Annotated in this window: 46 protein-coding genes and 3 tRNA genes (2 of these 49 running past the window's edge); 17 read left to right on the top strand and 32 right to left on the bottom strand. The window is 64.3% G+C overall.

Features of this window, described 5'->3' with window-relative positions; genetic code table 11:
* The 15 genes in view from HZF03_RS14825 to HZF03_RS14895 are tightly spaced (at most 59 nt apart) and all read right to left on the bottom strand, a layout consistent with a single transcriptional unit that may run on beyond the window.
* On the bottom strand, nt 1-1,447 hold the 5' portion of the coding sequence (locus HZF03_RS14825) for an NADH-quinone oxidoreductase subunit M (RefSeq protein WP_165858129.1). The gene continues 71 nt to the left of window position 1, outside the view; the window shows 1,447 of its 1,518 coding nt (coding positions 1-1,447); the start codon lies at nt 1,445-1,447; its stop codon lies beyond the left edge, outside the window.
* A complete protein-coding gene (gene nuoL / locus HZF03_RS14830; RefSeq protein ID WP_119018670.1) occupies nt 1,448-3,541 on the bottom strand; it encodes an NADH-quinone oxidoreductase subunit L in 2,094 nt (697 codons plus the stop codon).
* Nucleotides 3,542-3,600: 59 nt separating this feature from the next.
* Entirely contained in the window at nt 3,601-3,912 is a 312-nt protein-coding gene (gene nuoK / locus HZF03_RS14835; protein ID WP_011158489.1) for an NADH-quinone oxidoreductase subunit NuoK, read from the bottom strand.
* On the bottom strand, nt 3,909-4,547 hold the full coding sequence (locus tag HZF03_RS14840) for an NADH-quinone oxidoreductase subunit J (protein ID WP_011158490.1): 639 nt from the start codon (nt 4,545-4,547) through the stop codon (nt 3,909-3,911). Before HZF03_RS14840 ends, nuoK begins: the two co-directional genes overlap by 4 nt.
* A gap of 9 nt (nt 4,548-4,556) precedes the next feature.
* On the bottom strand, nt 4,557-5,045 hold the full coding sequence (nuoI, locus tag HZF03_RS14845) for an NADH-quinone oxidoreductase subunit NuoI (RefSeq protein ID WP_011158491.1): 489 nt from the start codon (nt 5,043-5,045) through the stop codon (nt 4,557-4,559).
* A 7-nt stretch (nt 5,046-5,052) separates the two neighbouring features.
* The gene (gene nuoH, locus HZF03_RS14850) at nt 5,053-6,078 is read right to left on the bottom strand and encodes an NADH-quinone oxidoreductase subunit NuoH (RefSeq protein WP_012496375.1); all 1,026 of its coding nucleotides are present in this window, start codon (nt 6,076-6,078) and stop codon (nt 5,053-5,055) included.
* Between the two features lie 9 nt (nt 6,079-6,087).
* The gene (gene nuoG, locus HZF03_RS14855; protein ID WP_119018671.1) at nt 6,088-8,163 is read right to left on the bottom strand and encodes an NADH-quinone oxidoreductase subunit NuoG; all 2,076 of its coding nucleotides are present in this window, start codon (nt 8,161-8,163) and stop codon (nt 6,088-6,090) included.
* Nucleotides 8,164-8,168: 5 nt separating this feature from the next.
* Nucleotides 8,169-9,494, bottom strand: coding sequence for an NADH-quinone oxidoreductase subunit NuoF (nuoF, locus tag HZF03_RS14860; protein WP_011158494.1), 1,326 nt, complete (start codon nt 9,492-9,494; stop codon nt 8,169-8,171).
* An 18-nt stretch (nt 9,495-9,512) separates the two neighbouring features.
* Nucleotides 9,513-9,728, bottom strand: a complete 216-nt coding sequence (locus tag HZF03_RS14865; RefSeq protein ID WP_011158495.1) for a hypothetical protein — start codon at nt 9,726-9,728, stop codon at nt 9,513-9,515.
* A complete protein-coding gene (gene nuoE / locus HZF03_RS14870; RefSeq protein WP_011158496.1) occupies nt 9,725-10,474 on the bottom strand; it encodes an NADH-quinone oxidoreductase subunit NuoE in 750 nt (249 codons plus the stop codon). The genes HZF03_RS14865 and nuoE overlap by 4 nt, the downstream gene beginning before the upstream one ends.
* Before the next feature lie 2 nt (nt 10,475-10,476).
* Complete coding sequence (locus HZF03_RS14875; protein WP_119018672.1) at nt 10,477-11,448, bottom strand: FkbM family methyltransferase; 972 nt, start codon at nt 11,446-11,448, stop codon at nt 10,477-10,479.
* On the bottom strand, nt 11,445-12,653 hold the full coding sequence (locus HZF03_RS14880; RefSeq protein ID WP_012496378.1) for an NADH-quinone oxidoreductase subunit D: 1,209 nt from the start codon (nt 12,651-12,653) through the stop codon (nt 11,445-11,447). The genes HZF03_RS14875 and HZF03_RS14880 overlap by 4 nt, the downstream gene beginning before the upstream one ends.
* A gap of 51 nt (nt 12,654-12,704) precedes the next feature.
* Nucleotides 12,705-13,319, bottom strand: a complete 615-nt coding sequence (locus HZF03_RS14885) for an NADH-quinone oxidoreductase subunit C (protein WP_011158499.1) — start codon at nt 13,317-13,319, stop codon at nt 12,705-12,707.
* A 13-nt stretch (nt 13,320-13,332) separates the two neighbouring features.
* A complete protein-coding gene (locus HZF03_RS14890) occupies nt 13,333-13,950 on the bottom strand; it encodes a NuoB/complex I 20 kDa subunit family protein (protein ID WP_375164813.1) in 618 nt (205 codons plus the stop codon).
* Nucleotides 13,941-14,306, bottom strand: coding sequence for an NADH-quinone oxidoreductase subunit A (locus HZF03_RS14895; protein WP_011158501.1), 366 nt, complete (start codon nt 14,304-14,306; stop codon nt 13,941-13,943). Before HZF03_RS14895 ends, HZF03_RS14890 begins: the two co-directional genes overlap by 10 nt.
* Before the next feature lie 312 nt (nt 14,307-14,618).
* Here HZF03_RS14895 and HZF03_RS14900 point away from each other — a divergent pair, with 312 nt between their 5' ends.
* The gene (locus HZF03_RS14900) at nt 14,619-14,813 is read left to right on the top strand and encodes a hypothetical protein (protein WP_012496379.1); all 195 of its coding nucleotides are present in this window, start codon (nt 14,619-14,621) and stop codon (nt 14,811-14,813) included.
* A gap of 481 nt (nt 14,814-15,294) precedes the next feature.
* Here HZF03_RS14900 and HZF03_RS14905 read toward each other — a convergent pair.
* Nucleotides 15,295-15,371, bottom strand: a tRNA-Asp gene (locus HZF03_RS14905).
* Nucleotides 15,372-15,621: 250 nt separating this feature from the next.
* On the opposite strand from HZF03_RS14905, the gene HZF03_RS14910 reads away from it, so the two are divergent.
* The 6 genes from HZF03_RS14910 (at nt 15,622) to HZF03_RS14935 (ending at nt 25,193) form a co-directional block, all read left to right on the top strand.
* The gene (locus tag HZF03_RS14910; protein ID WP_011158502.1) at nt 15,622-15,933 is read left to right on the top strand and encodes an HU family DNA-binding protein; all 312 of its coding nucleotides are present in this window, start codon (nt 15,622-15,624) and stop codon (nt 15,931-15,933) included.
* Between the two features lie 252 nt (nt 15,934-16,185).
* A complete protein-coding gene (gene pepT / locus HZF03_RS14915) occupies nt 16,186-17,484 on the top strand; it encodes a peptidase T (protein WP_420853819.1) in 1,299 nt (432 codons plus the stop codon).
* Between the two features lie 148 nt (nt 17,485-17,632).
* Nucleotides 17,633-18,877, top strand: coding sequence for an efflux RND transporter periplasmic adaptor subunit (locus tag HZF03_RS14920; RefSeq protein WP_011158504.1), 1,245 nt, complete (start codon nt 17,633-17,635; stop codon nt 18,875-18,877).
* 28 nt (nt 18,878-18,905) lie between these two features.
* Nucleotides 18,906-22,046 carry an efflux RND transporter permease subunit gene (locus tag HZF03_RS14925; RefSeq protein WP_119018674.1) on the top strand — a complete coding sequence of 1,047 codons (3,141 nt, stop codon included), beginning with the start codon at nt 18,906-18,908 and terminating at the stop codon, nt 22,044-22,046.
* 92 nt (nt 22,047-22,138) lie between these two features.
* Nucleotides 22,139-22,215: transfer RNA gene (locus HZF03_RS14930), tRNA-Val, on the top strand.
* Between the two features lie 392 nt (nt 22,216-22,607).
* Entirely contained in the window at nt 22,608-25,193 is a 2,586-nt protein-coding gene (locus tag HZF03_RS14935; protein WP_234832243.1) for a bifunctional diguanylate cyclase/phosphodiesterase, read from the top strand.
* A 108-nt stretch (nt 25,194-25,301) separates the two neighbouring features.
* Here the strand turns inward: HZF03_RS14935 and HZF03_RS14940 are convergent, their stop codons facing one another.
* The 7 genes from HZF03_RS14940 to HZF03_RS14970 form a co-directional block, all read right to left on the bottom strand.
* Nucleotides 25,302-26,342 carry a virulence RhuM family protein gene (locus HZF03_RS14940; RefSeq protein ID WP_011158507.1) on the bottom strand — a complete coding sequence of 347 codons (1,041 nt, stop codon included), beginning with the start codon at nt 26,340-26,342 and terminating at the stop codon, nt 25,302-25,304.
* Between the two features lie 194 nt (nt 26,343-26,536).
* Nucleotides 26,537-28,969, bottom strand: coding sequence for an endopeptidase La (gene lon, locus HZF03_RS14945; protein WP_012496384.1), 2,433 nt, complete (start codon nt 28,967-28,969; stop codon nt 26,537-26,539).
* A 320-nt stretch (nt 28,970-29,289) separates the two neighbouring features.
* Nucleotides 29,290-30,564 (bottom strand): ATP-dependent Clp protease ATP-binding subunit ClpX, encoded by a 1,275-nt coding sequence (gene clpX, locus HZF03_RS14950; RefSeq protein ID WP_011158509.1) that lies wholly within the window; start codon nt 30,562-30,564, stop codon nt 29,290-29,292.
* Between the two features lie 392 nt (nt 30,565-30,956).
* Entirely contained in the window at nt 30,957-31,595 is a 639-nt protein-coding gene (locus HZF03_RS14955) for an ATP-dependent Clp protease proteolytic subunit (protein ID WP_011158510.1), read from the bottom strand.
* 312 nt (nt 31,596-31,907) lie between these two features.
* Entirely contained in the window at nt 31,908-33,266 is a 1,359-nt protein-coding gene (tig, locus tag HZF03_RS14960; protein ID WP_012496385.1) for a trigger factor, read from the bottom strand.
* Between the two features lie 147 nt (nt 33,267-33,413).
* Nucleotides 33,414-33,498: transfer RNA gene (locus HZF03_RS14965), tRNA-Leu, on the bottom strand.
* Nucleotides 33,499-33,656: 158 nt separating this feature from the next.
* A complete protein-coding gene (locus tag HZF03_RS14970; protein WP_234906860.1) occupies nt 33,657-34,121 on the bottom strand; it encodes a MarR family transcriptional regulator in 465 nt (154 codons plus the stop codon).
* Between the two features lie 14 nt (nt 34,122-34,135).
* On the opposite strand from HZF03_RS14970, the gene HZF03_RS14975 reads away from it, so the two are divergent.
* Nucleotides 34,136-35,458, top strand: a complete 1,323-nt coding sequence (locus HZF03_RS14975) for a multicopper oxidase family protein (RefSeq protein ID WP_119018676.1) — start codon at nt 34,136-34,138, stop codon at nt 35,456-35,458.
* Between the two features lie 48 nt (nt 35,459-35,506).
* Here the strand turns inward: HZF03_RS14975 and HZF03_RS14980 are convergent, their stop codons facing one another.
* Complete coding sequence (locus tag HZF03_RS14980; protein ID WP_012496388.1) at nt 35,507-37,006, bottom strand: bifunctional ADP-dependent NAD(P)H-hydrate dehydratase/NAD(P)H-hydrate epimerase; 1,500 nt, start codon at nt 37,004-37,006, stop codon at nt 35,507-35,509.
* 411 nt (nt 37,007-37,417) lie between these two features.
* On the opposite strand from HZF03_RS14980, the gene HZF03_RS14985 reads away from it, so the two are divergent.
* The 4 genes from HZF03_RS14985 (at nt 37,418) to HZF03_RS15000 (ending at nt 40,913) form a co-directional block, all read left to right on the top strand.
* Entirely contained in the window at nt 37,418-37,756 is a 339-nt protein-coding gene (locus HZF03_RS14985; protein WP_011158515.1) for a P-II family nitrogen regulator, read from the top strand.
* Nucleotides 37,757-37,845: 89 nt separating this feature from the next.
* Nucleotides 37,846-39,255 (top strand): type I glutamate--ammonia ligase, encoded by a 1,410-nt coding sequence (gene glnA / locus HZF03_RS14990; protein WP_011158516.1) that lies wholly within the window; start codon nt 37,846-37,848, stop codon nt 39,253-39,255.
* Between the two features lie 284 nt (nt 39,256-39,539).
* Nucleotides 39,540-40,289 carry a CerR family C-terminal domain-containing protein gene (locus tag HZF03_RS14995; protein WP_119018677.1) on the top strand — a complete coding sequence of 250 codons (750 nt, stop codon included), beginning with the start codon at nt 39,540-39,542 and terminating at the stop codon, nt 40,287-40,289.
* A 12-nt stretch (nt 40,290-40,301) separates the two neighbouring features.
* Entirely contained in the window at nt 40,302-40,913 is a 612-nt protein-coding gene (locus HZF03_RS15000; RefSeq protein WP_011158518.1) for a hypothetical protein, read from the top strand.
* A gap of 142 nt (nt 40,914-41,055) precedes the next feature.
* On the opposite strand, the gene HZF03_RS15005 is transcribed toward HZF03_RS15000, so the two are convergent.
* The 7 genes from HZF03_RS15005 to HZF03_RS15035 all read right to left on the bottom strand — a co-directional run bounded on the left by HZF03_RS15005 (nt 41,056) and on the right by HZF03_RS15035 (nt 48,481).
* Nucleotides 41,056-42,333, bottom strand: a complete 1,278-nt coding sequence (locus HZF03_RS15005) for an adenosylmethionine--8-amino-7-oxononanoate transaminase (protein WP_119018679.1) — start codon at nt 42,331-42,333, stop codon at nt 41,056-41,058.
* Nucleotides 42,330-42,968, bottom strand: coding sequence for a dethiobiotin synthase (bioD, locus tag HZF03_RS15010; protein ID WP_119018680.1), 639 nt, complete (start codon nt 42,966-42,968; stop codon nt 42,330-42,332). Before bioD ends, HZF03_RS15005 begins: the two co-directional genes overlap by 4 nt.
* Entirely contained in the window at nt 42,965-44,095 is a 1,131-nt protein-coding gene (locus HZF03_RS15015; protein WP_179906176.1) for an 8-amino-7-oxononanoate synthase, read from the bottom strand. The genes bioD and HZF03_RS15015 overlap by 4 nt, the downstream gene beginning before the upstream one ends.
* Nucleotides 44,096-44,235: 140 nt before the next feature.
* Entirely contained in the window at nt 44,236-44,799 is a 564-nt protein-coding gene (locus tag HZF03_RS15020) for a hypothetical protein (protein WP_119019630.1), read from the bottom strand.
* A gap of 88 nt (nt 44,800-44,887) precedes the next feature.
* Nucleotides 44,888-46,318, bottom strand: coding sequence for an amidase (locus HZF03_RS15025; RefSeq protein WP_119019631.1), 1,431 nt, complete (start codon nt 46,316-46,318; stop codon nt 44,888-44,890).
* A 165-nt stretch (nt 46,319-46,483) separates the two neighbouring features.
* A complete protein-coding gene (locus tag HZF03_RS15030; protein ID WP_119019632.1) occupies nt 46,484-47,473 on the bottom strand; it encodes a hydroxyacid dehydrogenase in 990 nt (329 codons plus the stop codon).
* Nucleotides 47,474-47,581: 108 nt separating this feature from the next.
* Nucleotides 47,582-48,481 (bottom strand): DMT family transporter, encoded by a 900-nt coding sequence (locus tag HZF03_RS15035; RefSeq protein WP_119019633.1) that lies wholly within the window; start codon nt 48,479-48,481, stop codon nt 47,582-47,584.
* Nucleotides 48,482-49,145: 664 nt separating this feature from the next.
* On the opposite strand from HZF03_RS15035, the gene HZF03_RS15040 reads away from it, so the two are divergent.
* The 5 genes from HZF03_RS15040 to HZF03_RS15060 all read left to right on the top strand — a co-directional run bounded on the left by HZF03_RS15040 (nt 49,146) and on the right by HZF03_RS15060 (nt 57,136).
* Nucleotides 49,146-52,919 carry a vitamin B12-dependent ribonucleotide reductase gene (locus HZF03_RS15040; protein ID WP_012496396.1) on the top strand — a complete coding sequence of 1,258 codons (3,774 nt, stop codon included), beginning with the start codon at nt 49,146-49,148 and terminating at the stop codon, nt 52,917-52,919.
* A 456-nt stretch (nt 52,920-53,375) separates the two neighbouring features.
* Nucleotides 53,376-54,434: a ParA family protein gene (locus tag HZF03_RS15045; protein WP_119019635.1), complete on the top strand. Its 1,059-nt coding sequence runs from the start codon at nt 53,376-53,378 to the stop codon at nt 54,432-54,434.
* Complete coding sequence (locus HZF03_RS15050; protein ID WP_119019636.1) at nt 54,431-55,303, top strand: SIR2 family protein; 873 nt, start codon at nt 54,431-54,433, stop codon at nt 55,301-55,303. Before HZF03_RS15045 ends, HZF03_RS15050 begins: the two co-directional genes overlap by 4 nt.
* The gene (locus tag HZF03_RS15055; RefSeq protein ID WP_165858168.1) at nt 55,303-56,427 is read left to right on the top strand and encodes a DNA methyltransferase; all 1,125 of its coding nucleotides are present in this window, start codon (nt 55,303-55,305) and stop codon (nt 56,425-56,427) included. The genes HZF03_RS15050 and HZF03_RS15055 overlap by 1 nt, the downstream gene beginning before the upstream one ends.
* 229 nt (nt 56,428-56,656) lie before the next feature.
* Nucleotides 56,657-57,136, top strand: coding sequence for a hypothetical protein (locus tag HZF03_RS15060; RefSeq protein WP_119019638.1), 480 nt, complete (start codon nt 56,657-56,659; stop codon nt 57,134-57,136).
* A gap of 107 nt (nt 57,137-57,243) precedes the next feature.
* On the opposite strand, the gene HZF03_RS15065 is transcribed toward HZF03_RS15060, so the two are convergent.
* Nucleotides 57,244-57,671, bottom strand: partial view of a hypothetical protein gene (locus HZF03_RS15065; protein WP_119019639.1) — the end only. It continues 529 nt past the right edge of the window; the window shows 428 of its 957 coding nt (coding positions 530-957); its start codon lies off the right edge, out of view; the stop codon is at nt 57,244-57,246.

Genomic DNA, 57,671 nt, shown 5'->3' on the forward strand with positions numbered 1-57,671 from the left:
CGGCCGACATGTCGAGCACCGGCTTCGGATAGAAGCCGAACAGGATCGTCAGCACCAGCAGCGGCGCCATCATCAGGCCCTCGCGCCAGGTCAGATCCTTGATGCTGGCGAGAGCCGGCTTGGTCATCGCGCCGAACACCACCTTGCGATACAGCCACAGCGCGTAGCCGGCCGACAGGATCACGCCGGTGGTCGCCAGCGTCGCGGTCGGGATGTTGACGCGGAAGGTGCCAAGCAGCGTCAGGAATTCACCGACGAAGCCGGAGGTGCCAGGCAGGCCGACATTGGCCATGGTGAACACCATGAACACCAGCGCGTACAGCGGCATCCGGTTGACCAGGCCGCCATAGGCGGCGATCTCGCGGGTGTGCATCCGGTCGTAGACGACGCCGACGCAGAGGAACAGCGCGCCCGACACGATGCCGTGGCTGACCATCTGGAACACCGCGCCGGCGACGCCCTGGGTGGTGCCGGCGAAGATGCCCATGGTGACGAAGCCCATATGCGCCACCGAGGAGTACGCAATCAGCTTCTTGATGTCCTCCTGCATCAGAGCGACCAGCGAAGTGTAGATGATCGCGATCACCGACAGGGTGTAGATCAGCGGCGCGAAATACGCCGAGGCATCGGGGAACATCGGCAGCGAGAACCGCAGGAAGCCATAGCCGCCCATCTTCAGCAGGATCGCGGCGAGCACGACCGAGCCCGCCGTCGGCGCTTCGACGTGGGCGTCCGGCAGCCAGGTGTGTACCGGCCACATCGGCATCTTCACCGCGAAGGAAGCGAAGAACGCCAGCCACGCCCAGGTCTGCAGACCGCCCGGGACCGAGGTGCGCATCAGAGTCGGAATGTCGGTGGTCCCGGCGTTCCAGTACAGCGCCATGATCGCCAGCAGCATCAGCACCGAGCCGAGCAGCGTGTACAGGAAGAACTTGAACGACGCGTACACCCGGCGCGGACCGCCCCAGACGCCGATGATCAGGAACATCGGGATCAGGCCGCCTTCGAAGAACAGATAGAACAGTACCAGATCCAGCGCCGAGAAGGTGCCGATCATCAGCGTTTCGAGGATCAGGAACGCGATCATGTATTCGCGCACCCGCACCGTCACCGAGCGCCAGCTCGCGATGATGCAGAACGGCATGATCGCGGTGGTCAGGATCACCAGCGGCAGCGAAATGCCGTCGAGACCCATGTGATAAGTGATGGTGTTGCCGAGCCAGGGCGCCTTTTCGACGAACTGGAAGCCCGGGTTGGCCGGATCGAAGTGCCAGACCAGCAGCAGCGACACCGCGAAGGTGATCAGCGTGGTCCACAGCGAGATCCAGCGGGCGTTACGCCGCGCCGCCTCGTCCTCGCCACGGGCGAGATAGACCAGTGCCGCGCCGAGCACCGGCAGGAACGTAACGACCGACAGCACCGGCCAGGTCATGATCGAAGCCGACATTTACCGGCCCCCCAAGCCGAGGATGAACCAGGTGATCAGACCGGCCACGCCGATCAGCATCGCGAATGCGTAGTGGTAGAGGTAGCCGGTCTGCATCCGGACCACCCCGCGGGTGACGTCGAGCACCCGGGCGGAGATGCCGTCGGGACCGAAGCCGTCGATCAGCAGGCCATCGCCCTTCTTCCAGAGCTGGCGGCCGATCCACTTCGCCGGACGCACGAAGATGATCTCGTACAACTCGTCGAAGTACCACTTGTTGAGCAGGAACTGGTAGAGCAGCCGATGCTGGCTGGCGAGCTCCATCGGGATATCCGGGCGCCGGATGTAGAAGAACCAGGACACCAGGAAGCCCACCACCATCATCACCGTCGGCAGCAGCGCGATCCAGGCCGGGATGTGGTGCATCTCCTCGATGATGTGCGGGTGCATCTTCAGCGACGAGCGGAAGAACTCCTCGATGCCGTGGCCGGCGAACAGCTCCTTGAACGGATAGCCGGCCGCGAGCGCACCGAAGGCGAGCACGAACAGCGGGATCGTCATCACCAGCGGGCTTTCATGCGCCGCCTCGTAGTGCTTCCGATCGTGCGGCTCGCCGTGGAAGGTCTTGAACACCAGGCGCCACGAATAGAACGAGGTCAGCAGCGCGGCGACCACGGTCATCAGGAAGCCATAGAACGCCAGCGGGTTCTTCGAGACGAACGCCGCCTCGATGATCGCGTCCTTGGAGAAGTAGCCGGCGGTCAGCGGGAAGCCGGTCAGCGCCAGGGTGCCGATCAGCATCACGCCATAGGTGAACGGGATGCGGTCCTTCAGGCCACCCATGTTGCGGATGTCCTGCTCGTGATGCATCGCGTGGATCACCGAGCCGGCGCCCAAGAACAGCAGCGCCTTGAAGAACGCGTGCGTGAACAGGTGGAACATGCCAACCGAGTAAGCGCCCGCCCCCATCGCCACGAACATGTAGCCGAGCTGCGAACAGGTCGAATACGCCACGATCCGCTTGATGTCGTTCTGGACCAGACCAATCGTCGCCGCGAAGAACGCGGTGGTGGCGCCGAAGAACATCACCACGGCCTGGGCATTCGGGGCGAGTTCGAACAGCGGCGACATCCGCGCCACCATGAACACGCCAGCGGTGACCATGGTCGCGGCGTGGATCAGCGCCGACACCGGGGTCGGGCCTTCCATCGCATCCGGCAGCCAGGTGTGCAGCAGGAACTGCGCCGACTTACCCATCGCGCCCATGAACAGCATCAGGCAGGCCAGCGTCAGGGCGTCGGCGTGCCAGCCGAAGAAGTTGATGGTCTTACCGGTGAGGCCCGGCGCGGCCGAGAAGATGGTGTCGAAATCGGTCGAGCCGACCAGCACGAAGATCGTGAAGATGCCGAGCAGGAAGCCGAAGTCGCCAACGCGGTTGACCACGAAGGCCTTGATGGCGGCTGCGTTGGCGGACGGCTTCTGGTACCAGAACCCGATCAGCAGATAGCTCGCCAGACCGACGCCTTCCCAGCCGAAGAACAGCTGCAGCAGGTTGTCGGCGGTCACCAGCATCAGCATCGCGAAGGTGAACAGAGACAGATAGCCGAAGAACCGCGGCCGATGCGGATCCTCGTGCATGTAACCGATCGAATACAGGTGCACGAGCGACGACACCGTCGTCACCACCACCAGCATCACGGCGGTCAGCGTGTCGACGCGCAGCGCCCAGGCGACCTGCAGCTCGCCGGAATTGATCCACGGCAACAACGCAACGCGTGAATCGTGGTGCATGAAGCCGACTTCGACCAGCGTCACCCAGGACAGCGCGCAGGAGATCAGCAGCAGCGTCGTGGTGACGATCTCGGCGAGACGCGAGCCGGCCGCGGCCGGCTCGACCGGGCCGTGGGCGTGATCGTCATGAGCGTGATCATCATGACCATGCGCGGCATGCGCGTGAGCGTCGTGGCCGTGCCCAGCGTGGTCATGACCATGACCGTGATCGTCGTGATGTTCGACGGTGTCGCCGCTCGGGTTGCGGGCATGAGCGCCCACCAGCGCAATGACGGCGGCGATCAGCGCGCCGACAAGCGGCAGGAATACGATAGCCTGGATCATGCGCGCGCCTTCAGCCTCCGGACGATGCCGTCAATCCGCGATCGATTGCCGATCATGCCCTAGCCCTTCATCAAGTTGATATCTTGCACCGCGATGGTGCCGCGGTTGCGGAAGAACACCACCAGCACCGCCAGGCCGATCGCGGCCTCCGCGGCTGCGACGGTGAGCACCAGCAGCGCGAAAACCTGCCCGACGATGTCGTTCAGGTAGATCGAGAACGCCACCAGGTTGATGTTGACGGCGAGCAGCATGAGCTCGATCGACATCAGGATGATGATGACGTTCTTGCGGTTCAGGAAGATGCCGAGTGTGCCGAGGGTGAACAGCACCGCGGCGACCGACAGGAAATGGCCAAGCCCGATCTCGTTCATCGCACCCACTCCCCGGCATCGTTGTCGGACAGGCCCTGCCCCGTCTTGACGTGGCGGATCGCCATCGCCGTTTCCTTGGAGCGGGCGTTCTGCGCGGCGATATCCTGCCGCTTGACCTTCTTCTTGTGCCGCAGCGTCAGCACGATCGCGCCGACCATCGCCACCAGCAGCACCATGCCCGACACCTGGAAGTAGTGGATGTAGCGGGTGTAGAGCACGAGGCCGAGCGCCTCGGTGTTGGACACGCCGGTCGGGATCGGCGAGGTCACCGCTTTGGTGACGGTCGGGCTGATCACCCAGCCGCCGGCCAGCAGCAGCAGCTCGGCCAGGAAGATGAAGCCGATCAAGAGGCCGAACGGCAGATATTCGAGGAAGCCTTCGCGGAGCTGGCTGTAGTCGACGTCCAGCATCATGATCACGAACAGGAACAGCACCGCGACGGCGCCGACATAGACCACGATCAGGATCATCGCCAGGAATTCGGCCCCCATCAGCACGAACATGCCGGCGGCGTTGACGAACACCAGGATCAGGAACAACGCGGAGTGCACCGGGTTGCGGGCGACCACGACCATCACCGCGGCGGCGATCGCCACCCCGGCGTAGAGATAGAAGAACAGGACGGGCATCGACATGGCGTCAGCTCACCGGTACGGCGCGTCGAGGGAGATGGCCTTGGCGATTTCGCGTTCCCAGCGGTCGCCGTTGGCCAGCAGGCGGGCCTTGTCGTAGTACAATTCCTCGCGGGTCTCGGTGGCGAACTCGAAGTTCGGGCCCTCGACGATCGCGTCGACCGGGCACGCCTCCTGGCAGAACCCGCAATAGATGCACTTCACCATGTCGATGTCGTAGCGCACCGTGCGGCGGGTGCCGTCGTTGCGGCGCGGGCCGGCCTCGATGGTGATCGCCTGCGCGGGGCACACCGCCTCGCACAGCTTGCAGGCGATGCAGCGTTCCTCACCGTTGGGATAACGGCGCAGCGCGTGCTCGCCGCGGAACCGCGGTGAGATCGGGTTCTTCTCGAAAGGATAATTGATCGTCGGCTTCGGTTTGAAGAAGTAACGCATGGCGAGGAAAAACGCCGATACGAACTCGGTCAGAAGCAGCGAACGGGCGGTAGCGGTGACGTTCATCGAAGCCTCATTTCGGTGCCAGGCCGGCGAACTGCAGGACCGACGCCACGATCACCACCATCGCCAGCGACAGCGGCAGGAAGACCTTCCAGCCCAGCCGCATCAACTGGTCGTAGCGGTAGCGCGGCACGATCGCCTTCGCCATCGCGAACAGGAAGAACATGAACAGCAGCTTCAGCGAGAACCAGACGATGCCGGGCACCCAGGTGAAGGGTGCGTAAGGCACCGGCGGCAACCATCCGCCGAGGAACAGGATCGTGCCCATCGCGCACATCGTGACGATCGCCACGTATTCGCCGAGCATGAACAGCAGATACGGGGTCGACGAGTATTCGACCATGAAGCCGGCGACGAGTTCCGATTCCGCTTCGACGAGGTCGAACGGCGGGCGGTTGGTTTCGGCCAGCGCCGAGACGTAGAACACCACGAACATCGGGAAGAGCGGCAGCCAGTACCAGCCGAGCATGCCCCACTTGCCATCCTGCGCCTCGACGATTGCGGTCAGATTCAGCGAGCCGACGCAGAGCAGCACGCAGATCACTACGAAACCGATCGAGACTTCGTAGGACACCATCTGCGCGGCCGAGCGCAGCGCGGCGAGGAACGGGTACTTCGAGTTCGACGACCAGCCCGCCATGATGATGCCGTACACCGACAGTGACGACACCGCGAGGATGTAGAGCACGCCGACATTGATGTCGGCGATCACCCAGCCGGCATTCACCGGGATCACCGCCCAGGCCGCGAGCGCCAGCACGCAGGTCACCAGCGGCGCCAGCAGGAACAGTCCCTTGTTGGCGCCGTCCGGAATGGTCGGTTCCTTGAGGACGAACTTCAGCAAGTCGGCGAACGACTGCAGCAAACCCCACGGTCCGACCACGTTCGGGCCGCGCCGGATCTGCACCGCCGCCCAGATCTTGCGGTCGGCGAGCAGGATGTAGGCGATCGCGATCAGGAGGATGACCAACAGCAGCACGCTCTGCCCGATCACCACGAGCAGCGGCCACAGGTTGGTCGCGAAGAATTCTGCCATGGGTCCCGCCTACTCCGCCGCCGTCAGCAATTGCCCCGACGCCAGGCGGGAGCATTCCGCCATCACCGCGGATGCCCGCGCGATCGGGTTGGTCATGTAGAAATCGGCGATCACCGGCTTGAACGGCGTCTTCTCGACGCTGCCGCCGGCGCTCGCCAGCTTGCGCAGATCGGCCGGATCGCCGGCCTCGATTTGATCGACCCGCATCAGATGCGGCACCTCGGCGAACAGCGCCTTGCGCAGCGCCGCCAGCGAGTCGTAGGGCAGCTTGGCGCCCAGCGCTTCGGACAGCGCCCGCAGGATCGCCCAGTCCTCACGCGCATCGCCCGGCGGGAACGACGCCCGGCCCGCGATCTGCACGCGGCCCTCGGTGTTGACGTAGATGCCGGACTTCTCGGTGTAGGCGGCGCCCGGCAGGATCACGTCGGCACGGTGTGCGCCGCGATCGCCGTGGGTGCCGATGTAAACCACGAACGCGCCGTCCGGCAGCTTGACCTCGTCGGCGCCGAGCGAGAACAGCACGTCGACGCCGCCGGCGGTCGCCATCTCCGCTGCGCCCAGCCCGCCCATTCCCGGCACGAAGCCGATGTCAAGCGCGCCGACGCTGGAGGCCGCCGGATGCAGCACCGCAAAGCCGTTCCAGCCGTCATCGAGCGCACCGACGTCGGCGGCGAGCTTGGCCGCCAGCGACAGGATCGCCGCGCCGTCGCGACGTGCGGTCGCCGCCGCGCCGACCAGGATGATCGGGCGCTTGGCGTTCTTCAGCGTCTCGGCGAAGCCGAGCTTGCCGGCGATCAGATCGTTCAGCGTGTCGGTGCCGGCGCCGAGATAGTCGTAGTGATAGGTCAGCTCGGCCTGGTCGCCGATCACGCCGATCGGCATGCCGCTGGCCCGCCAGCGCTTGCGGATGCGGGCGTTGAGGATCGCCGCCTCTTTGCGCGGATCGGAGCCGATGATCAGCACCGCGTCGGCCTGCTCGATGCCGACGATGCCCGGATTGAAGATGTAGCTGGCGCGGCCGGCCTTCGGATCAAACGCCGCAACGTTCTGCGCCGCAACGTTGGTCGAGCCGAGCTTGGCGAGCAGCTGCTTCAACGCAAACATCTCTTCGACCGCGGCGAGATCGCCGGCGATCGCACCGATCTTCTTGGCCGGCGTGCCGTCGAGCTTGGCCTTGATCGCGGCGAATGCCTGCTGCCAGCTCGCCGGCTTCAGCTTGCCGCCCTCGCGAACGTACGGCCGATCGAGCCGCTGGGTGCGCAGGCCGTCGACGACGTGGCGGGTCTTGTCGGAGATCCACTCCTCGTTGATCGCCTCGTTGACGCGCGGCAGGATGCGCATCACTTCGCGGCCGCGGGTGTCGACGCGGATCGCCGAACCGACGCCGTCCATCACGTCGACCGATTGGGTCTTGCCGAGTTCCCAAGGCCGCGCCGCGAAGGCGTACGGCTTGGACGTCAGCGCGCCGACCGGGCAGATGTCGACCAGGTTGCCCTGCAGCTCCGAAGTCAGCGCCCGTTCGAGATAGGTGGTGATCTCCATGTCCTCGCCGCGGCCGATCGCACCCATTTCGGGCACGCCGCAGATTTCCGCCGCGAAGCGCACGCAGCGGGTGCACTGGATGCAGCGGGTCATCGAGGTCTTGACCAGCACGCCGAGATACTTGTCCTCGACCGCGCGCTTGTTCTCGGCGAACCGGCTCTGATCGACGCCGTAGCCCATCGCCTGGTCCTGCAGGTCGCACTCGCCGCCCTGATCGCAGATCGGGCAGTCGAGCGGATGGTTGATCAGCAGGAACTCCATCACGCCTTCGCGTGCCTTCTTGACCATCGGAGATTTGGTCGAGATCTCCGGCGGCTCGCCGTTCGGACCCGGGCGACAGTCGCGCACGCCCCAGGCGCAGCTCGCCACCGGCTTCGGCGTGCCCTTCAGCTCGACCAGACACATCCGGCAGTTGCCGGCGATCGACAGCCGCTCGTGGTAACAGAACCGCGGAATTTCGGCGCCGGCGGACTCACAGGCCTGCAGCAGCGTGTACTCCGGCGGAACTTCGACTTCCTTGCCGTCGACGATGATCTTGATCATGGCAGTCACTCCGCCGCTTGCATGTGCGCCGGATCGAGCACGCCCTGATCGTCGAGCGTGGCCTTGCGCGAGAAGTCGTCGATACGGCGCTCGATCTCGGGGCGGAAGGCGCGGATCAGGCCCTGGATCGGCCAGGCCGCGGCATCGCCGAGCGCGCAGATGGTGTGGCCTTCGACCTGCTTGGTCACTTCCAGCAGCATGTCGATTTCGCGCTTATGGGCGCGGCCTTCGACCATGCGGTCGAGTACGCGCCACATCCAGCCGGTGCCTTCGCGGCACGGCGTGCACTGGCCGCAGCTTTCGTGCTTGAAGAAGTAGCTGATCCGCGCGATCGCGGCGACGACGTCGGTCGACTTGTCCATCACGATCACGCCGGCGGTGCCGAAGCTCGACTTCACCGCGCGGGTGCCGTCGAAGTCCATGATCAGCTCTTCGCAATCCGCCGCCGGGATCAGCGGGCACGACGCGCCGCCGGGGATGATCGCCAGCAGATTGTCCCAGCCGCCACGAATGCCGCCGCCGTGCTTCTCGATCAGCTCGCGGAACGGAATGCTCATCGCCTCTTCGACGACGCAGGGCGTGTTGACGTGGCCGGAGATGCCGTAAAGCTTGGTCCCAACGTTGTTGGCCCGGCCGATCGAGGAGAACCACGCTGCGCCGCGGCGCAGGATGTCCGGGGCGACCGCGATCGACTCGACGTTGTTGACCGTGGTCGGGCAGCCGAACAGACCGACGTTCGCCGGGAACGGCGGCTTCAGCCGCGGCTGGCCCTTCTTGCCTTCGAGGCTTTCGAGCAGCGCGGTTTCTTCACCGCAGATGTAGGCGCCGGCGCCGTGAGCGACGTAGAGGTCGAACGGATAGCCGTGAACGTTGTCCTTGCCGATCAGCTTGGCCTCATAGGCCTGGTCGATCGCCGCCTGCAGCCGCTCGCGCTCGCGGATGAACTCGCCGCGGACGTAGATGTAGCCGGTGTGGGCCCCCATCGCGCAGCCCGCGAGCAGACAGCCTTCGACCAGCGTGTGCGGGTCGTGGCGCATGATCTCGCGGTCTTTGCAGGTGCCGGGCTCGGACTCGTCGGCATTGACGACGAGATAGCTCGGCCGGCCGTCGGCATTGTCCTTCGGCATGAAAGACCACTTCAGGCCGGTCGGGAAGCCGGCGCCGCCGCGGCCGCGCAGGCCCGACGCCTTCATCTCGTTGATGATCCAGTCGCGGCCCTTGTCGATGATCGCCTTGGTACCTTCCCACCCGCCACGACGGCGTGCGCCCTTCAGCGTCCAGTCGTCGAGACCGTACAGGTTCCGGAAGATGCGGTCCTTGTCGTCCAGCATGGCTTGCGGCGTTCCCTGTCAGCGTTTCGATTGCATGTAAGCGAGCCCGATAGCGCATCCCCCGAAGGTCAGCGCCCAGATCACGCTCGATTGGAGTGTTGCACCGAGCGCGTAGCGCTGCAGTAGAAATATGAACGCTGCTGCGGCGATGCCGTGCAGCAGGATGTAAACAGGAGTCGGCATGGCTCTCGCGCTTTCCGCGACGGCGCGCCCCGCCGGGGCGATCGTCGTCATGGCGGGTTCTTCTCGGTGGCGTCGGCCGCAGGCGGCTTGGGCGCCGGGCGCTCTTGGACGTTGGCAGCCGCCCCCGCCCGCTTCGCGTCATTGTCGGTCAGGGCCGGCCCATTGGAGTCGACCGGCGATACGTTGATACCACCCGACTTCAACGTGGTCGGGCCGGTCATCGGTGCCGCGTGCTGGCGGCCGTTCTGCGGACCCGGCGTCGGCGGATTGCCGCTGGCAAAGCCGTCCAGCACCTTGTTCAGCGTCTCCGGCGTCAGATCCTCGTAGGTATCCTTCCAGATCTGCACCATCGGCGCGTTCACGCAGGCGCCGGCGCACTCGACCTCCTCCCAGGAGAAGTCGCCGTCGGCGGACAGATGGAACGGGTCGTGATGGATCCGGTTCTTGCAGACTTCGATCAGCTCCCCGGCGCCGCGCAGCCGGCACGGCGTGGTGCCGCAGACCTGGACGTGGGCTTTCTTGCCGACCGGGTTGAGCTGGAACATCGTGTAGAAGGTCGCCACTTCCAACGCGCGGATGTGCGGCATCTGCAGCATGTCGGCGACGGTGCGGATCGCCGCTTCCGGCAGCCAACCGCCGCACTGCTCCTGCGCCCGCCACATGATCGCGATCACCGCCGAGAACTGCCGGCCCGGCGGATACTTCGTGATTTCCTTCTGCGCCCAGGCAAGATTTTCCGCGGTGAACGCGAAGCTCTCGGGTTGCAGCTCTTTCGGTGCCAGTCGACGAACGGACATGCTCAGTTTCTCGCCGAGCGCTGCGCCACGCTCGCATTCAGGTGTTGGATCCGGGCCTGCCAGAACGCGCTTGCGGTTCCGACGACGTTGTAGCCGACATTCGACGCGACCTTGATCCGGTCGAGAATGCCGAGATCGACCACGGCCTCGTAGCGATTGCTTTGCGGGTCGTACACGACCAGCTTCAGCGGGGTGTGTTCGAGGATGTAGCGCGACACCTTGTGATCGCGGTCGCTGCCGTGCTCTTCGCACAGGATCGCAGTGTCTTCGGCGAGCAGCCGCTCGCCGCCGCGGATCGCGTCGATCTCGACACCCTCGACGTCGAGCTTGACGATGTACTTGCCGCCAAGCGGCAGATGGCCGTCATCGATCAGATCGTCGAGACGGATCACCGGCACGTCCTCGCCGTCGACGCCGGGCTTGCCGGCGATGCTGAACGCTTCGTGCTTGGTGCCCGACAGCTTGGCGGTGCCGCGCGCGGCGCCGACCGCGCACTTCATCACCGAGAACCGGTTGCCGTTGACCCTCGCATTATGCGTCAGGCGGGCGAAGTTCTGGCTCGACGGCTCGATCGCCAGGGTGCGATGCGCACCGAAGGGCGCGCTCGATACCAGGACCGACCAGTAGCCGTAATTCGCGCCGCAATCGATCAGCGTGTAGTCAACGTCGGCGGCGTCGCGGAACAGCAGGTCCAGCTCGATCTCGTAATCATAATCGCGCTGCAGCAGCTTGCTCCAATAGCCGTCGCCGTAGGGAAACACGAAGGTCGCGTCGGGATTGAGCTTGATCGCGATGTCGCGCTCCGGCAGCGCCTTGCGCATCAAATTCGCCGCCGCGTTGTAGCCGCGATACGAGAACGTCGACGACACCCGCGCGCCCATCACCAGCGCGCACGCCGCAGCGCGCTCGAGGGCACCGGCGCCCTCGAGAGCGCCGGTGGCGCGGTCAAACTGGATGGGCTCGGGCACGTTCACCGATCGACCTCTCCGAACACGATGTCGAGCGAACCGAGGATCGCCGAGACGTCGGCGAGCAGATGGCCGCGGCTGAGGAAGTCCATCGCCTGCAGATGGGCGAAGCCAGGCGCACGGATCTTGCACTTGTAAGGCTTGTTGCTGCCGTCGGACACCAGGTACACGCCGAACTCGCCCTTCGGCGCCTCGACCGCGACATAGACTTCGCCGGCCGGGACGTGGAAGCCCTCGGTGTACAGCTTGAAGTGATGGATCAGCGCTTCCATCGAGCGCTTCATCTCGCCGCGGCGCGGCGGGAAGATCTTGTGGTCGTCGACCACAACCGGCCCCTGCCCGTCCGGCGCCCGCAGCTTGGCAATGCACTGCTTCATGATCCGAACCGACTGCCGCATCTCTTCCATGCGGATGTGGTATCGGTCGTAACAGTCGCCGTTCTTACCGATCGGAACTTCGAAATCGAGCTCGGCGTAGCATTCGTAGGGCTGCGACTTGCGCAGGTCCCAGGCCGCGCCGGAGCCGCGCACCATCACGCCGGAGAAGCCCCAGGACCACGCCTGATCGAGCGTCACCACGCCGATATCGACGTTACGTTGCTTGAAGATGCGGTTGTCGCTGAGCAGACGGTCGAGATCGTTCACCACCGCCGGGAATGCGTCACACCAGGCGTCGATGTCGTCGACAAGCTTCGGCGGCAGATCCTGATGCACACCGCCGACGCGGAAATACGCGGCGTGCATCCGGCTGCCGGAGGCGCGCTCGTAGAACATCATCAGCTTTTCGCGCTCTTCGAAGCCCCACAGCGGCGGGGTCAGCGCACCGACGTCCATCGCCTGCGTGGTGACGTTGAGCAGATGCGACAGGATGCGGCCGATCTCGGCATACAGCACGCGGATCAGTTGGGCGCGGCGCGGCACCGCGATCCCGAGCAGCTTTTCCACCGCCAGGCAGAAGGCGTGTTCCTGGTTCATCGGCGCGACGTAATCGAGCCGATCGAAATACGGAATCGCCTGCAGATAGGTCTTCTGCTCGATCAGCTTCTCGGTGCCGCGATGCAGGAGGCCGATATGCGGATCGACCCGTTCGACCACCTCGCCGTCGAGCTCCAGCACCAGCCGGAGCACGCCGTGTGCCGCCGGATGCTGCGGACCGAAATTGATGGTGAAGTTGCGGACGCTGGCAGCGTCGGGAGCAGCAGCGTCAGCCATGGAGCGGGCTCCGCATCAAAGCGAGTAGCGAATTACGAACAGCGAACCGGATCACGACTTCACTCCCGCCTTCTCGTCTCCGGGAAGGACCGGATAGTCAGCCCCTTCCCAGGGCGATAGGAAGTCGAACTTACGGAACTCCTGATTGAGCCGCACCGGCTCGTAGATCACCCGCTTCTGGTCGTCGTCGTAGCGAACCTCGACGAAACCGGTCAGCGGAAAATCCTTGCGCAGCGGATGACCATCGAAACCATAATCAGTCAGCAGCCGGCGCATATCGGGATGACCGGTGATGACGATGCCGTAGAGGTCGTAGGCTTCGCGCTCGAACCAGTCGGCACCGGGAAACACCTCGATGATCGACGGCACCAGCGTGGTCTCGCCGACCTCGGCCTTCACCCGCACCCGCTCGTTCAGCTTGGGCGAAAGCAGGTGATAGACGATCTCGAACCGTTCCGCGCGGCCGGGATAGTCGACCGCGGTCATGTCGATGAAGCTGATGAAGCGGAAGCGCGGATCGTCGCGCAGCAGCCGCATCACCTCCACGATTTTGCCGGCATCGACCGTCAGCGTGAGCTGGCCGAATCCGACCGAGTGACCGGTCGCGATGCCCGGCAAGGCGCCGACGATCGTCTGACCCAGGGTGTCGAGCCCGTTGTCGTCCATGAAACAGCCTTCTTCAGCGTTCGATAGTGCCGGTCCGCCGGATTTTCTTCTGCAGCAGCATCACGCCGTACAGCAGCGCTTCGGCGGTGGGCGGACAGCCGGGCACATAGATGTCGATCGGAACGATGCGGTCGCAGCCGCGCACCACGGAATACGAATAGTGGTAGTAGCCGCCGCCGTTGGCACACGATCCCATCGAGATCACGTAGCGCGGCTCCGGCATCTGGTCGTAAACCTTGCGCAGCGCCGGGGCCATCTTGTTGGTCAGCGTGCCGGCGACGATCATCACGTCGGACTGACGCGGCGACGCACGCGGCGCGAAGCCGAAACGCTCGGCGTCGTAGCGCGGCATCGACAGCTGCATCATCTCGACGGCGCAGCAGGCGAGACCGAAGGTCATCCACATCAGTGAGCCGGTGCGCGCCCAGGTGATCAGGTCATCGGTCGCAGCGACGAAGAAGCCTTTGTCGGACAGTTCGCGGTTGACGTTGAGAAAGAACGGATCATCCGCCCCGACCGGCCTGCCGGTGTTGGGGTCGATGATGCCGGTAGCGGGCCGCGCGATCAGCGGCTGCGCGCCGACCGGATGTTGCGACGGCGTCGGCTGCATCGTCTCAGGCCTCAATCCCATTCCAGAGCGCCCTTCTTCCATTCGTAGGCGAAGCCGACGGTCAGGACGCCAAGGAATACCATCATCGACCAGAAGCCGGTCGCACCGAGCTTGCCGAAGGCCACCGCCCACGGAAACAGGAATGCGACTTCGAGGTCGAAGATGATGAACAGAATGGCGACAAGGTAGAATCTGACGTCGAATTTCATGCGGGCATCGCTGAAAGCATTGAATCCGCATTCATAGGCGGAGAGCTTTTCCGGGTCCGGTTGCTGATACGCCACCGCGAACGGCGCGACCAGCAAAACGAAGCTCAAACCAGCCGCAACGATGATAAAAACGACGATTGGCAGGTAGTTAGACAGAATGCCGCTCATCACCCGTTCCCTAACCCCGCGGCCTGTTGCGTTGCCGCAGACTCGTTCGCATTTGAATTGTTCTACCGCTTAGCGCAGTGCAACAGGGGGCGCAAGCCAAGCTGTGGCAAGACCGAGGTGGTCGGCATGCTTTCCAGGCCTACCAGCACGAATTCGTGAGTCATCATTCACAACCAAAGCTATCAACCACTCAGAAACCATACAGCCACCGCACGAAACCATTTTCGGAACCGGCGAAACTTTCCTGAAACACACGCAAGGCTATCGTCCGTTTGTCGACGCGGCAACAACAAGCGCCGCGGGGAGGCAGCGATGAACCACTCTTTGCATTCAGCGGATCGTGCGACCCACCTGAAGATCGTGGTGGTGGCTCTCGTTGCAGGTATTAGCGTAGCGGCTCTTGGGATCACAGCCCGAACCACCGCCGCTGACAGCCAGACGGCGCAGGTGATCAAGGCGACCAAACAGATGACGGTAACCGACTCTGGCCGCTCGACGGTGAGATAGCGACGCTTCTCCAACCGCGCATCAGCGGTAACAGAGGATTGAGAGGGCCGCCACTTTGGCGGCCTTTTGCATAGCTGATAGATGCAAACAGCAAGCACTCGCGACTCGTGCCTGCAATCAAGCGCAAGCGCCCTCACCTGCCTCGATCGGAATCGGCCGCTGCCTGGAGCGTGTTGCGAGGGAAACAGCGTCGGCGCTCTGCGACGCTCGCAACAGGCACCACGTCATGAGGCCACGCGAAGCACCGCCCCGCCCCACGCGCCGGCCGTCTTCTCATCCTTCGAGACGGCGGCGCGCCAGACCACTCGATAAGGTCAGCGCAGCTGGAAAGGCCCCTGCCGCCCAATCCATCGACGAAGCGCGCGAAGCTGCAGCGGCGCTGCGCACCCGGCAAAGCCGATTACGTGCGAACTGGCGAACTGTATGAAGCTTGAAGATGTTCGGGGAAGCTTGCGGCAGCGCCATACGCCCTTGGGCGAAGTGGCGCGAGAGACGGGGCTCGAACCCGCGACCTCCGGCGTGACAGGCCGGCGCTCTAACCAACTGAGCTACTCCCGCGTGGTTTTGCGTCAACCGCGCGTGGCGGTCGAATTAAAGGGACCGCAGACCCAAGTCAAGCGGCTTGAGGCAGAGATTCCCATTCTCGTGCACAACCTCCGCATTTATCCTTTAATGTCGGCATTTTTCGACACGCCAATGCAAATAATGCGCTGTTTACGGGGGAAACGACGTAGGCAGCGCCCACCCGAATCGTCTAAGCCCTGCTACGTCTTAGTTTCTAAGCCGCCACACACAGCAGGAGGGCTATATGGCGAAGAAAGCAGTTGCCAAATCCGCGACGCCGGCGACGGTGACCCTGAAGCATCTCGCAGCGGCGCTCGCGGAAGAGCACGAGCTGTCGAAGAAGCAGACCGAAGCCATTTTGGGCGACATGGTGACCCGCATCACCAAGCACCTGAAGAAGGGCGAGCGCATTCGCATCGTCGGCCTCGGCATCCTCCAGGTTCGCAAGCGCGCCGCCCGCATGGGCCGCAACCCGGCCACCGGCGAGCAGATCCAGATCAAGGCCTCCAAGAAGGTGGCGTTCCGCGCCGCCAAGGAACTCAAGGAAGCGATCTGATTCTGCTTCCAGAGCGTTTTTCAACGGCCGACTCGGTTGTCGGGGGTCGCGTGAAAAACGCTCGTCGCAGGAAGGCGCTGGAATGCGGGTCCTGACTCGGTCGGGATTAGAACTCCAGTTCAGATTGAAGAACGGCAGGCTTGGGCATCCGCCCCGCCTGCCGTTTCTTTTTGGCAACGCAGCACGCGTCCCAGCGGGTCGCGCGGCAGGTCAGGACCGGATATCAACAGCAATGCCGCGTGCCCGAAGCGCATGGTCCCGAGTTTGGGCGCTGCGAGCCTGCAAGGGAGTTCGGACGTGACCGCGATTAACTTCGACTTCACCGTGTTGGAGCGTTTTCTCCGCTACGTCACCATCGACACCCAATCGGACCCGCATTCCGAATCCTGCCCGTCCACAGAAAAGCAGAAGGACCTCGGCGCGCTGCTGGCGCAGGAGCTGCGCGAATTGGGCCTCGCCGACGCGCATCTCGACCAGCACGGCTACGTCTACGCGACGATTCCCGCGACCACCGAGAAACAGAACGTTCCGGTAATCTGCTTCTGTGCCCACATGGACACCTCGCCCGATTGTTCAGGAGCTGGCGTCAAACCGCAGGTCTGGAAGGACTATCAGGGCGGCGACATCGTCCTGCCGGGTGATAAGTCGCAGATGATTCGGCGCGCCGAGCACCCGGCGCTGTCGAATCAGATCAGCCACGACATCGTCACCAGCGACGGCACCACCCTGCTCGGCGCCGACAACAAAGCCGGCGTCGCCGAGATCATGGATGCGGCGCGGTTTCTGCTGGCGCACCCCGAGATCAAGCATGGCACGCTCAAGATCCTGTTCACCCCGGACGAAGAGATCGGCCGCGGTGTCGACAAGGTCGACCTCACCAAGCTCGGCGCCGATTTCGCCTACACCATGGACGGCGAAAGCGCCGGGCATATCGAGGATGAGACGTTCTCGGCCGACAGCGCGGTGATCACCATCGAGGGCGTCAGCGCCCATCCGGGATTCGCCAAGGGCAAGATCGAGCATGCCATCAAGATCGCTGCGGCGATCATCGAGCGGCTGCCCAAAACCGGCTGCTCGCCGGAGACCACCGAAGGACGCGAAGGCTTCCTGCATCCGATCGGAATCACCGGCACGCTGGAAAAGGCCAGCGTCAGCTTCATCGTCCGGGATTTCACAGAAGCCGGACTGAGGGACAAGGAAACGCTGCTGCAGAGCATCGTCGAAGAGGTGATGCTGGATTATCCGCGCTCGCGCGCCAAGATCGAGATCCAGCCGCAATATCGCAACATGAAGCAGGTGCTCGACCGCCATCCCGAGCTGGTCGAGAACGCCCGTGAAGCCATCCGCCGTGCCGGCCTCACGCCGGTCACCGCCGCGATCCGCGGCGGCACCGATGGCGCGCGGCTGTCGTTCATGGGCCTGCCCTGCCCCAACGTGTTCGCCGGCGAGCACGCCTTCCACTCCCGTCTGGAATGGGTCAGCCGCCAGGACATGGAGAAGGCGGTCGAGACCATCGTGCATCTGGCAACGATCTTCGAAGAGCAGGCGTAACGAGTGCATCGCGGCGCGCGGCCACACAGCACGATGGCGCGCATCGCCGCCGCGGTTTTGTCTCAATCGTTGGACCGCGATCCTGGAATCAGCTCTGAGTTCCCGTGCCGTGCGGTGCTGCCCGCGCGGACGACACGGAGACATTCGGATGATTTGCGCCCGCTTGGCATCTTTGGCGTCTGCACGAAGGATCGGAATTGTCGCGCTGATCGCAGGCGCTCCCATCATCCTGACCGGCTGCAAGGAGCAGAACAAATACGCTGCGCCACCACCAGCCAAGGTCACCGTCGCCAAGCCGACCCAAGCGCCGGTGACGCTGTATGCGGAATTCACCGGTAACACCTCGCCAGTCGCGTCGGTCGATCTCGAAGCACGGGTGCAGGGGTTTCTCGAAAGCGTCGACTATCTCGACGGTGAGGCGGTCAAGAAGGACCGTGAGCTGTTCAAGATCGAGAAGGCGCAGTACCAAGCCCAGGTCGATCTGCAGCAGGCCCAGCTCGACGGCGCCAAGGCCAAGCAGGCGAACGCCCAGCGTGAAGCCGATCGACAGACGATCCTCGGGCAGAGGGATGTCGCCTCGCAGCGCAATGTCGACGACGCCCAGACCAATCTGGCAGCCGCCAACGCCCAGGTCGCCGCCGCCCAGGCATCGCTGGCGCTGGCCAAGACCTCGCTGGGCTACACCACGGTGACGGCACCGTTCGACGGCGTGGTGACCCGCCGCCTTGTGAACGTCGGCACCCTGGTCGGCTCGGCCGGCCCGACCAAGCTCGCCACCATCCTGCAGGTCGATCCGCTCTACGTGTATTTCAACATCACCGAGCAGCAGCAGATCAATCTGCGCGACGCGCTCGCCAAGCGCGGCAAGACGCTGAAGGACATGCGCGAGGAACGCCTGGAAATGCCGATCCAAGTCGCGCTAGCGTCCGACACCTCGTTCCAATACGCCGGCAAGATCGACTACATCGCGCCGCAGGTCGATCCGTCGACCGGCACGCTGCAGCTCCGCGGGACGCTGCCGAACAAGGACGTGGCGCTGGTGCCGGGCCTGTTCGTCCGGGTCCGGGTCGCGGTCGGCCAGCTCGACGACGCGCTGCTGATCAACGACACCGCGGTGATGTCCAACCAGACCGGCAGCTACGTGATGGTGGTTGGCGCCGGCGACGTCGTCGAGCAGCGCCAGGTCACGCTCGGGCCGCAGGAAGGTCAGCTTCGGGTCGTCACCAGCGGATTGAAGGCTGACGACCGTGTGGTGATCGGCGCGATCCAGCGCGCCATTGCCGGCAACACCGTGACGCCGGTCGCCGGGACGATGGCGGCCGCCCCGACCGCGCCGACCCCGGCGCCCGCCGCGCTGAGCCCTGGAGCCCAATCCGGCACCGCGAAACCCTGAGCCCACCGGCCCTCACGAGGCGTTGCCCATGTTCTCGCGCTTCTTCATCGAACGGCCGGTGTTGTCCAACACCCTCGCCTTCCTGATCGTCCTGCTCGGCGCCCTGGCGCTGATGCGGCTGCCGGTGTCGCAATATCCTGACGTGGTGCCGCCGACGGTGTCGGTCTCCGCGACCTATCCGGGCGCCAGCGCGCGCACCGTGATGGATTCGGTGGCGCTGCCGATCGAGCAGCAGGTCAACGGCGTCGAGGGCATGATTTATATGCAATCGACCAGCGCCAGCGACGGCAGCTACAATCTGGTCGTCACCTTCGACATCGGCACCGATCCGAACATGGCGCAGGTGCTGGTGCAGAACCGGGTGTCGCTGGCCAGCGCGCAATTGCCGACTTCGGTCTCGACTCAAGGTCTCAACATCAAGAAGAAGTCGACCGCGATCCTGCAATTCGTCAGCTTGGTTTCGTCCGACGGCCGCTATGACAACCTGTTTCTCGCCAACTACGCCAAGATCAACATCCAGAACGAGCTGGCGCGGCTGCCCGGCGTCGGCGACGTGTCGGTGCTCGGCTCCGGCTCCTACGCGATGCGGATCTGGCTCGATCCGGACAAGCTGCAAAGCTATGGCCTGACGCCGAGCGACGTGATCAGCGCCGTGCAGCAGCAGAGCAACCAGGTCACCGCCGGCCTGGTCGGCGGCCCGCCGGCACCGTCGATCGTGAATTTCCAGTACGCGCTCGACGTCGTCGGCCGCTTCAACGAAGCCACCGATTTCGAAAAGATCGTGGTCAAGGCGGTCGACCAGGGCGGCGGCCAGCTGGTGCGGATCGGCGACATCGGCCGCGTCGAGCTGGGCGCGTCGTCTTACGGCCAGAACGCAACGCTCGACGGCAAGCCCTCGGCTGCGATCGCAATTTCGCTGCTCACCGGCGCCAACGCGCTGTCGGTGGCAGAGGCGGTGAACGCCAAGATGAAGGAGATGGCGGGCTCGTTTCCGGCCGGTCTCGACTACAAGGTGTCGTTCGACAGCACCAAGTTCATCACCGCCTCGGTCGACGAGGTGTACGAAACGCTGATCATCGCCGCCGTGCTGGTGCTGGTGGTGATCCTGATGTTCCTGCAGGACTGGCGAGCGATGCTGGTCCCCGCCACCACCGTGCCGGTGACGATCATCGGCGCGTTCGCGGCGATGTCGGCGATGGGCTTCACGGTCAACACCACCAGCCTGTTCGCGCTGGTGCTGGCAATCGGCATCGTGGTCGACGACGCCATCGTCATCGTCGAAGGCGTGTCCCGGCACACCGCCGGCGGGATGTCGAGCCGAGAGGCCGCGGTCAAGGCGATGTCGGAGCTGTTCGGCCCGATCATCGGCATTACGCTGGTGCTGATGGCGGTTTTCCTGCCGGCCGCCGCCCTGCCCGGCCTCACCGGCAAGATGTATCAGCAGTTCGCGCTGGTGATCGCCGCCACCGCACTGATCTCGGCTGTTAACGCGGTGACGCTGAAGCCGACGCAATGCGCGCTGTGGCTGCGCGCGCCGGTGCCGCCGGAGCAGCGCGGCATCGTCTATCGCATCTTCAATGCGGTATATGCGCGCTGCGAGGCCGTGTATGCGGCGCTGATCCGCCGCCTGGTCGCGTTCAGCATCCTGACCACGATCGTCGGCCTGGTTCTGGTCGGGGTCGCGTTCTATGGCGTGTCGCGGGTGCCGACGGCCTTCCTGCCCTCGGAAGATCAGGGCTATTTCATCATCAGCCTGAAGCTGCCGGATGCGGCTTCCGCCGGGCGCAGCGACGCTGCGGTCGCCAAGGCGGTCGAGCTGGTGCGCAAGACTCCGGGCGTCGAAAGCGTGATCGGCGTCTCCGGCGTCTCGCCGCTCGACAACAACGCCACGATGTACAACGCCGGCATGCTGTACGTGGTGCTGCACGACTGGGATCAGCGCAAGACCAAGGATCTCAGCATCGACGCGATCGCCGCCAAGGTGCGCGCTGCGCTCGGGCAGCTCGACACCGCAACCGCGCTGGTGCTGATGCCGCCGCCGATCCAGGGCATCGGCAACACCGGCGGCTTCACCATGATGGTGGAGATGAAGAACGGCAGTTCGGACTTCCTGGCGCTGCAGAACGCCACCGAACAGCTCGCCGCCAACGCCTCGACCCAGAGCGGCATCACCCACGCGGCCTCGACCTTCAAGGGCAACGTCAAGCAGCTCCGTTTGGTGGTGGACCGCATGAAGGCGGAGACGCTCGGCGTCACCGTCGGCCAGGTGTTCTCGGCCGTCGAAAGCTATCTCGGCTCGACCTACGTCAACCAGTTCACCAAGTTCAACAACGTGTTCCAGGTCTACGTCCAGGCCGACGCGCCGTTCCGGCTGCGGCCAGACGACGTGTTGAAGCTGAAGGTGAAAGGCAGCAACGGCCAGATGGTGCCGGTCGGCGCGGTCGCGTACCTGACCGACGAGGTCGGCCCGCCGCTGATCACGCTGTACAATCTGTACCCGGCCGCAACGCTGGTCGGCAGCCCGGCGGCCGGCTTCAGCTCCGGTGAAGCGATGTCGCTGATGAGCGAAGTCGCCGCCAAGTCGCTGCCCTCGTCGATGGGCACGGCCTGGACCGGGATGTCGTATCAGGAGCAGGTGGTCGGCGATCAGATCTACTACGTGTTCGCGGTCGCGCTGCTGCTGGTGTATTTCGTGCTCGCCGGACAATACGAAAGCTGGCTGCAGCCGCTGGCGGTGATCCTCGCCGTGCCGCTGACCCTGCTCGGCACCGTCGCGGCGCTGGAATGGTCGGGCCTGCCGAACGATCTCTATACGCAAATCGGCATCGTGCTGCTGATCGCACTGGCGGCGAAGAACGCAATTCTGATCGTCGAATATGCGCGCGAGAAATGTGTGGAAGGCATGCCGATCGCCGAGGCCGCAGTGGAGGCCGCGCGGCTCCGGTTCCGCCCGATCCTGATGACCTCGTTCGCCTTCATCTTCGGCATGCTGCCGCTGGCGCTCGCGACCGGCGCCGGTGCCGGCGCCCGCGTCTCGCTCGGCATCGCCGTGGTGGCCGGTATGCTGGCCTCCACGGGGCTGGCGGTGCTGTTCGTGCCGGCGTTCTTCGCCGTGCTGCAGCGGCTGGGGACGCGGCGTGAAGCCGCCGCCTCTCCGGCCGAGGGATAAGGCTGCCGAGATGGCTGCAAAGATGGGATCGGCCCTGCGCCGGTCCAGCCTGCCTTGCACAGACCATGGCCCCCGCGGTAGATAGGCGCGGCGGGCGGCTAGCTCAGCTGGTTAGAGCATCTCGTTTACACCGAGAGGGTCGGGAGTTCGAATCTCTCGCCGCCCACCATGGTTCTCGCACCCCTGCCCTAGGATCCCGGCGTCTGCCGCCCACCAGCTCTGTGCGCGGTCATTCCAGGAGAGGCCCGACGCGCGGTGAGGCGGAGGAAATTGTCCTCCGCTGGTGAATGATCTCCGAACGTCATGAGCCGCCCGAAGGGGCCGCCCCGGAGCTTGGTACCACAACGCACCATTGCCCACCCAACATAGTACCGACAGCAGCCTTTCCGACTGCGCTGCATGCTCTTGAGCGGCGAAAGTGCAGGTAAATGTACTAACGAGATATCCATCTACCCACGGTAGTGAGGGAGGAGATCAAGACGCCGGCTGGGGTAGTCAATGGCAAGGGTTGGGTGGAACGCACGGGCGCGTAGCCTGCTGCGGGGACCGGGAAACGCGTCAGTGCGATGGATCGTCGGGATCGGCGTGCTGCTGATCGCCGCGATCTCGATCGTCACCGCCTGGATGATCGCCGACGGCCGTGAGCGCGTCCTGCGCAACGCCGGGCGCGAACTCGGCAACACCGCGTTGCTGCTTGCCCGCCAGTTCGACCGCACCTTCGACACCCTGAATGCCGATCAGAGCGACACCGCCTCCTCGCTCGAGCAGACTTTCCCGCTCGCCAAGGCGCTGTCGACCCACACGCTGCTGGCGCTGAAAGCCGGCGAGCTCGGCGACTTCGACCTGTTCGACACCAGCGGCGCGCTGATCAACTCCTCGCGCGGCTGGCCGCTGCCGAACGTGGAGATCGGCGCGCATCCGAATTTCAAACGCTGGATGGCCGACTACGAGCGCGACGAAGCCGAGGCCGAATTCATCCGCGATCCGGTGCTCGGCGGCCTGACGCTGACGCTGATCAAGCGCCTGCGCGGCCCGACGCGCGCGACGACGGGCGTCCTGACCAGGACGATCCCGAACACCTGGTACGAGAACCTCGCGTCTTCGATCGTGCTCGGCGAAGACGCCTCGATCGCGATCTTCACCAGCGGCGGCACGCTGGTGACGCGATGGCCACGCTTCACCCAAGCAAATGGGCAGAACTTTCTCGACTCAGAACTCAAGCCGCTATTCCTGCAGCCGAGCATCACCAGGCGGGTCAACAGCCCGTTCGACGGTCGCGAGCGGCTGGCGGCGGCGCGGATGCTGACCAAGCAGCCGGTATTCGTCGTGGTGTCGCGCTCGGTCAACGGCGTGCTGTCGAGCTGGTGGCGCGAGCTGTGGGTGATGGTGGCAGTCGCATGCGCCTCGGCGCTCGCCGTCGCCGTGGTGCTGTTTCAGCTCGGCCGCCAGATCCTCCGGCAGGAAACCGATTTGCGGAAGCGCTACAGCATCGCCGTCGACAACATGGCGCAGGGTCTGTCGCTGTTCGACTCCACGGGACGGCTGTTGCTGTTCAACCAGCGCTATCTCGATTTATACGGCCTGCCCGCCGGCGCGCTGAAGCCTGGCATGCGCACCTTCGAAATCGTGCGGCAGCTGCAGCAGGCCGGCCACGATCCACATCTGCTCGAATCCTATCGGGCCTTCGCGCTGAAGCACGCCGGTGCCCGCAGTGCGTTCGAGGTCGAATTCCCCGACGGCCGGACCATCCTGATCACCCGCGAGCCGATCCCGGGCGGCGGCTGGGTCACCACCGACGAAGAGATCACCGAGCGCAAGCGCTCCGACTCCCGCATCCACCACCTCGCCCATTACGACGACCTCACCGGCCTGCCGAACCGCTCGTCGTTCCGCAAGCACCTCGGCGAGGCTCTGAACCTGATCGAGCCCGGCGACCAGCTCGCTCTGCTCTATATCGACATCGACGAGTTCAAGATCGTCAACGACACCCTCGGCCATCCGGTCGGCGATCAGTTGCTCCAGGCTCTCGCCGACCGCCTGCGGAATTGCGTCGGCCCGGACGACTACGTCGCCCGGCTCGGCGGCGATGAATTCGCCGTGGTGATGGCCGACGCCTCCGACATCCGCGAGTTCGTCGCGAAGCTGCAAGCCACCCTGCGCGACAGCATCGATTGCGCCGGTCAGGTGCTCTCGCCGGATGCCAGCATCGGCATCGCGCTGGCGCCGGACCACAGCTGCGAAGTGGACGACCTGATCGCGAAGGCGGACCTCGCGCTATACGCGGCGAAAGCCGAAGGTCGCCGCACCTATCGGTTCTTCATGCCGGAGATGGACGTCAAGGCGAAGGCCAGGCACGAGCTCGCGACCGAGCTGAAGCGCGCGGTGACCGAGCACGATTTCCGACTGCACTTCCAGCCGCTGGTCGATCTGAATTCCGGCACGATCGCCGGCTGCGAAGCGCTGCTGCGCTGGCAGCATCCGGTTCGCGGCTTCGTCTCGCCAGCCGAGTTCATTCCGCTGGCCGAAGACATTGGGCTGATCGAAGACCTCGGCGAATGGGTGCTGGACCAGGCCTGCCGTGTCGCGGTCGGCTGGCCGGCGTCGATGACGGTCGCAGTCAACGTGTCGCCGATCCAATTCCGGCGCGCCACGTTCCCGCTCAAGGTCGCCGCGGCGCTGGCCCGCACCGGGCTCGCCGCGCACCGTCTGGAGCTCGAGATCACCGAGGCGCTGCTACTGCAGGACAACGAGTCGACACTCGCGATCCTCAATCAACTCCGCGACCTCGGCGTCAAAATCGCGCTCGACGATTTCGGCACCGGCTATTCGTCGCTCAGCTATCTGCACCGTTTCCCGATCGACAAGATCAAGATCGACAAGAGCTTCGTCGACACCCTCACCGAGGAAGCCGGATCGGCCACCATCGTCCGCGCCATCGTGCAGATCGCCGCCGCCGGCAACAAGACCACGCTCGCCGAAGGCGTCGAGACCGCCGCCCAGCGCGACCTGCTGCGCCACCTCGGCTGCCAGCAGATGCAAGGCTACCTGTTTAGCCCGGCGCTGCCCGAGGACGCCCTGGCGCGCCTGATCGGTAACGCCGACGCCGAAACGCAAACGGCGCCCCGAAGGGCGCCGGCGAGTGTGTGACGTTAGCGAGCGCCTTAGATCTGCGCTGTGGCAAGCGTGACGTGCAAGCGAGCCCTCGTCTCGTTGACCGCTGGGATGACCGTGAAGCGAGCGATGTAGAGCAGCTACTCAGGTTTCCGGCTTCCTCTGCGTGAGGCGGCGCGCTTCTGCTTCGAGCTTCACCAGATCTTCGGCAGCTTCGCGTTCGGCCGCGATCGCCTCCGCAGCGCGGCGGTCGGCATCGAAGGCATCGAACCGTGCATGTGCGATCTCCGTCATCCGCTCATGCGACATTCGTCCCTTGCCCTGAAGCACCTCACGCTCGTTGAAGGATAGAAAGCGGTCGGTCTGCGTGATCCAATCGGCCATTCGCGTCTCTTGTCTGCGCGAGGCTCGGTCTTCAGCAAAGTCGAGGAACATCGTCGTGAGACGGTTGAGGGAATCGATCTCCTCCGTCGTGAGATAGTTCTTCGAAATTGTGACGTCGGTCTTTCGCACGCGCTCGCCCACCCAACTGGTCAAAGCCATGTTCGGCCTTTCCGGGTCGGCGCGAGCGACGATCAACTCAGCCGCCGTCTGCCCGGTAACTGCGAATACAAGCTTGTTCTGGATCGTGGCGAAGAATGCCTTGGCGGTGTCGGCGCAGCCGTCATAGTCGACGCTGGTGGCGGCGAAGAGGTCGCGGACCTTCTGGTAAAATCGCTTCTCTGACGCCCGAATATCCCGGATGCGGAGCAGCAGTTCGTCGAAGTAGTCGAGACCACCCGGCTCCTTAAGCCGGGCGTCGTCAAGGACGAAGCCCTTGGTCAGGTATTCCCGTAATACCGTGCTCGCCCAGCGCCGGAACTGACTGCCACGCGGACTGCGAACGCGATAGCCGACGGCCAGGATGGCGTCGAGATTGTAGATCTTGAGCGTGCGACGGACCGAACGAGCCCCTTCCTGCTGAACTTGTAAGAAATCCTTACAAGTTGCCGCTTCGTCGAGCTCTCTATCGTCGAAAATGGTTCCGAGATGCTGGTTGACGTTCTGCGAGGTGGTCTCGAACAGCGCCGCGATCTCGGCCTGAGTGAGCCAGACGGTGCCGTCGACCACGCGAAGCTGGATCGCGTCGCGGCCATCCTCAGTGCGATAGAGGACAAGCTCACCGCGGGACGAGGCGGCGCTCATGTAGCAGTTTCCATGATCTTCCCCACCGCTTTGACCCAGACCACGCTTCAAACCCGCCAGGAGCTGGCGTTGTAGCCGGTCTGGCACATCTCAAGCATCTTCTTGTTGATCCGATCTACCCGACTCTCAGCTCCCCAAAACGCAAACGGCGCCCTTTCGGGCGCCGCTGAGTTGGTTGTGTGTCGCTCGCCGCCTTAGTGGGCGGTCAGGCCGCCGCCGGCTTCGTCGGCTTCGGCGCTGTCCGGAGTGCCGGGCAGCTTGGTTTCCTCTTCCCAGACGATCGGCACCGGCGCGCGGGTCAGCGCGTTGGCGATCACCTCGTCCATCCGCGCCACCGGGATGATGTTCAAACCACCCTTGATCGCGTCGGAGATCTCGGTGAGGTCCTTGGCATTATCTTCCGGGATCAGCACCGTCTTGATGCCGCCGCGGGCCGCGGCGAGCAGCTTCTCCTTGAGGCCGCCGATCGGCAGCACCCGGCCACGCAGCGTGATCTCGCCGGTCATGGCGATATCGCGGCGGATCGGGATGCCGGTCAGCACCGACACGATGGTAGTCGCCATCGCCACGCCGGCCGACGGGCCGTCCTTCGGGGTCGCCCCCTCCGGCACGTGGACGTGGATGTCGCGCTTCTCGAAGAACGGCGGCTCGATGCCGAAGGTGATCGCGCGGCTGCGGACGTAGGACGCCGCCGCCTGGATCGATTCCTTCATGACGTCGCGCAGGTTGCCGGTGACCGTCATCCGGCCCTTGCCCGGCATCATCACGCTTTCGATCGTCAGCAGCTCGCCGCCGACATCGGTCCACGCCAGACCCGTGACCACACCGACCTGATCGTCCTTCTCGATTTCGCCGAAGCGGAACTTCGGCACGCCGAGATATTCCTCGATCTGCTTCTCGTCGATATGGACCGACTTCTTCTTCGACAGCATCAGGTCCTTCACCACCTTCCGCGCGAGGGTAGAGATCTCGCGCTCGAGGTTGCGGACGCCGGCCTCGCGGGTGTAGCGGCGGATGACGAGCAACAACGCGTCGTCGTCGATCGACCACTCCTTCGGCTCCAGGCCGTGCTTGGTCAGCGCCAGCGGGATCAGGTGCTTGCGTGCGATCTCGACCTTCTCGGTCTCGGTGTAGCCGGCGATCCGGATGATCTCCATACGATCCATCAGCGGCCCCGGAATGTTCAGGGTGTTCGCCGTGGTGATGAACATCACGTTGGACAGATCGTAGTCCACCTCGAGATAGTGGTCGTTGAAGGTGCCGTTCTGCTCGGGGTCGAGCACCTCGAGCAGAGCCGATGACGGATCGCCGCGGAAATCGGCGCCCATCTTGTCGATCTCATCGAGCAGGAACAGCGGATTCGAAGTCTTCGCCTTCCGCATCGACTGGATGATCTTGCCGGGCATCGAGCCGATGTAAGTGCGGCGGTGGCCGCGAATCTCGGCTTCGTCACGCACACCACCGAGCGACACGCGGACGAACTCGCGTCCGGTGGCCTTGGCGATCGACTTGCCGAGCGAGGTCTTGCCGACGCCGGGCGGGCCGACGAGGCAGAGGATCGGCCCCGACAGCTTGTTGGCGCGCGACTGCACCGCGAGATACTCGACGATCCGCTCCTTGACCTTCTCGAGCCCGTAGTGATCGGAATCCAGCACGGCCTGAGCCGCTTCCAGATCCTTCTTCACCTTGGACTTCTTGTTCCACGGGATCGACAGCAGCCAGTCGAGATAGTTGCGCACGACGGTCGCTTCCGCGGACATCGGCGACATCTGGCGCAGCTTCTTCAGCTCGTGCTGCGCCTTCTCCCGCGCTTCCTTGGAGAGCTTGGTCTTGGCGATCTTCTCTTCGAGTTCGGCGAGTTCGTCCCGGCCGTCTTCGTCGCCGAGCTCCTTCTGGATCGCCTTCATCTGCTCGTTGAGATAGTACTCGCGCTGGGTCTTCTCCATCTGGCGCTTGACGCGCGAGCGGATGCGCTTCTCGACCTGCAAGACCGAGATCTCGCTCTCCATCAGGCCGAGCACCTTCTCCAGCCGCTGCGTCACCGACAGCGTCTCCAGGATGCCCTGGCGGTCGGCGATCTTGACGGCGAGATGCGAGGCGACGGTGTCGGCGAGCTTGGCGAAGTCGGTGATCGACTGCACCACGCCGACGACTTCGGCCGAGATCTTCTTGTTGAGCTTCACATAGCTCTCGAAGTCGGACACGACCGAGCGGCCCAGTGCCTCGGCTTCCACCGAGGTGGCATCGCTGTCTTCGAGCGCGACGGCGTCGGCCTCGTAGTAATCGGCGCGATCGGTGTACTTGTCGACCTTGGCGCGCGCGAGGCCTTCGACCAGCACCTTCACGGTGCCGTCGGGCAATTTCAGCAGCTGCAGAACGCTCGCCAGCGTGCCGATCTCATAGATCGCATCGGGAGCCGGATCGTCATCGGACGCGTTCTTCTGCGTCGCCAGCATGATCAGCGCGTCGTTCTTCATCACCTCTTCGAGGGCGCGGATCGACTTCTCGCGACCGACGAACAGCGGCACGATCATGTGCGGAAACACGACGATGTCGCGCAGCGGAAGAACCGGATAGGAGTGGCTTTCGCCGTAGGTGATCGATGGCCTGGGTTTGGTGGCGGTCATGGCCCCGTTCCTTTCGTTTTGCCCCCTCGCCCTCGGCCCGCCATCGGCGCTGCCGTCACGAGGTGCGGAGGTGTCCGGTCTTCTCCGGCCGGTCAGGGCCTCGGTCTCCGGAATGATTGAGGCGAATCCTGAAAACGCTTGTCATCGCCGACCAATTAGGTGGCTATCCGGCGGTGGGGTGTCAAGTCGTGGAAAACGCAACGTTTTGTCCGGCTTTGGCGCGGGATGCTGATGCACAGAGACGAGCCGCCACTCGCGGCGGCAGCCCGTTCTGATCGTTGCGGCAGCGGCCCTGAGGGCCGCCGCGTCGGCGCTGCGCGTCAGGCGCTGGCGCTGGTCTCGGCCGCACGGTCGGTGCGGTCGGCATAGATGTAAAGCGGCCGCGCGGTGCCATCGACCACTTCGCGCGAGATCACCACTTCCTCGACGCCTTCCAGGCCCGGGAGGTCGAACATGGTCTCGAGCAGGATGCTCTCCAGGATCGACCGCAGGCCACGGGCGCCGGTCTTGCGTTCGATCGCCTTACGGGCGACCGCACCAAGCGCTTCGTCGGCGAAGGTGAGCTCGACGTTCTCCATTTCGAACAGCCGCTGGTACTGCTTGACCAGCGCATTCTTCGGATCGGTCAGGATCTTCTTCAGCGAGTTCTCGTCAAGGTCTTCCAGGGTGGCAACCACCGGCAGACGACCGACGAATTCCGGGATCAGGCCGTACTTGAGCAGATCCTCGGGCTCGACGTGGCGGAAGATCTCACCGGTGCGGCGATCTTCCGGCGCGAGCACCTGCGCCGCAAAGCCGATCGAGGTGGTCCGGCCGCGCGACGAGATGATCTTCTCGAGCCCGGCGAACGCGCCGCCGCAGATGAACAGGATGTTGGTGGTGTCCACCTGCAGGAATTCCTGCTGCGGATGCTTGCGGCCGCCCTGCGGCGGGACCGACGCCACCGTACCTTCCATGATCTTCAGCAGCGCCTGCTGGACGCCCTCGCCCGAGACATCGCGGGTGATCGAGGGATTGTCCGACTTGCGACTGATCTTGTCGATTTCGTCGATGTACACGATGCCGCGCTGCGCCCGCTCGACATTGTAGTCGGCCGCCTGCAGCAGCTTCAGGATGATGTTCTCGACGTCCTCGCCGACATAGCCGGCTTCGGTCAGCGTGGTCGCATCCGCCATCGTGAACGGCACGTCGAGAATCCGCGCCAGCGTCTGCGCCAACAGCGTCTTGCCCGAGCCGGTCGGACCGATCAGCAGGATGTTCGACTTCGCCAGTTCGACGTCGTTGTGCTTGGTCTGGTGGTTCAGCCGCTTGTAGTGATTGTGGACCGCGACCGAGAGAACCTTCTTCGCATGGTTCTGACCGATGACGTAGTCATCGAGAACCTTGCAGATCTCCTTCGGCGTCGGGATTCCGTCACGCGACTTCACCAGCGAGGACTTGTTCTCCTCGCGAATGATGTCCATGCACAGTTCCACACATTCATCGCAGATGAATACCGTGGGGCCGGCGATCAGCTTGCGGACCTCGTGCTGGCTCTTTCCGCAGAACGAGCAGTACAGGGTGTTCTTGGAGTCGCTCGTACCGACCTTACTCATTTCTATCTCCGTCCGCCGTTCGGTCTCTTCCGGTCATCGCCTGATCCGAGCCCATGCCCGGCAGACAAGTTCAAAGTTAGCAATTTCCGTACCAGAAAAGACCCCCGCATCAGTCTGGCCGCGAACCGCGACCGAGTTCGAATCCCCCAAGCACTTTCGTCGATCAGGTTCAGCCAATCAGACTGTCACCCGTCTATCAAGAATTCGCTAATCGGCCGGACGCCGGCCGACGTGACAATAGCGTGATTTGTTGCGTCTGCGCGACCCTTGGTCGCTGAAATCAACGCAGCGTTGCGCCATTGTCACGTGGGAGCTCGGCACGAAAGCGGAACATTGGGGCTTTCCTGTGAGATTCCCGAGGGCGAGATTCCCGACCTCGGGGTGCTCGCGGCTCAGGCAGCCTTCGGGGCCGGCGCGGGATCTTCGGGGCGCTTTTCGATCACCTTGTCGACGATCCCGAATTCCCGGGCCATTTCGGCGGTCAGGAACTTGTCGCGCTCCAGCGCATCCTCGATCGCCTTGTAGGTCTGACCGGTGTGATGCACGTAGATCTCGTTGAGCCGCTTCTTCAGGTTCAGAATCTCCTGGGCGTGCAGCATGATGTCGGTCGCCTGGCCCTGGAATCCGCCGGACGGCTGATGCACCATGATCCGCGCGTTCGGCAGCGAGAACCGCATGTCCTTGTGGCCGGCAGCGAGCAGCAGCGAGCCCATCGACGCGGCCTGACCGGTGCACAGCGTCGAGACCGGCGGGCGGATGAACTGCATGGTGTCGTAGATCGCCAGACCCGATGTCACCACCCCGCCCGGCGAGTTGATGTACATCGAAATTTCCTTCTTCGGATTTTCCGCTTCAAGGAACAGGAGCTGCGCGACGATCAGCGTCGACATGCCGTCTTCGACCGGGCCGGTGACGAAGATGATCCGCTCTTTCAGGAGGCGCGAGAAGATGTCGTAGGCTCGTTCGCCGCGGTTGGTCTGTTCGACCACCATCGGCACGAGGTTCATGTAGGTTTCCACCGGATCGCGCATAAATCACCTGAGGGTTGTCGTAGGCGACAGCTCGCGGGAGCGACAAAAACGGCTCCGCCGCAGGCGTTCGCCCCGTGATGCAGGACGTGAAGCGAGGTCACAGATATGAGCCGATTGCGCGGCGACAAGGGTGGACCCCGTTTCCACCTGTGAGTTGATACCGATTCGGCCAATCCCGGCAAAACCGACGAACGGCTTTTCGCCGCCAGCGAGCCGGCTTTCACGGCGCATCGTTAACAGTGCCTGACGGCGCAAAACGGCCGCCGTGACGGTATCACGGCGGCCGCAGCAATGATTCTCAGACGATGCGGATCAGGCCGCAGTCTTGTCGTCCTCGTCCTTGTAGAGCTCCTCGCGGGTGACCTTCTTTTCGGTCACGTTGGCAAGCTCTAGGATGAAGTCGACAACCTTGTCTTCGTAAATCGGCGCGCGGAGCTGGGCCAGCGCTTCCGGATTGGAGCGGTAGAAATCCCAGACTTCCTTCTCGCGGCCCGGCATCTGACGGGCACGCTCGATCACCGCGCGGCTGACTTCGTCGTCGGTGACCTGGATCTTGTTCTTCTCGCCGATCTCCGACAGCACCAGGCCGAGGCGGACGCGGCGGTCGGCGATCTTGCGATACTCTTCCTTCGCGGCGTCTTCGGTGGTGTTCTCGTCGGCGAAGGTCTTGCCGGTCGACTGCATCTCGGCGTTGATCGACCGCCACATCACCTCGAACTCCTGCTCGATCAGCGACGGCGGAGCATCGAACTTGTGGGCTTCGTCGAGCCGGTCGAGCAGCTGGCGCTTGACCTTGAGCCGCGACGCGCCGGCGTATTCGGCGCCGAGCCGGGCCTTGGCGGCTTCCTTCAGCTTGTCGAGTGACTCCAGGCCGAGGGTCTTGGCGAACTCGTCGTCGATCGTGGTCTCCTGCGGAGCCTCGAGCTTGGTCGCGGTGGTCTCGAACTCGGCCGGCTTACCCGCCAGCGTCTCGCTGGCGTAGTTGGCCGGGAACGTCACCTTGATGGTACGGGTCTCGCCGACCGCGATGCCGACGAGCTGATCCTCGAAGCCCGGAATAAAGGACGCCGAGCCGATCACCACCGGGATGTCCTCGCCGGTGCCGCCGTCGAACGCGACGCCGTCGATGGTGCCCTTGAACGACACGGTGACGCGGTCGCCGGTCTCGGCCTTGGCGCCTTCGGCCTTGTCGGCATAGGCGCGGTTGGCGTCGGCGATGCGCTTGATGGCTTCATCGACGTCGGAATCGGCGACGTCGACCACCGGCTTCTCGACCGAGAAGCTCTTGAAGTCGGCCAGTTCGATCGCCGGGACGACTTCGATCGCCACGGTGTAGGTGAGATCGGACTTGCCCTCGAGGATGTCCTCGATCTCCTTCTGGTCCTGCGGCATGGTGATCTTCGGCTCGGTGGCGAGCCGGAAGCCACGCTCGGAGAAGATGCCGTCATTGGTGTCGCGGACCAGCTTGTCGATGGTCTCGGCGGCGACCGAACGGCCGTACACGCGCTTCAGGTGAGCGGTCGGCACCTTGCCCGGACGAAAGCCGTTGAGGCGCACTTTGTCCTTCAGATCGGCGAGCTTCTCGTCGATCTTGGCGTCGATGTCCGCAGCCGGGACATTGACCTGGAATTCGCGCTTCAATCCGTCGGCAACGGTTTCCTTGACCTGCATGGCGTCAATCTTCTTCTCTTGGCTCCGGCCAAAGGACCGGAAATGGTCGAATGTACGATGCGGCCTCGCGGCCTGCACCATCGGGTTGGCGGACATCCGTCCTGGCGGACGGCCCTCCGAAAATCGTCATGAGCAAAAGCACTTGCGTGGTGCGGGCGGAGGGACTCGAACCCCCACAACTTTCGTCACTGGAACCTAAATCCAGCGCGTCTACCAATTCCGCCACGCCCGCGAAGAGCATCATGTCCGGCCGCGATGCCGCGGGCGGCGGCTTATAGCATGACATATAGGGCCCGCATCAAGAGAAACCCGCAGCTTTTACCAACCGCGGCGGGCCGTCGCAGATCGACGATGCCGGCCGGACCGACGCGGGTTCCCCGACTAAGCTGCTTAGCCGCCGGTGGTCATCAACGACTGCACGCGGGCGTAGAGATCGTTGCCGCGTCCGACCAAATACTGGCCTTTCAGGCGGTAGTCGCCCGGCACGCCCCGGATGTCGACGATCGACAGGCCGGCGCGATCCTGGTGGCCGCGCTCGGACATCAGCGCGCAGATTCGCGAAATCGTGCCGTCCTTGAGGCCCGTGCGATCGGAGAGTTCGCGCTGGGTGATGCCGGGCTTGCCGCCGATCTGCAGCAACACGAGGATCTGGTTGGCGGTGATTTCGGGGTGAATTTCGCGAAACGCGTCGAGAATAAGAGAAAGTCGTTCGAGCCAACCAGCGTCTTCGGTCGTCGTCATGATGGAGAAGGCAGCCTCGTCTTGCAGCAAATGGGAACTCAGTCTTACGGGCCGAATCTCAGGCGCCTCAAGCATCACGTTGTCGCAGACCGCTGGACAGCGGCCGGCGAACATGGTCCGCATCAAGCATGACCGATCAGCCGCCTGCCCTGTCCCGCCGCTCCGTGCTCGCCGGCCTTGGCGCCGCGACGATTGCGCCAGCGCTGCCAATCCAGGCGGCGGCTGCCCCGGCGCGCAAGACGCTGGTGCTCCGCGCCGCCATAGGCTCGGCCGTGTTGAAGCCGGGCGCGGCTGCGGTTGCGCGGCCGATCTTGAGCCTCGAAGGCCCGCCGCTGATGCGCGGCGACGAGGTCGCGGTTCAATTCGACAACAAGCTGGCCGAGCCGGCCCTGCTGACGCTGCGCGGCCTCGGCGGCGCGGGTGCAGCCGAGCCACTGGTGAAGATGCAGCCGGTCCCGCCCGGCGGCAGCGACAGCTTCCTGCTGACCTTGCGCTCCGCCGGCACCCTGCTCGCCGACCTGCGGCTTGCCGCCGACGCCGGACCGGCGCCGATGCCGGCGCTGCCGCTGATCGTCACCGAGTCCGAGCCGCCGCAAGCGGACGGTGATCAGGTGGTGCTGATTGAAGACTATCGTCTTGGCGACGACGGCAAGCCGCGCCCGGCCGGCGTCGATGCCGGCGCGACGCCGTGGCTCTACACAGTCAACGGCAAGCCCTCGGCAGAGTTCGCCGTCCGGACCAATGGCCGATTTAGATTCCGCTTCATCAACGCCTGCCAACGCAATGTGATCGCGCTCAAAATCGAAGATCACAACGTCTGGGTGATGGCCCTCGACAGTCAGCCGGCGGAGCCGTTCCTGGCGCGCGGCGGCGCGCTGGTGATCGCGCCGGGCGGCCGGGTCGATGCGCTGATCGACACCCCGAAAGCCGCCGGATCGCGGGCGGCGATTACCCTGCACGATGGCGGCAAGCCGACCGAGCTCGGCAAGCTGGTCTATGGCGGTGATCCGCCGCTCCGTCCGGCGCCGCTGCCGCAGCCGGCGCCGCTGCCGGCCAACGGCCTGCCTACCCAGCTTCCGCTCGGCAGCGCCCTCCGCGCCGAGCTGCTGCTCGGCGCCCTGGTCAATGCACAGCTCGATTGGTTTGCGCCGGACAAGTTCAACCCGGCGGCCGGACCGGCGTTTCAGGTCAAGCGCGGCCGCACCGTGGTGCTGGCGCTAACCAACCACGCCACCATGCCGATGGTGTTCCACCTGCATGGCCATCACTTCCGGCTGCTCGATCGGCTCGACGACGGCTGGAAGCCGTTCTGGCTCGACACGCTGGCGATCGACGCCGGCCAGACCCAGCGCATCGCCTTCGCAGCCGAGTATCCGGGGCTTTGGCTGATCGAGTCCTATGCGGCGAAATGGTCGGAGCCGCGGCTGGTGCGGAGCTATCTCGTCACCTGAAAGGCCGGCTCCAAGCCTCGACGGAATCGAGACTCTTTTGGGAATCGTTCAGTACTCGATCCCGAGCGCGTCATAGAGCCGGCGATGCACCGCCGGCATCGTCTCGGTCAGATCCTCGGCGATCAGACCGGGGCCGGCCTCGCAGGCCGCCTCGCCGTGCATCCACACGCCGATGCAGGCGGCTTCGAACGCCGGCACGCGCTGCGCCAGCAGGCCGGTGATGATCCCGGTGAGCACATCGCCGGAGCCGGCGGTCGCCAGCCACGGCGGCGCATTGGCGGCGATCGCCGCACGGCCGTCCGGCGACGCCACCACCGTATCGGCGCCCTTGAGCAGCACCACGGCGCCGGAACGCTGCGCCGCTACGCGCACCCGTTCAAGCTTCGAGCGAAGTGGATTTTTGTTGCTCATATCGCTGAACAGGCGCGGAAATTCGCCTTCGTGCGGGGTCAGCACGACCTGCGGACTGCTGGCCGATTTGATCGCCTCGAACAGCTCGTCCGGATGTCCGGCGAAGCTGGTCAGCGCGTCAGCATCGAGCACCACCGCGGCGCCAGCGGCCAGCGCCGCCAGCACCTTGCCCCGGGTCTCCTCACCGATCCCGGCGCCCGGCCCGATGCCGATGGCGTTGAAGCGGCGGTCGGCCAGCATCGTGCCAAGTTCGTCCGGCGTATCGACCGGCCGCACCATCACCGCCGTGAGAGCCGCCGCATTCACGGCCAGCGCGTCGCGGGGCGATGCCACAGTCACGAGCCCCGCGCCGGCGCGGAGGGCGCCGCGGGCGGCCAGCCGCGCCGCCCCGGTTTGGGACAGCTCGCCCGACACCACCACCGCGTGGCCGCGGCCGTATTTGTGGCCGTCGGCGCGCGGCACCGGGAAGTCCGGCAGCCATAGATCGGGGTCATTTTCGAATGCCTGCGGACGGATTTCGCCCAGCACCCCGGGCTCGATGCCGATGTCGACGAGGCGGACCTGACCGCAATGCAGCCGGCCGGGCAGCAGCAGGTGACCGATCTTGCGGCGGAAGAAGGTAACTGTTTCGCGCGCCCGGATCGCCGCGCCCATCACGGCGCCGGTGGCGCCGTTGATGCCGCTCGGCAGATCGACCGCCAGCACCGGCACGCCGCTGTGGTTCACGGCCTCGATCACCTCGAGCGCCTGATCCTTGACCGGCCGGTTGAGGCCGGAGCCGAACAGCGCATCGATGATCAGCGCGGGCGCCCCGATCGACTGGGTCAGGAACGGCAGCAGCGGCCCCCTCCACTCCCGCGCCGCAAGCGCCGCATCGCCCTTCAGTGCCTCGCGCTCGCCGAGCAGCATCACGTGCACGGTGCGGCCGAGTGCAACTAATTCGGTCGCGGCGATCAGCCCGTCGCCGCCGTTATTGCCGGGGCCCGCGATCACCAGGATCGGACCCTCGTCCGCCATCTCGATCGCCGCCTGCGCGACATGGCGGCCGGCGTGCAGCATCAGCGCGAACCCCGACGATCCTCCGGCGATCGTCAGAAGGTCGGCGCGGTCCATTTCAGCGGGCGTCAAAAGTTCCATGCCCAATTCCCGGTACAGTCGCCTGCAGCGAAGGCAGCATCATCGGTGCGAGACCGGACAAAACCTTCAAATGCACAAGACATGAGCTGATTGCTGAATAATTAATCAGGCAAAGCTCATTTTGCATCCGCTCAGTGAGCCATGCGGGCGATTAATATCCTGATAAAGCTTCATAATCGGCCAGTGCGCAAATTGGCACGGACCCTGCTTTTACGGAAGCCAGTTTCGATCCCTCGCGCTCGCCTCTTGTAGGCGGGGTGTGCGCGATCGTCTCTGAGTTCCGGCCTGGCGGGGCTTGGGGGCGGTGTTGCTCACCCATTCGGCCGCGGCGTTATCGATCAACTGCGCAGCGTCGCGCAATCTGGCATACACATGCCGACTCACGACGTGGGAAGTCCGGGGAGAGTGTAAGTGAAGAAGATCGAAGCCATCATCAAGCCGTTCAAGCTCGACGAGGTCAAAGAAGCGCTGCAGGAAGTCGGATTGCAGGGGATCACGGTCACGGAAGCCAAGGGCTTCGGCCGGCAGAAGGGCCACGCCGAATTGTATCGCGGCGCTGAATACATCGTCGACTTCCTGCCCAAGGTGAAAATCGAGATCGTGATCGCCGACGACCTGGTCGAGAAAGCGATCGACGCCATCCGGCGCGCCGCCCAGACCGGCCGCATCGGCGACGGCAAGATTTTCGTCTCCAACATCGAAGAAGCCATCCGCATCAGGACGGGCGAATCCGGACTGGACGCCATCTAAGCACCCGGCCTATCAACCCTCGCCTGATCGCATCACCTGGCGGCCGATCCGGCCGCCATTTCACGACGACCCGTAGCAAAGGGGTACTCATGACGACCGCTAAAGAAGTCCTGAAATCCATCAAGGACAACGACGTGAAATACGTCGATCTGCGTTTCACCGATCCGCGCGGCAAGTGGCAGCATGTCACCTTCGACGTGTCGATGATCGACGAGGAGATCTTCTCCGAAGGCACCATGTTCGACGGCTCCTCGATCGCCGGTTGGAAGGCGATCAACGAGTCCGACATGACGCTGATGCCCGATCCGGCGACCGCCACGATCGATCCGTTCTTCGCAGAGACCACCATGGTGATCACCTGCGACATCCTCGAGCCGTCGACCGGCGAGCCCTACAACCGCGACCCGCGCGGCATCGCCAAGAAGGCGGAAGCCCAGGTCAAGGCGCTCGGCATCGGCGACAGCGTGTTCGTCGGCCCCGAAGCCGAGTTCTTCGTGTTCGACGACGTGCGCTATTCGGCGAGCCCGTACAACACCGGCTTCAAACTGGACTCGTCGGAACTGCCGACCAACTCGGACACCGAGTACGAAGGCGGCAACCTCGGCCACCGCATCCGCACCAAGGCCGGTTACTTCCCGGTGCCGCCGCAGGACTCCGTGCAGGACATGCGCTCGGAGATGCTCGGCGCGATGGCCAAGATGGGCGTCAAGGTCGAGAAGCATCACCACGAAGTCGCTTCGGCCCAGCACGAGCTCGGCATGAAGTTCGACACCCTGACCCACATGGCCGACCAGATGCAGATCTACAAGTACTGCATCCATCAGGTCGCCCACATCTACGGCAAGACCGCGACCTTCATGCCGAAGCCGGTGTTCGGCGACAACGGCTCGGGCATGCACGTGCACCAGTCGATCTGGAAGGACGGCAAGCCGACCTTCGCCGGCAACAAGTACGCCGACCTGTCGGAAACCTGCCTCCACTACATCGGCGGCATCATCAAGCACGCCAAGGCGATCAACGCCTTCACCAACCCGTCGACCAACTCCTACAAGCGTCTGGTCCCGGGCTATGAAGCGCCGGTGCTGCTGGCCTACTCGGCCCGCAACCGCTCGGCCTCGTGCCGTATCCCCTACACCACCTCGCCGAAGGCCAAGCGCGTCGAAGTCCGCTTCCCGGACCCGATGGCCAATCCGTATCTCGCCTTCGCGGCGATGCTGATGGCCGGCCTCGACGGCATCAAGAACAAGATCGATCCGGGTCCGGCGATGGACAAGGACCTGTACGATCTGCCGAAGGAAGAGCTGAAGCAGATCCCGACCGTTTGCGGCAGCTTGCGCGAAGCGCTCGAGAACCTCGACAAGGACCGCGCCTTCCTCAAGGCCGGCGGCGTGTTCGATGACGACTTCATCGACGCCTTCATCGAGCTGAAGATGACCGAAGTGGCGCGGTTCGAAATGACCCCGCACCCGGTCGAGTTCGAGATGTACTACTCGTACTAATCGCTTCGGCGACACCACTCAGGGAAAGGCGCTCCTCGCGGGGCGCCTTTTTCTTTTTGGATCGAACAACGCCGTGCCGCGGCCGGTGCTCTGCAAGACCACGCGGTGAGACGTGCTGGCGCGCCATCCCGAACCATCCGCCACAGGTGATGCGTCCGCGTGAAGGACACACCGCAGCCACCTGGCGCACGCCGCACGCCGCAGCGGCCACGTCGCCCCGGTTGATTCAGCTCAAAGCCTCATTCATTCGAATGAATTAAACAGACGCCGATGAGGCGCCGACGATGAAGTCCAACGGCCACGCAACCAAGCTCCGCACCACGCCGTCCCTCGGCGGCCAGAGCCACGACACCCGCGCCCGGATGATCGAGGCTGCGATCGAGGTGTTCGGATCGGTCGGCTACGACGGCGCCACCACCCGCCAGCTCGCCGAGCGAGCCGGCGTGAATCAGGCCGCAATCCCCTACCATTTCGGCGGCAAGCGCGAGCTGTATGTGGCCGCCGCGCAAGCCATCGCCGATTACATGCGATCCCGCATCGAGCCGCTGATCGACGAACTGCGCAGCGCCAGTGTCGATCCAGTCGGCCACATCGACGCGGTGGTGATGCGGTTCTTCCAGTTCATCGCCGGCGATGAGGAGCCGGAGGCCTGGACGGTGTTCTTCGTGCGCTGCGAGCGCGACGCCGACGACGCCTTCCGCATCATCTACTATCAATCGGTCGCGCGGTTTCAGGCCGCCTTGATCGCGGAAGTGGCCGCCGCCACCGGACGTTCGCCGGATGACGAGGACCTGAAGGTACGGGTCGCCGTCGTGCTCGGCGCGATCTCCAACTTCCGCACGCTGCGCAACGTCATGCTGAGTTCACTCGGCTGGGACACATTCGACGCCGAGCGGAAGCGGACCGTGGAGACTGCAGTCCGGCGACTGGCGCTGGCCGAATTGCTCGGCATCCACGCCGACGCCCCGTCCGACGTCCATCCCCCGCTCGGCTCCACGTCCGGGGCTCAACCATCACCCACGGCCAGACCGTAAAAGGAGGCTGCCATGACCAAGCCCGATCTTACTCAAGCCTATCTGGAATGGACCAAGCAGAAGCTCGACGAGTCCGCCGCGACGATCGCCAAGATCGAGGAAGCGGCCGCCAAGATCGGCGATGCCTCGAGCGCCAAGGCGCAGGAAGCGCTCGCGCAGCTCCGCACCGCGCGTGACGCCTTCCAGGCTCAGGTGAGCGCGGTGCAAGCCGATTTCGGCGCCTCCAAGCAGGTGACCGATGCGGCGCTGTCAGCGGTCTCGGCGCAATGGAACGAGGTCGAACTGGCGTTCCAGAAATTCCTCGGCGCCGCCGGCGATCAGGCCGGGCTGGTCAAGGACGCGCTCGCCGCCCGCGCCGAAGCGCAGCGCCAGTCGTTCCTGTCGTCGCTGGAGACGATCCACACCGGTGCCGCCGCGGCACTCGAACAGGGCCGCAAGGAAATGGAATCCTCGCTGCGCCGCTGGACCGAGGAAACAGAAAAGACGCTCGGCCCGAAGCTGACTCAATTGTCAGCCGCCGGCGACGAGACCTGGAACGCGCTGAAGGCCGGCCTCGACGAGACCGCCGCAGTGTACGAGAAGACCTGGGCGCGGATCTCGCAGGCGTTCACGAAGCCCAAGTAACAGCGACTGAACATGCCAAGCGTCATGGCCGGGCTTGTCCCGGCCATCTACGTCTTCGATCTTGCGAAATCTTACGACGTGGATGCCCGCGACGAGCGCGGGCATGACGGGTTGAATGCGGTCTTGATCACCGATACGCCGCTCAACCCGCATCGCTCCCACGCGCCAGCACCTCGGGTGCCGCGGCGATCGCCTCATACACCGCCTCGATCTCCACCGCCGTGCTGCAATACGGCGGCATCAGATAGATCGTGTTGCCGAGCGGGCGGACCAACAGACCGCGATTGATAAAGTATGCGTACAGCCGCGGCCCGACGTCGGCCAGATAGCCGCTGTCGCCGACCTGCAGATCGACCGCCGCGATGGTGCCAATCTGGCGGACATTGCTGAAACGTGCATCGTCCCTGAAACGATCCAGCGCGCGAGCGTGGACGGCCGCCAGATCGTCGATCCGTTGCCGTACCGGCTCGCTCGCCCACACCTGAAGATTGGCCAGCGCCGCAGCGCAGGCGATCGGGTTGGCGGTGTAGGAGCTGGAGTGAAAGAACGTCTTGCGCCGGTCGGTCGAGAAATGCGCGTCGAAGATCTCGCGCTGGCACATCGTCACCGCGAGCGGCACCGAGCCGCCGGTCAGGCCCTTCGAGTAGCAGGCGATGTCGGGCACGATATTCGCTTGCTCGCACGCGAACAGCGTGCCGGTGCGGCCCCAACCGGTCATCACTTCGTCGGCGATCAGCAGCACGCCGTGCGCCTTGCAGATCCGTGCCATCTCGGCCAGCACCCAGGGCGGATAGATCAGCATGCCTCCGGCCCCGAGCACCAGCGGCTCGACGATCAGCGCCGCCACCGCCTCATTGCGGCATGCCTGCTCCAGCGCGTCGAGCGTTGCCTGCTCGGCGCCCGCGCGCGGAAACGGCAGCCGGCTGACATCGAACAGCAGCGGGTCATACGGCGCATTGAACACGCCGCGCTCACCGACCGACATGCCGCCGATGGTGTCGCCATGATACGCGCCTTCCAGCGCCAGAATACGCCGCCGGCTCTCGCCGGAATGCAGCCAATAGCCGAGTGCCATCTTGAGGCCGACCTCGACCGAGGTCGAGCCGCTGTCGGAGAAGAACACGTGCGTCAGCTCGGGCGGCGTGATCTCGACCAGGCGCTGCGCAAGCTGTTCGGCCGGCGGATGGGTGAAGCCGGCAAAGATGATCTGATCGAGCTGGTCGGCCTGCTGCTTGATCGCCGAGATGATTGTCGGATGGCGATGACCATGCGTCACCACCCACCACGAGCTGATCGCATCGAAGATCCGCCGCCCGTCATCGGCTTGAAGCCAAGCGCCCTCGCTGTGCACGATCGTCGGGGTGTCGCCCTGCACCGCATGCTGGGTGAACGGATGCCAGACCGGCGAGGCGTGGCTCATGGCGCGTCTCCGAGGAAATCGCGAGGCTCGAACGCCGCTGCGAACGCAGCGCGTAGCGCGGCCGCATCAAGCCGCTCCAGCCGGGGCAACCGGCCGAGCCGGCGGGTATGGCCGAGTTCGACGATGATCTGCTCGGAGTCGAGGTTCTCATCGCCGAGGAAGGCGACGCCGAGCAGCGGAATGTCGCGCGCCCTGATCGCTTCGATCGACAGCAGCGTGTGGTTGATCGTGCCGAGCGAGGTGCGGGCACATAGCACCAGCGGCACTCCCCAGCGCGCGAACACATCGATGTAGGTGGTCTCGCGCGTCAGCGGCACCATCAATCCGCCGGCGCCTTCGACCACCAGCGGACGCGGCACCGAAGGCAATTCGAGCGCGGCGACGTCGATGTCGACACCGTCGATCTCCGCGGCGAGATGCGGCGAGGCGGGCGTCTTCAGCCGGTAGCGTTCCGGCAGGATCCTATCGGCTGCGAGCCCCGACAGCCGCTGCACGGCGCCGGAGTCGGTCTCGTCTTCGAGTCCGGACTGCACCGGCTTCCAATAGGTGGCGTCCAGCGCGCCGGCGAGTGCGGCGGCAAACACGGTCTTGCCGATGCCGGTGTCGGTGCCGGTGACGACGATCCGCGCGCTCATGCCGCCGCCCTCATATCTTCGGCAAGCGCTGCGAACAGCGAGGCGATCACGTCCTCGGACAGATTGGCGCTGAGCGCGATGCGCAGCCGCGCGGTGCCTTCCGGCACCGTCGGCGGCCGGATCGCGCGAACGTCGAAGCCACGCCGCTGCAGCGATGCCGCGAGCGCCACCGCCGTGCTGTTGGCACCGACGATGATCGGCAGGATGTGCGAGCCCGACGAGGTGATGCCGCAACGCTGCTTCAGTTCGCGATCCGCGAACGCGACCAGCGCGGCGAGCCGCTCCCGTCGCTCCGGCCGGGTGCGGCTGATGTCGAGCGCCGCGCGCGTCACCGCCGCAATCAGCGGCGACGGCGCGGTGGCGAAGATAAACGGCCGCGCCCGGTTGACCAGGAAGTCGCGCACGATCTTCGGACCGAGCACAAAGCCGCCCATGGTGCCGAGCGCCTTGCCGCAGGTATGCAGGGTGATGACGTTGGCACGGCCCTCGAACGAAGCGGCCAGTCCCCGCCCCTCCGGTCCGGCGACGCCGGTCGCATGCGCCTCGTCGATCACCAGAATGGCGTCGTGCCGATCCGCCACCGCGACCAGCTCGTCGAGCCGCGGGCTGTCGCCATCCATGCTGTACACGCTCTCCACCGCGATCCAGGCGCGGCCACGGCCACCGTTGGCCCGCCATTGCCGCAGCCGCGCGTCGAACGCCTCGATATCACTGTGGGGCACGCTTTCGCAGGTCGCGCGACCGCGGCGCATGCCTTCGTGCACGCTGGCATGGATCAGCTCATCGTACAGCACGAGATCGCCACGCTGCGGCAGCGTCGCGAAGATCGCGTGATTGGCGCTGAAGCCGCCGCCGAGATACAGCGCGCTTTCTGCGCCGAAGTAATCAGCCGCTTCCGCTTCGAGCGCTTCGTGCTCTTCATGATTACCACGCAGCAATCGCGAGCCGCCGGCTCCGATCGGCACGCCGCGCGCAACCGCATTGGCGGCGGCCTGGCGCAACTCGTCGGACTCGGCAAGGCCGAGGTAATCATTGGAAGTGAAGTCGACGCCGGCGCGCGGCTGGAGCTTGCGTCGCCGCCCCGCATCCGCAAGTGAACGCAGGTCGGCTTCAAGGCTCTGGTACATCGATCCTAGTCCTGGTGGTGCGGCAGCTTGCCGCAGTGCGGGCGCTACCGTCGTTTGACCGCCGCAGGTGGAGGTTAAGCGGCGCGCGAGCGGCCGAAGGGCGGTGGGAACCACACAGGCCGGCTCAGCGCGGCCCTTGCTTAGCGCGCGTCGTCGAGCTCGTCACTGTCCTCGTCATAGCCCCGCTCGGACGGGCCCATCACGATCTCGTTGCGCAGGGCCTCGAACCGACGCCTGGTTTCCTGATCGCGGGCCGCGATGAAGGCAATCGCGTCGGCGCGCGGCATCGGGCCGCTGGAGATCGGATGCACGCTGGCCCCGATCGTCTCGTCGACGAAATAACCGCGGTCGTCGCGGCGCATGCGCCATTTGAAGCGCAGCGCATCCAGCGGACCCGGTCCCTCTCGGGTGTAACGTTCGAGATCGTCGTCGCCGTCGTCGGGCTCCGGCACCGCCGCCGAGGCGGCCTCCTCAGCAGGCTTGGCCTGCTCAGTAGCATCCGTGGGCTCGGAGACATCGCGGTCGGACACCGCTTCGGCCGCAACAGGCTCGTCGCCCTGCGCACCGGCATCGGACGAGGGCGGGACAGAGGGCGCACCCTCCTCCGGCACCACTTCGTCTCGCGCCTCCGCGTTGGCGTCGGGCCTTTCGAAGATGCTCGCAATCGCCGCGAGCGCTTCATCGGTTGGGTCGTTGGCAGTCAATACAAAGCTCCCCCAGTTCGGCCTGAAGACAACAGCAAGGCCGAACACGTCAACGCCGACAATGGTCGCTGGTTTCTATTTTGTGTGGCTATGTCGAGGCATATACCGGCGGACGCCGAGTTTTCCACGGCCGTTCGCGCTCGAGCTGCGCAGCGAGACGTAATAGTGTTGCTTCGTCGCCGAACCGGCCTGCGAACATCATGCCGATAGGCAGGCCGCTTGCACTCCACGCCAGCGGCACCGACATCGATGGTTGTCCGGACATATTAAACAGACTCGTGCCCGGAATATACCGACGCAGCGTCGGGCTGATCCCGGAGAGATCGTGCGCCATGGTATTAATTTCGCCGATCCGCAGCGGCAGCGTGCACAGCGTCGGCGACAGAAATACATCGATGCTCGTGAAAAACTCCGCCAGCGCGCGCGAGATCTGGAACGCGGCGAGCTGCGCCGCGCAATAATCGACACCGCTCGCTTTGCGTGCATTGGCGGCCGACGCCAGCGTCAGCACTTCAAAATCTCGTTCGGTCATGGCGCGGCCGAGTGTCTGCTCGGCGAGCTGCACCGCAAGGCCGGTGTTGCAGGCAACGATGGTGGCGATCACCTGCGCCGGATCGGCAGGTAGCACCGGTGCGCGCTCCTCGACGTGATGACCGAGCCCTTCGAGCTGCCTTGCGGTATCACGCACCGCCGCAGCAACCTCCGGATCGATCGCATCACCATAGGTCGAACGGTCGGTAAACGCGATCCGCAACCGGCCTGGTTCACGGCCGACTTCCTCGGCGAACGGCCGCTCCGGCGGCGGGGCAACGTAAGGGCTCGACGGCTCGGGGCCGTGCAGTGCATCGAGCATCGCGGCGCTGTCGCGCACACTGATACTCACCACATGACCACAGGCGAAGCCGCCCCAGCCCTCGCCGCGATCCGGCCCGATCGGATTGCGCGCCCGCGTCGGCTTCAGCCCAAACACGCCGCAGGCGGAGGCCGGAATGCGGATCGAGCCGCCACCGTCGCTGGCATGGGCCACCGGCAAAATGCGCGCCGCCACCGCGGCCGCAGCGCCGCCCGACGAGCCGCCGGAGGAGTGATCAATATTCCACGGATTGCGGGTCGGCCCGTGCAGCCGCGACTCCGTGGTCGGCATCAGGCCGAATTCCGGGCTGGCGCTCTTGCCGAAAATCGTCACGCCGGCGGCGAGAAACCGCCCCGCCAGCGTGCCGGTGTGGGGCGCAACGAAGTCCTTGTACAGGCTGGCACCGAAGGTGGTGCGCGTGCCGGCGAGCAGATCGAGATCCTTCAATAGAAACGGCACGCCGGTGAACGGCCCCTGCGGCAGGCCGGCTTCGATCTGCTTGCGCGCGTAGTCGTCGTGCCGCACCACCACCGCATTGAGCTTGGGATCGAGCGCATCGGTCCGCGCGATCGCTTCATCGAGCAGTTCGGCAGCGGTGACCTGCTTGCTGCGGACCAGTTCGGCGAGGCCGACGCCGTCGTAATCGCCGTACTCTTTGAACGCCATGATGGACCTCTCCCCGAAGTTATTTGGTTATGTTGCAATGATCTTTGAGGCGTCATTGCGAGCGAAGCGAAGCAACGAAGCAATCCAGTCTCGGCCTCGCAGCTCTGGATTGCTTCGCTTCGCTCGCAATGCCGCGCGCTGGCGTGATAAGCGCCGAGCGCCCAACTAACCGAGCACGTCCTGATTGACGACGTTGATGCGGATCGGGTCGCCGTCGAGCACGCTCAACATGTTGCGGGCGGTCTGCTCGCCCATCCGGTCGAGCGCTTCGCGGGTGACGCCGGCGACGTGCGGCGCGATGATCACGTTGGGCAGATCAAACAACTTGTGGCCGTGCGGCGGCGGCTCCTGCTCGAACACATCGAGCCCGGCGCCGGCGAGCTTGCCCGCGAGCAGCGCGTCGTACAGCGCCTGCTCGACCACAATGCCGCCGCGCGCGGTGTTGATCAGGTACGCGGTCGGCTTCATCTTCGACAGCCGCGCCGCATCGAACAGCCCGGTGGTCTCAGGCGTCTTCGGGCAGTGCAGGCTGACGAAATCGGCGTCGGGGAGCGCGGCGTCGAGGTCAGAAACCTGCTTGCAGCCGGCCGCTTCGATCGCCGCTGCGGGCACGTAAGGGTCGTACACCAGGACGGTCATTTCCATCGCCAGGCAGCGCTTGGCGGTGCGGGTGCCGATGCGGCCGAAGCCGACGATCAGCACTGTCTTGCCGAACAGATCGAACGGCAGCAGCCCGAGCCGCGTCGCCCAGGCGCCGGTCTTGACCAACGCGTGCAGCTCGGCGCCGCGCTTGGCCAGCGTCAGCATCATGAACAGCGCCTGCTCGGCGACCGATGGCGAATTCGCGGTGCCGGCGGTCATCAGCGGCACCTTACGCTTGTTCAGCGCCGGCACATCGATCGCGTCATAGCCGACGCCGATCCGCGCCACCACGCGCATCTGCTGCGCCGCATCGAGCTCGCGCTCGCCGAACCGGGTGGCGCCGAGCGCGACGCCATGCACCGGCGCTTCGGTGCGCAGCAGCGCGTCGAAATCCTCCGCCGAGATCATGTTGGGAAATTCGATCATCTCGATATCGCCGCGTTCGGCGATCAGCGCCCTGCCCCGCTGCGACAACGATTCCGTCACCAGCAGCTTCTTCGTATTCGACGTCATATCGGGCCCCTGGGGTCTTGTTCGTTGTTCGCGCCGCTCGTGAGATGGCGGGCGATGGTTTTTTGTATCAGGCCGCGCGCGGCGAGGTCCACCGGCAATTGCCGCGCGTCACGACCGCGTCGCCAACGCCACGCCGGTCAGCGTCATCACCAGCGCGGCGATCTGGCCGATCCCGAGCGGCTCGTGCAGCGCAACCGCCGAGGCGACCACGCCGATCACCGGGGTCGCCATGGTGCCGATCGCCGCAACCGACGCCGGCAGCCGTTGCAGCGCGGCGAACCAGCAGACATAGGCGATGCAGAACTGGATCACGACCAGATACACCAGCCCGGCCCAACCGAGCGGCGTCAGCACCGAGACGTGCGGGATCTCGAACGCGAGCCCGATCACCGCGACCGGAATGCAGCCGAGCCCGATCTGCCACGCCGCGGAGGTGGCACCGGGCAGCGCGATCGGAAACCGCTTCAGGAAGATGGTGCCGAGCGCAAAGCCGAGCGCGCCGGTGAGCGCCAGCAGGATGCCGGGCAGCTTCGTCATGCTGGCGGCGAAGCCCGCCGCGCCCATCAGCGCCGCGATTCCGCCGAACGCCAGCGCCAGCGCCGCGACCCGGCGCAGCGTCAGCCGCTCGCCGAGCAGCGGCCAGGCCAAGAGCGCGGTCCACACCGGCATGGTGTAGGCGATCACCGCGGTCTCGCCGGCCGGCAGCCACAGCAGCGCCAGCCCCATCACCGCCATCCACAGCGTGACGTTGAAGAACGCCGAGATCACCAATCGCAACCGCTGGTCGCGCGGCACGGCCAGGCTGTCGCCGCGCAGCGCCGCATAACCGAACAGCGCCAGCGAGCCGGCGATTCCTGTGAGGCCGCGCAGCGGCAGCGGCGGCCATTGCGCGATCAGATATTTGGTGACCGGCCAGCTCAGGCCCCAGGCCACCGTGGTCACGGTCAGGAACACCAGGCCGCCGGACGCAATGCGCCCGCGCGCAGGAATCGGAGAAGGATCGGACATGGACAACCCGGCAGGAGGAGCGCGCAGAATGCCGGTGTTGGGACCCCGACGCCACCCGTAATCGGACACCTTTCGGCCGTCTCTCCTGAGTCGGGTTTGGCAAGCCCTTGGAGCGAAAAAATACCTGCCCTGTGAACAGCGGGCGCAGGCGTGATCCAGCGCCCGCCGCCGACTTTTTCGTCTTTGGAATCTCTGAGGACTCACCGATACTTGACCGGGTCAGGGCGAGCCGCGGCCCCTGTTTTCCACCCTAATCCACCACATTTAGTATTTGATTCAGGAACCCGCACTATTGCTTGACGGGTCGGACGGAGTCGGCCTAGCTTCAGGGCCGTCCAGCGAGGGAGTGTTTTGTCCCGCCGGACGTTTCCCAGAAGGGTCCAGACCGACCACCTCCGACGGCCACAGCGGCAGCGGGGCGAGGCGTCGTCTGCTCCTAAATCGACCGTTGGGGCGCATTCCGACGGGCCGGCAAAACGGCTCGCAAAGCGACATGGGGCGTTATGTTGGGTGGAGTGCCCGGCTGCAAAAATGCGGCCGTCGCCTCTGCCCGCGAAAACAGATGGAGCCGGGTCACGGCTCGCCGGGCGAACAAGGTTCGTCCATCTAGCAACTTCCTGGGCCACCCACGGCGGGGGTTCGGGCGACTTGAACGGGGCACGAGATGAAGATCGAACGGCGCTACACCAAGGACGGCCAGTCTCCTTACGCGGACATCGCGTTCAGGCTGACGACCAGCGAGATTCGCAATCCGGACGGATCGGTGGTGTTCCGCCTCGAGAATGTCGAGGTGCCGGAGTTCTGGTCGCAGGTCGCCTCCGACGTGCTGGCGCAGAAGTATTTCCGCAAGGCCGGCGTCGCCGCGCGCCTGAAGAAGGTCGAGGAAGAGAGCGTGCCGTCGTGGCTGTGGCGCTCGGTCGCCGACACCGACGCCCTCACCGCCCTGCCCGAGAGCGAGCGTTACACGTCTGAGCATTCCGCCAAGCAGGTATTCGATCGCCTCGCCGGCTGCTGGACCTATTGGGGCTGGAAGGGCAGCTACTTCTCGAGCGAAGACGACGCCCGCGCGTTCTTCGACGAGCTGCGCTACATGCTGGCGATGCAGATGGTGGCGCCGAACTCGCCGCAGTGGTTCAACACCGGCCTGCATTGGGCCTACGGCGTCGACGGCCCCGGCCAGGGCCACTACTACGTCGATTACAAGACCGGCAAGCTGACCAAGTCGAAGTCGGCCTACGAGCATCCGCAGCCGCACGCCTGCTTCATCCAGGGCATCGAGGACGACCTCGTCAACGACGGCGGCATCATGGACCTGTGGGTCCGCGAGGCGCGGCTGTTCAAATACGGCTCCGGCACCGGCTCCAACTTCTCGCGGCTGCGCGGTGAAGGCGAACGCCTCTCGGGCGGTGGCAAGTCGTCGGGCCTGATGAGCTTCCTGAAGATCGGCGACCGCGCCGCCGGCGCGATCAAGTCGGGCGGCACCACCCGCCGCGCCGCCAAGATGGTGGTGGTCGACGTCGATCACCCGGACATCGAGGCCTACATCGACTGGAAGGTGAAGGAGGAGCAGAAGGTCGCCGCTCTCGTCACCGGCTCCAAGGTCAACCAGAAGCACCTCAAGGCGATCCTGAAGGCCTGCGTCAACTGCCAGGGCTCGGGCGACGACTGCTTCGATCCGGAGAAGAACCCGGCGCTGCGCCGCGAGGTCAAGCTGGCGCGCCGCGCGCTGGTGACCGACGCGATGATCAAGCGCGTCATCCAGTTCGCCAAGCAGGGCTACAAGGAGATCGACTTCCCGATCTACGATACCGACTGGGATAGCGAGGCCTACCTCACCGTCGCCGGCCAGAACTCCAACAACTCGGTGTCGCTGAAGGACGACTTCCTCCGCGCGGTCGAGACCGACGGCGACTGGCACCTCACCGCCCGCACCAACAAGAAGGTGGTGAAGACGCTGAAGGCCCGCGACCTGTGGGAGAAGATCGGCACCGCGGCCTGGGCCAGCGCCGATCCCGGCCTGCACTTCAACACCACGATGAACGACTGGCACACCTGCAAGGCGTCCGGCGACATCCGCGCGTCCAATCCGTGCTCGGAATACATGTTCCTGGACGACACCGCCTGCAACCTCGCCTCGGCGAACCTGCTGGCGTTCTACGACGTCGGCGCCAACCGCTTCGACCTCGATGCCTACGAGCATCTGTGCCGGCTGTGGACCGTGGTGCTCGAAGTCTCGGTGCTGATGGCGCAGTTCCCGTCCAAGCAGATCGCCGAGCTGTCTTACGAATTCCGCACCCTCGGCCTCGGCTTCGCCAATATCGGCGGCCTGCTGATGACCATGGGTCTGTCGTACGACTCCAAGGAAGGCCGCGCGCTGTGCGGCGCGCTGTCGGCGATCATGACCGGCACCGCCTACGCGACCTCGGCCGAGATGGCCGCCAAGCTCGGCGCCTTCCCCGGCTACAAGAAGAACGCCGACCATATGCTGCGGGTGATCCGCAATCACCGCCGCGCCGCGCACGGCGAGAGCCGCGTCTATGAGGCGCTGTCGGTCAACCCGGTGCCGCTCGACCACACCAACTGCCCGATCCCGGACGCCGTCGCCCACGCCAAGGCGGCCTGGGACAAGGCGCTCGAACTCGGCGAGCAGCACGGCTACCGCAACGCACAGGTCACCGTGATCGCCCCGACCGGCACTATCGGCCTCGTCATGGACTGCGACACCACCGGCATCGAGCCCGACTTCGCGCTGGTGAAGTTCAAGAAGCTGGCCGGCGGCGGCTACTTCAAGATTATCAACCGCGCGGTGCCCGCCGCGCTGCGCGTGCTCGGCTATCCGGAGCACCAGATCCAGGAGATCGAAGCCTACGCCGTCGGCCACGGCTCGCTCTCCAACGCACCGGCCATCAATGCCTCGACCCTGAAGGCCAAGGGCTTCACCGATGAAGCTTTGGCCAAGGTCGAAAAGGCGCTGCCGACCGCGTTCGACATCAAGTTCGCGTTCAACAAGTGGACGTTCGGCGAGGACTTCCTGAAGGACGTCCTCAAGATCGAAGCCGAGCAGATCGCGCAGCCGAATTTCGACCTGCTCACCGCGCTCGGCTTCACCAAGCGCGAGATCGAGGCCGCCAACATCCACATCTGCGGCGCGATGACGGTCGAAGGTGCCCCGCATCTGAAGCCCGAGCACTACGCGGTGTTCGATTGCGCCAATCCCTGCGGCAAGATCGGCAAGCGCTATCTGTCGGTCGAGAGCCACATCCGGATGATGGCCGCGGCGCAGCCGTTCATCTCGGGTGCGATCAGCAAGACCATCAACATGCCGAACGACGCCACGGTGGAGGACTGCAAGTCCGCCTACATGCTGTCGTGGAAGCTGGCGCTGAAGGCCAACGCGCTGTACCGCGACGGCTCCAAGCTGTCGCAGCCGCTGAATTCGCAGCTGATCGCGGACGACGACGAGGACGAGGACATCGATACCTTCCTCGACAAGCCGATGGCCGCGCGCGCCACGCACATCTCCGAGAAGGTGGTGGAGCGGCTGGTCGAGCGCATCGTGGTGATGCGCGAACGCGAGAAGATGCCGGATCGCCGCAAGGGCTACACCCAGAAGGCGGTGGTCGGCGGCCATAAAGTGTACTTGCGCACCGGCGAATACGATGACGGCCGCCTCGGCGAGATCTTCATCGACATGCACAAGGAAGGCGCGGCGCTGCGCTCCTTCATCAACAACTTCGCGATCGCGGTCTCGCTCGGCCTGCAATACGGCGTGCCGCTCGAAGAATATGTCGACGCCTTCACCTTCACCCGGTTCGAGCCGGCCGGCCCCGTCCAGGGCAACGACTCGATCAAGTACGCCACCTCGATCCTCGACTACGTGTTCCGCGAGCTGGCGGTGAGCTACATGGGCCGGTTCGACCTCGCCCATGTCGACCCGACCGAGACCGGCTTCGACGCCATCGGCAAGGGCGTCGACGAAGGCAAGGTGCCGGATGGCGGCGTGATCGCGGGCCCGGCGTCGGCGACCAAGTACCTGTCCAAGGGCCTGACCCGGTCGCGCACCGACAATCTGGTGGTGATGCGCAGCACCCCCGCCCACCCGGCGGACACCACACCGCGCAACGCCCCGTCGGGCGCCGCGCCGACCGTCACCGCGCTGGCCTCCTCCCGCGTCGGCGACGCCCTCGAAGGCGCCACCGCCTTGAAGCAGGAAGTGCAGACCGATCTGTCGCCGACCGAAAAGCTGGAAGCGCTGCAGTGGAGCAAAGCCACCACCGCCGCGACCCAGCCCGCCCCGAGCAAAGCCGAACGCCGCGCCGAAGCCAAAGCCAAAGGCTACGAAGGCGAGATGTGCTCGGAGTGCGGGAATTTCACGTTGGTGCGGAACGGGACTTGTATGAAGTGTGATACGTGCGGCTCGACGACGGGGTGCAGCTAACTAACTACTCCAACAGTTTCGGGGCGGCGAGCAATCGCCGCCCTTGGCACAGAAGAACAAACCACGAACTACCCAATTACCAACTTGGAGAATGACCATGGCTACAAATCCTCCCCAAGGCGACGGTCATCGCAACGGCGCGGTGAGAGACCGCTCGCAGACGTACAACACCAAGACCGAGACCTGGGTAAAACGCGATAGCGAGACGGGCCGGTTCATGGACGTGAGGTCCGACGGAAAACCGTTCAAGGGCGTCCAAAAGGAAGATTAGCGTCAGCAAACGTCGTCCGCATGAGCGCAGCGACATGCGGGGCTGGGCCTTCAACCTGGTCCCGCATATCGCTCCGATCATGCGGGCTAAACACTAAATTGCAGTATGTGAAGCTCGTCGAATGTCAGCGCATGGCCAGCCGGCAGGAATCATTTTAGAGTTGCACAATTGGGGATCAATTAGCGATGCCGTTTTTTGGAAGCCTTTGCTTTTTCAATAATAAAGGGGGCGTCGGCAAAACGACCCTAGCTTGCAATGTAGCTTCGTACATCGCGGAAACTCAAGAACTGCGGGTCCTCGTCGTCGATGCCGACCCCCAGTGCAACGCGACCCAATTAATCCTACCGAACGACACCACGGAACAATTGTACGCGACGCCCGCAGGGCACCAGGACATCGACAGTCTCAAGCAAGTGTTACAGCCGCTCATCGCGGGCGATGCTTCTCTGAGGAAAGACCACAAGATTGCGGGCCCCTCCACGAACCGCTTCGGTACATTTATCCTGCCAGGACATCCGGACATCGCGATCCTGGAGGACACTCTCAGCAGCAATTGGTCTAGCTTTCTCGGCGAGTCTCTAGGCGGTGCACGCGTTTCGAACTGGAACACCCAGCTCTTGGCGCAGCTTCGTCCGAATTACGACCTCATCATCTACGATGTCGGCCCGAGCCTTGGGGCGCTAAACAGATCGATACTGATTGGAGTGGACTATTTCCTCGCCCCGATGGGATGCGACATCTTTAGCCTCATCGGTATCGACAACATCGCTAAGTGGATCACTCAGTGGCAGGACAACTACGATCACGCCTACAATCGAATGGCTTCGAAGGGCAACTCTCTAGAGGAGTATGAAGGGCAAATAAGAAAAACTTCAAACGTGATGTCTCGCTTTGTCGGGTACACGGTACAGCAGTACATCACGAAGACCATTAGAGATGAAAAGCGGGCCACCGGCGCTTACGAAAAGATCCTCGAAAAGATCCCGAGCCAAATCGCTCAAAGCTTGGGCCCTTTTAAGGCGCCAAGACTCCAGCTTGACGAGGTCCATCTCGGTGACGTCCCACACATGTATAGCTTGGTCCCACTGGCACAAACCAATCATACACCGATCCACAAGCTCACCGGAGGCGAAGGCCTGTCTGGCGGGCAATATCAGCAGCAGAGGCAATACAAGACTTTCATCGCCGATTTGAGCGACGCCCTGATGCGCAATCTACGTGAAAACGCGGAGGCGCTCAGATGATTGACTGGCCGGTTGATCTGATTGAAGACATCGCAGCGAGGCGGTCCGTTCTATTTCTCGGAGCGGGCGTCTCTCGCAACGCCAAGAACGCGTCCGGGGTGCATCCGAGGGAATGGGGCGACTATCTTACTCACCTGGCGTCCTTGGTTGGCGACGCTGCACAGCGCGAAGAAATACTGACCTGCATTAAAGACGGCGATCTTTTGACAGCCTGCGAACTTGCGAAGGATCATCTTTCCGCACCCATCTTTAAAACAGAGCTAGTGCAGGAATATGCGGGAAATAGGTATCTGCCAGCGCAGATACATGACGATTTAAGCCAGATCGACTCGCGGATAGTCATGACGACGAACTTCGACAAGCTCTACGAGGTTCGCGCCAACGTCCTGCAGAACCACACCGTGCTTATAAAGAACTACTACGACCCCGACTTTGCCGACGTATTTCGTCGGCGGGACCGCGTGGTACTTAAGGCCCATGGAAGCATCGACTCGGCAGAGCGAACGATATTCACCAGAAGCCAGTACGCGGAAGCGAGACGGGATCACGCACACTTTTATCAGGCGCTGCGGGGGCTATTTCTAACGCATACCTTCCTTTTTCTCGGTGCATCCCTGCGCGACCCAGACATCCAGCTTCTGCTTGAAGACAACGCCTACCGGTTCGAGGGCAATCGCCCCCATTATATTGCAATGCCAAAAGATTCCGCCCGGAGCGGGCTCATTCGCGTGATGGAGAAGACGATGAACCTGAAGGCGCTGTTGTACGATCCGGCTAACGACCATAAAGAGTTGGCGGATTCAGTCACGGCGCTGGTGCCCCTCGTCGAGGCTGCACGAGTGAACATGGCGGCGACGGCAGGATGGTAATGCAAATAGAAAGCCTCATCGAGCGGGCAGAAGCGGCTCCTCCTGATTGGAAGGACGTCGTCTTCGGGGCGGATTGCCGCCTGCATCAACTTGCCCCCTACATCGGCAAGCTCAAACCCATTATAGCACGACAACTGTTAGAAGCGCTCACGTTGCCAGGTGACACCGTGCTTGACTGCTTCTCGGGTTCCGGCACAATTCCACTTGAGGCACTGCTGCTCGGACGCAAAGTACTCGCATACGATGCTAATCCCTATGCAGTCACCCTCACGAGGGCAAAGCTAGAAGCTCCCGCATCGATTGAAGAGGCGAGGGAAAGGCTTTCTATGCGGTTAGCCGCCGCAGCGCGCCGGCCCGTGTGTGCACCCGCGGATGTACCCGAATGGGTGCGCAAATTTTTCCATCCCGATACGCTTAGGGATGCTCTGAGCTTTGCCGACGAATGCATTGAAAGCGATGACCAATTCCTGCTGGCGTGCCTTCTGAGCATCCTCCACCACCAGCGCCCTGGCTTCCTCTCCTATCCAAGCAGTCACCTCATCCCATATCTGCGGGACCGCAAATTTCCGAAGGAGAACTTTCCGGACCTCTATGGCGCACGGGCGCTAGAGCCCCGGCTTCTCGCGAAGATCAACCGGACCTACAAGGACATCCCGGAAATCGACAGGAGCGGCGTGCTCCAAGTCGGTCGCGTCTCGGTCTTCGATCTCCAGGTCGATCGACCTATTGACGCTGTCGTGACCAGTCCGCCCTACATGAATGCGCTTGACTACGTCCGGGACAATCGCCTCCGCATGTGGTTCCTCGACCGGAATACAGCTAACTATTCGCCAGAGCCGACCGAAAAGCTGGATCAATCGGACGCGATAACCGTGGCTTTCGCTCGGAACGCGTTGAAGCGTCTCAGAACAGGCGGTCGCTGCATTCTCATCGTTGGTGAGACTGTGCTCCGTAAGCGAGTAACATCCCACCCTGCCGAGCGGATGCTAGATCGCCTAACGGCCGAGTACTCTGATCTGCACCTAGAGAGAATCATACGCGACGAAATTCCTGACGTGCGCCGCTCGCGGAGAACTAGCGGGGCTACCAAGCGGGAGCTTATTCTCGTTCTCCAGAAGCGTTAGTCGCGCTCGGACGGCGTTGCGTCCTCAGCCCACCGGCCGCGGCTCAGGGTAATCCGCCGGCGGACATCTCGGTGTAAGTCCCTTCGCCATTGCGCCCTGCGGCCGTGAACCATTTTCGCCAAGAGCGCGTCTCACAAAGAGCTTTGGTCACGCTGTGGCTTGCCGGACACTGTCGCGCCTGCGCTCGCTCCGGAGCTGCAAAGTGACCGGCGCATCTTTGGAGAACCTCATGCGTCTCGCATTCGCCGGCACGCTCGTGCTGGCTCTGTCGGTTTGCTCGGTGGCCCAGGCGGCGGAGGTGCGGTGGACGTTCACCAGGCAGCCGGCCGAGGTGCTCGGCATGCCGGCCGGTGAGGAAGAAGCCGACGATGTACTGCGCTTGACCTGCTTGAAGGGCGGCGCGGTGCAGATTGGACTGGGCGGCTACAAGAGCCTCGGCAAAGGCAAGGGCGAGCCGCTGAGCGTCGCGCTGGCCAGCGGCACGCAATCCGTCACGTTGAATGGCAAGTCGGTGCACAGCAAGAATTTCGAAATGACGGGAGCCTTTGAGCTGAGATCCGATCTTGCTCCCGGCGAGACCAAGCCCTTGATCGGCGTCCTGACAGCGGGAGCGCCGATCCGCGTCTCGGGCGGCCTGAACGACAAATGGTCGGTCAAGGGACTGAAGCCGATCGTGGAACGGTTCAGCGTCGCATGCGTCAAAAACTAACCGGCGTCGCAGGCGTAGGATGGGTTGAGCGCAGCGAAACCCATCCTACGAGGCTCTTGCCGCCCATGGGTATCGCTGCGCTCAACCCACGCGACGAGCTGATGCGTTTATGCCCGTTTATCCCGTGAGGCTCTCTCGATCATCTCACGGGAGACCACTTTCTCGGGGTTACGTTCTCGGTAAAGGGTCGCAAACTCATGATCACTAATGTCGCCGTCTCCGTAATCGGCATAATCGAGGTGAAGCCAGCCCTTGTCACTCAATTCCATTCCATAAAAAGGACCGACAAACCCACTTCGCGGAATCACGTACGTCCGAACAAACGGCACGCTCTCGTACACGCGCTTCACAAACTGAGCACCGGGAGTGTCTTCGATAAACCACGGCTGACGGCCGAAATAGCCAAACTGTTTTGCGATGATATCGTTCAGCAGATGTAGGGCGGCAAGAGCGTCCTCCTGCAAGGATTGGTAGGTTTCCGGATCAAAATGGATTGATCTATTTCGAAGTTCGCCCAGCAATTCGAACTTAGTGC

The sequence above is a fragment of the Rhodopseudomonas palustris genome, from assembly GCF_013415845.1.
In the GTDB taxonomy this organism is placed as follows: Bacteria; Pseudomonadota; Alphaproteobacteria; order Rhizobiales; family Xanthobacteraceae; genus Rhodopseudomonas; species Rhodopseudomonas palustris_F.

Coding starts and splice junctions, on each gene's coding strand:
- bioD (WP_119018680.1), bottom strand. CDS start 42,968: ATGAGCGCGCGGATCGTCGTCACCGGCACCGACACCGGCATCGGCAAG.
- HZF03_RS15040 (WP_012496396.1), top strand. CDS start 49,146: ATGAAGATCGAACGGCGCTACACCAAGGACGGCCAGTCTCCTTACGCG.
- nuoH (WP_012496375.1), bottom strand. CDS start 6,078: ATGGCAGAATTCTTCGCGACCAACCTGTGGCCGCTGCTCGTGGTGATC.
- HZF03_RS15005 (WP_119018679.1), bottom strand. CDS start 42,333: ATGAGCCACGCCTCGCCGGTCTGGCATCCGTTCACCCAGCATGCGGTG.
- HZF03_RS14955 (WP_011158510.1), bottom strand. CDS start 31,595: ATGCGCGATCCGGTGGAAACCTACATGAACCTCGTGCCGATGGTGGTC.
- nuoF (WP_011158494.1), bottom strand. CDS start 9,494: ATGCTGGACGACAAGGACCGCATCTTCCGGAACCTGTACGGTCTCGAC.
- HZF03_RS14925 (WP_119018674.1), top strand. CDS start 18,906: ATGTTCTCGCGCTTCTTCATCGAACGGCCGGTGTTGTCCAACACCCTC.
- HZF03_RS15030 (WP_119019632.1), bottom strand. CDS start 47,473: ATGACGTCGAATACGAAGAAGCTGCTGGTGACGGAATCGTTGTCGCAG.
- HZF03_RS14980 (WP_012496388.1), bottom strand. CDS start 37,006: ATGGAACTTTTGACGCCCGCTGAAATGGACCGCGCCGACCTTCTGACG.
- HZF03_RS14975 (WP_119018676.1), top strand. CDS start 34,136: ATGACCGATCAGCCGCCTGCCCTGTCCCGCCGCTCCGTGCTCGCCGGC.
- HZF03_RS14900 (WP_012496379.1), top strand. CDS start 14,619: ATGAACCACTCTTTGCATTCAGCGGATCGTGCGACCCACCTGAAGATC.
- HZF03_RS15045 (WP_119019635.1), top strand. CDS start 53,376: ATGCCGTTTTTTGGAAGCCTTTGCTTTTTCAATAATAAAGGGGGCGTC.
- tig (WP_012496385.1), bottom strand. CDS start 33,266: ATGCAGGTCAAGGAAACCGTTGCCGACGGATTGAAGCGCGAATTCCAG.
- HZF03_RS14865 (WP_011158495.1), bottom strand. CDS start 9,728: ATGACGACGATCGCCCCGGCGGGGCGCGCCGTCGCGGAAAGCGCGAGA.
- nuoL (WP_119018670.1), bottom strand. CDS start 3,541: ATGATCCAGGCTATCGTATTCCTGCCGCTTGTCGGCGCGCTGATCGCC.
- HZF03_RS15050 (WP_119019636.1), top strand. CDS start 54,431: ATGATTGACTGGCCGGTTGATCTGATTGAAGACATCGCAGCGAGGCGG.
- HZF03_RS14920 (WP_011158504.1), top strand. CDS start 17,633: ATGATTTGCGCCCGCTTGGCATCTTTGGCGTCTGCACGAAGGATCGGA.
- HZF03_RS15025 (WP_119019631.1), bottom strand. CDS start 46,318: ATGGCGTTCAAAGAGTACGGCGATTACGACGGCGTCGGCCTCGCCGAA.
- HZF03_RS14890 (WP_375164813.1), bottom strand. CDS start 13,950: ATGGGATTGAGGCCTGAGACGATGCAGCCGACGCCGTCGCAACATCCG.
- HZF03_RS15055 (WP_165858168.1), top strand. CDS start 55,303: ATGCAAATAGAAAGCCTCATCGAGCGGGCAGAAGCGGCTCCTCCTGAT.
- HZF03_RS14895 (WP_011158501.1), bottom strand. CDS start 14,306: ATGAGCGGCATTCTGTCTAACTACCTGCCAATCGTCGTTTTTATCATC.
- HZF03_RS14940 (WP_011158507.1), bottom strand. CDS start 26,342: ATGAGCGCCGCCTCGTCCCGCGGTGAGCTTGTCCTCTATCGCACTGAG.
- HZF03_RS15000 (WP_011158518.1), top strand. CDS start 40,302: ATGACCAAGCCCGATCTTACTCAAGCCTATCTGGAATGGACCAAGCAG.
- HZF03_RS14970 (WP_234906860.1), bottom strand. CDS start 34,121: ATGTTCGCCGGCCGCTGTCCAGCGGTCTGCGACAACGTGATGCTTGAG.
- glnA (WP_011158516.1), top strand. CDS start 37,846: ATGACGACCGCTAAAGAAGTCCTGAAATCCATCAAGGACAACGACGTG.
- HZF03_RS15015 (WP_179906176.1), bottom strand. CDS start 44,095: ATGTACCAGAGCCTTGAAGCCGACCTGCGTTCACTTGCGGATGCGGGG.
- nuoI (WP_011158491.1), bottom strand. CDS start 5,045: ATGAACGTCACCGCTACCGCCCGTTCGCTGCTTCTGACCGAGTTCGTA.
- HZF03_RS14885 (WP_011158499.1), bottom strand. CDS start 13,319: ATGGACGACAACGGGCTCGACACCCTGGGTCAGACGATCGTCGGCGCC.
- nuoE (WP_011158496.1), bottom strand. CDS start 10,474: ATGTCCGTTCGTCGACTGGCACCGAAAGAGCTGCAACCCGAGAGCTTC.
- HZF03_RS14910 (WP_011158502.1), top strand. CDS start 15,622: ATGGCGAAGAAAGCAGTTGCCAAATCCGCGACGCCGGCGACGGTGACC.
- nuoK (WP_011158489.1), bottom strand. CDS start 3,912: ATGAACGAGATCGGGCTTGGCCATTTCCTGTCGGTCGCCGCGGTGCTG.
- HZF03_RS15035 (WP_119019633.1), bottom strand. CDS start 48,481: ATGTCCGATCCTTCTCCGATTCCTGCGCGCGGGCGCATTGCGTCCGGC.
- HZF03_RS15060 (WP_119019638.1), top strand. CDS start 56,657: ATGCGTCTCGCATTCGCCGGCACGCTCGTGCTGGCTCTGTCGGTTTGC.
- HZF03_RS14880 (WP_012496378.1), bottom strand. CDS start 12,653: ATGGCTGACGCTGCTGCTCCCGACGCTGCCAGCGTCCGCAACTTCACC.
- HZF03_RS14840 (WP_011158490.1), bottom strand. CDS start 4,547: ATGTCGATGCCCGTCCTGTTCTTCTATCTCTACGCCGGGGTGGCGATC.
- clpX (WP_011158509.1), bottom strand. CDS start 30,564: ATGAGTAAGGTCGGTACGAGCGACTCCAAGAACACCCTGTACTGCTCG.
- HZF03_RS14995 (WP_119018677.1), top strand. CDS start 39,540: ATGAAGTCCAACGGCCACGCAACCAAGCTCCGCACCACGCCGTCCCTC.
- pepT (WP_420853819.1), top strand. CDS start 16,186: ATGGTCCCGAGTTTGGGCGCTGCGAGCCTGCAAGGGAGTTCGGACGTG.
- nuoG (WP_119018671.1), bottom strand. CDS start 8,163: ATGATCAAGATCATCGTCGACGGCAAGGAAGTCGAAGTTCCGCCGGAG.
- lon (WP_012496384.1), bottom strand. CDS start 28,969: ATGACCGCCACCAAACCCAGGCCATCGATCACCTACGGCGAAAGCCAC.